Annotated in this window: 49 protein-coding genes, 1 other RNA gene and 1 pseudogene (2 of these 51 cut by a window edge); 17 read left to right on the top strand and 34 right to left on the bottom strand. The window is 48.0% G+C overall.

All coding sequences use genetic code 11. The features are described from left to right. A protein-coding gene (locus U5R06_00475; protein MDZ7721320.1) for a hypothetical protein crosses the window boundary here: on the top strand, window positions 1-139 show its end. It extends 374 nt beyond the left edge of the window; 139 of the gene's 513 nt are visible here — the last part of the coding sequence; its start codon lies off the left edge, out of view; it ends in the stop codon at window positions 137-139. After that, complete coding sequence (locus U5R06_00470) at window positions 78-437, top strand: PP2C family protein-serine/threonine phosphatase (GenBank protein MDZ7721319.1); 360 nt, start codon at window positions 78-80, stop codon at window positions 435-437. Before U5R06_00475 ends, U5R06_00470 begins: the two co-directional genes overlap by 62 nt. 79 nt (window positions 438-516) lie before the next feature. On the opposite strand, the gene U5R06_00465 is transcribed toward U5R06_00470, so the two are convergent. The 5 genes from U5R06_00465 to U5R06_00445 all read right to left on the bottom strand — a co-directional run bounded on the left by U5R06_00465 (window position 517) and on the right by U5R06_00445 (window position 6,982). After that, the gene (locus U5R06_00465) at window positions 517-2,016 is read right to left on the bottom strand and encodes an OmpA family protein (protein ID MDZ7721318.1); all 1,500 of its coding nucleotides are present in this window, start codon (window positions 2,014-2,016) and stop codon (window positions 517-519) included. Between the two features lie 520 nt (window positions 2,017-2,536). After that, the gene (locus U5R06_00460) at window positions 2,537-2,836 is read right to left on the bottom strand and encodes a hypothetical protein (GenBank protein ID MDZ7721317.1); all 300 of its coding nucleotides are present in this window, start codon (window positions 2,834-2,836) and stop codon (window positions 2,537-2,539) included. 201 nt (window positions 2,837-3,037) lie between these two features. Continuing rightward, a complete protein-coding gene (otsB, locus tag U5R06_00455) occupies window positions 3,038-6,241 on the bottom strand; it encodes a trehalose-phosphatase (protein ID MDZ7721316.1) in 3,204 nt (1,067 codons plus the stop codon). Then, window positions 6,234-6,491 carry an HAD-IA family hydrolase gene (locus U5R06_00450; GenBank protein ID MDZ7721315.1) on the bottom strand — a complete coding sequence of 86 codons (258 nt, stop codon included), beginning with the start codon at window positions 6,489-6,491 and terminating at the stop codon, window positions 6,234-6,236. Before U5R06_00450 ends, otsB begins: the two co-directional genes overlap by 8 nt. Beyond that, window positions 6,413-6,982 carry a hypothetical protein gene (locus U5R06_00445; GenBank protein MDZ7721314.1) on the bottom strand — a complete coding sequence of 190 codons (570 nt, stop codon included), beginning with the start codon at window positions 6,980-6,982 and terminating at the stop codon, window positions 6,413-6,415. Before U5R06_00445 ends, U5R06_00450 begins: the two co-directional genes overlap by 79 nt. A gap of 341 nt (window positions 6,983-7,323) precedes the next feature. Here U5R06_00445 and U5R06_00440 point away from each other — a divergent pair, with 341 nt between their 5' ends. From U5R06_00440 to U5R06_00370, 15 genes are all read left to right on the top strand, one after another. Further along, complete coding sequence (locus tag U5R06_00440; GenBank protein MDZ7721313.1) at window positions 7,324-8,391, top strand: APC family permease; 1,068 nt, start codon at window positions 7,324-7,326, stop codon at window positions 8,389-8,391. A gap of 14 nt (window positions 8,392-8,405) precedes the next feature. Next, a complete protein-coding gene (locus U5R06_00435) occupies window positions 8,406-9,182 on the top strand; it encodes a PTS sugar transporter subunit IIA (protein ID MDZ7721312.1) in 777 nt (258 codons plus the stop codon). Between the two features lie 111 nt (window positions 9,183-9,293). Then, window positions 9,294-10,178, top strand: coding sequence for a sulfotransferase (locus tag U5R06_00430; GenBank protein MDZ7721311.1), 885 nt, complete (start codon window positions 9,294-9,296; stop codon window positions 10,176-10,178). Between the two features lie 75 nt (window positions 10,179-10,253). After that, window positions 10,254-10,595, top strand: a complete 342-nt coding sequence (locus U5R06_00425) for a sulfatase-like hydrolase/transferase (GenBank protein MDZ7721310.1) — start codon at window positions 10,254-10,256, stop codon at window positions 10,593-10,595. Further along, on the top strand, window positions 10,592-10,780 hold the full coding sequence (locus U5R06_00420) for a hypothetical protein (GenBank protein MDZ7721309.1): 189 nt from the start codon (window positions 10,592-10,594) through the stop codon (window positions 10,778-10,780). Before U5R06_00425 ends, U5R06_00420 begins: the two co-directional genes overlap by 4 nt. A 12-nt stretch (window positions 10,781-10,792) precedes the next feature. Beyond that, window positions 10,793-11,329 carry a hypothetical protein gene (locus U5R06_00415; protein MDZ7721308.1) on the top strand — a complete coding sequence of 179 codons (537 nt, stop codon included), beginning with the start codon at window positions 10,793-10,795 and terminating at the stop codon, window positions 11,327-11,329. A 347-nt stretch (window positions 11,330-11,676) separates the two neighbouring features. Then, complete coding sequence (locus U5R06_00410) at window positions 11,677-11,976, top strand: LacI family DNA-binding transcriptional regulator (GenBank protein MDZ7721307.1); 300 nt, start codon at window positions 11,677-11,679, stop codon at window positions 11,974-11,976. Then, window positions 11,957-12,727 carry a substrate-binding domain-containing protein gene (locus tag U5R06_00405; GenBank protein MDZ7721306.1) on the top strand — a complete coding sequence of 257 codons (771 nt, stop codon included), beginning with the start codon at window positions 11,957-11,959 and terminating at the stop codon, window positions 12,725-12,727. The genes U5R06_00410 and U5R06_00405 overlap by 20 nt, the downstream gene beginning before the upstream one ends. Then, window positions 12,724-13,626 (top strand): glycyl-radical enzyme activating protein, encoded by a 903-nt coding sequence (locus U5R06_00400; GenBank protein ID MDZ7721305.1) that lies wholly within the window; start codon window positions 12,724-12,726, stop codon window positions 13,624-13,626. Before U5R06_00405 ends, U5R06_00400 begins: the two co-directional genes overlap by 4 nt. 108 nt (window positions 13,627-13,734) lie before the next feature. Beyond that, window positions 13,735-13,890 carry a hypothetical protein gene (locus tag U5R06_00395; GenBank protein ID MDZ7721304.1) on the top strand — a complete coding sequence of 52 codons (156 nt, stop codon included), beginning with the start codon at window positions 13,735-13,737 and terminating at the stop codon, window positions 13,888-13,890. A 19-nt stretch (window positions 13,891-13,909) separates the two neighbouring features. Continuing rightward, window positions 13,910-15,991 carry a pyruvate formate lyase family protein gene (locus U5R06_00390; protein MDZ7721303.1) on the top strand — a complete coding sequence of 694 codons (2,082 nt, stop codon included), beginning with the start codon at window positions 13,910-13,912 and terminating at the stop codon, window positions 15,989-15,991. Between the two features lie 134 nt (window positions 15,992-16,125). After that, window positions 16,126-17,679: a Fic family protein gene (locus U5R06_00385; GenBank protein ID MDZ7721302.1), complete on the top strand. Its 1,554-nt coding sequence runs from the start codon at window positions 16,126-16,128 to the stop codon at window positions 17,677-17,679. A 79-nt stretch (window positions 17,680-17,758) separates the two neighbouring features. After that, a complete protein-coding gene (locus U5R06_00380; GenBank protein ID MDZ7721301.1) occupies window positions 17,759-19,036 on the top strand; it encodes a 4Fe-4S binding protein in 1,278 nt (425 codons plus the stop codon). 125 nt (window positions 19,037-19,161) lie between these two features. Next, complete coding sequence (locus tag U5R06_00375; GenBank protein ID MDZ7721300.1) at window positions 19,162-20,553, top strand: IS1380 family transposase; 1,392 nt, start codon at window positions 19,162-19,164, stop codon at window positions 20,551-20,553. A 326-nt stretch (window positions 20,554-20,879) separates the two neighbouring features. Beyond that, window positions 20,880-21,125 carry a GlsB/YeaQ/YmgE family stress response membrane protein gene (locus U5R06_00370; GenBank protein ID MDZ7721299.1) on the top strand — a complete coding sequence of 82 codons (246 nt, stop codon included), beginning with the start codon at window positions 20,880-20,882 and terminating at the stop codon, window positions 21,123-21,125. 60 nt (window positions 21,126-21,185) lie between these two features. Here the strand turns inward: U5R06_00370 and U5R06_00365 are convergent, their stop codons facing one another. From U5R06_00365 to U5R06_00225, 29 genes and pseudogenes are all read right to left on the bottom strand, one after another. Then, window positions 21,186-22,820, bottom strand: a complete 1,635-nt coding sequence (locus tag U5R06_00365; protein ID MDZ7721298.1) for a SpoIID/LytB domain-containing protein — start codon at window positions 22,818-22,820, stop codon at window positions 21,186-21,188. A gap of 14 nt (window positions 22,821-22,834) precedes the next feature. Then, a complete protein-coding gene (gene era / locus U5R06_00360; GenBank protein ID MDZ7721297.1) occupies window positions 22,835-23,731 on the bottom strand; it encodes a GTPase Era in 897 nt (298 codons plus the stop codon). Beyond that, a complete protein-coding gene (locus U5R06_00355) occupies window positions 23,728-24,204 on the bottom strand; it encodes a hypothetical protein (GenBank protein MDZ7721296.1) in 477 nt (158 codons plus the stop codon). Before U5R06_00355 ends, era begins: the two co-directional genes overlap by 4 nt. Window positions 24,205-24,215: 11 nt before the next feature. After that, complete coding sequence (gene proS / locus U5R06_00350; protein ID MDZ7721295.1) at window positions 24,216-25,646, bottom strand: proline--tRNA ligase; 1,431 nt, start codon at window positions 25,644-25,646, stop codon at window positions 24,216-24,218. 18 nt (window positions 25,647-25,664) lie between these two features. Then, window positions 25,665-26,528: a hypothetical protein gene (locus U5R06_00345; GenBank protein MDZ7721294.1), complete on the bottom strand. Its 864-nt coding sequence runs from the start codon at window positions 26,526-26,528 to the stop codon at window positions 25,665-25,667. A 75-nt stretch (window positions 26,529-26,603) separates the two neighbouring features. Continuing rightward, the gene (locus U5R06_00340; GenBank protein ID MDZ7721293.1) at window positions 26,604-27,101 is read right to left on the bottom strand and encodes a PTS sugar transporter subunit IIB; all 498 of its coding nucleotides are present in this window, start codon (window positions 27,099-27,101) and stop codon (window positions 26,604-26,606) included. Window positions 27,102-27,124: 23 nt separating this feature from the next. Beyond that, entirely contained in the window at window positions 27,125-27,520 is a 396-nt protein-coding gene (locus U5R06_00335) for a hypothetical protein (protein ID MDZ7721292.1), read from the bottom strand. Further along, a complete protein-coding gene (hprK, locus tag U5R06_00330; protein MDZ7721291.1) occupies window positions 27,517-28,545 on the bottom strand; it encodes an HPr(Ser) kinase/phosphatase in 1,029 nt (342 codons plus the stop codon). Before hprK ends, U5R06_00335 begins: the two co-directional genes overlap by 4 nt. A gap of 43 nt (window positions 28,546-28,588) precedes the next feature. Continuing rightward, on the bottom strand, window positions 28,589-28,915 hold the full coding sequence (raiA, locus tag U5R06_00325) for a ribosome-associated translation inhibitor RaiA (protein ID MDZ7721290.1): 327 nt from the start codon (window positions 28,913-28,915) through the stop codon (window positions 28,589-28,591). A gap of 76 nt (window positions 28,916-28,991) precedes the next feature. Then, on the bottom strand, window positions 28,992-29,909 hold the full coding sequence (locus U5R06_00320) for a tyrosine recombinase (protein ID MDZ7721289.1): 918 nt from the start codon (window positions 29,907-29,909) through the stop codon (window positions 28,992-28,994). A gap of 4 nt (window positions 29,910-29,913) precedes the next feature. Further along, window positions 29,914-32,001, bottom strand: a complete 2,088-nt coding sequence (locus tag U5R06_00315; protein ID MDZ7721288.1) for a DNA topoisomerase — start codon at window positions 31,999-32,001, stop codon at window positions 29,914-29,916. 14 nt (window positions 32,002-32,015) lie between these two features. Then, window positions 32,016-32,483 (bottom strand): DUF494 family protein, encoded by a 468-nt coding sequence (locus tag U5R06_00310; protein ID MDZ7721287.1) that lies wholly within the window; start codon window positions 32,481-32,483, stop codon window positions 32,016-32,018. 131 nt (window positions 32,484-32,614) lie between these two features. Further along, a complete protein-coding gene (locus tag U5R06_00305) occupies window positions 32,615-32,764 on the bottom strand; it encodes an SEC-C metal-binding domain-containing protein (GenBank protein ID MDZ7721286.1) in 150 nt (49 codons plus the stop codon). Between the two features lie 111 nt (window positions 32,765-32,875). Further along, window positions 32,876-35,818 (bottom strand): annotated as a pseudogene (locus tag U5R06_00300) (hypothetical protein). 616 nt (window positions 35,819-36,434) lie between these two features. Continuing rightward, on the bottom strand, window positions 36,435-38,819 hold the full coding sequence (locus U5R06_00295; GenBank protein MDZ7721285.1) for a hypothetical protein: 2,385 nt from the start codon (window positions 38,817-38,819) through the stop codon (window positions 36,435-36,437). Between the two features lie 78 nt (window positions 38,820-38,897). Continuing rightward, on the bottom strand, window positions 38,898-39,452 hold the full coding sequence (gene nusB, locus U5R06_00290) for a transcription antitermination factor NusB (GenBank protein ID MDZ7721284.1): 555 nt from the start codon (window positions 39,450-39,452) through the stop codon (window positions 38,898-38,900). Then, window positions 39,449-40,375 carry a branched-chain amino acid transaminase gene (locus U5R06_00285; GenBank protein MDZ7721283.1) on the bottom strand — a complete coding sequence of 309 codons (927 nt, stop codon included), beginning with the start codon at window positions 40,373-40,375 and terminating at the stop codon, window positions 39,449-39,451. The genes nusB and U5R06_00285 overlap by 4 nt, the downstream gene beginning before the upstream one ends. Further along, window positions 40,359-42,086, bottom strand: a complete 1,728-nt coding sequence (gene recJ, locus U5R06_00280) for a single-stranded-DNA-specific exonuclease RecJ (GenBank protein MDZ7721282.1) — start codon at window positions 42,084-42,086, stop codon at window positions 40,359-40,361. The genes U5R06_00285 and recJ overlap by 17 nt, the downstream gene beginning before the upstream one ends. 51 nt (window positions 42,087-42,137) lie before the next feature. After that, window positions 42,138-42,517: RNase P RNA component class A (rnpB, locus tag U5R06_00275), an RNA gene on the bottom strand. Between the two features lie 10 nt (window positions 42,518-42,527). Next, window positions 42,528-43,247: a hypothetical protein gene (locus U5R06_00270; GenBank protein MDZ7721281.1), complete on the bottom strand. Its 720-nt coding sequence runs from the start codon at window positions 43,245-43,247 to the stop codon at window positions 42,528-42,530. A 291-nt stretch (window positions 43,248-43,538) separates the two neighbouring features. Next, window positions 43,539-46,037, bottom strand: coding sequence for a hypothetical protein (locus U5R06_00265; protein ID MDZ7721280.1), 2,499 nt, complete (start codon window positions 46,035-46,037; stop codon window positions 43,539-43,541). A 48-nt stretch (window positions 46,038-46,085) separates the two neighbouring features. After that, window positions 46,086-48,998 (bottom strand): GH92 family glycosyl hydrolase, encoded by a 2,913-nt coding sequence (locus tag U5R06_00260; protein ID MDZ7721279.1) that lies wholly within the window; start codon window positions 48,996-48,998, stop codon window positions 46,086-46,088. Window positions 48,999-49,061: 63 nt separating this feature from the next. Further along, window positions 49,062-50,837, bottom strand: a complete 1,776-nt coding sequence (locus tag U5R06_00255) for a permease (protein ID MDZ7721278.1) — start codon at window positions 50,835-50,837, stop codon at window positions 49,062-49,064. Window positions 50,838-50,859: 22 nt separating this feature from the next. Next, window positions 50,860-53,079 (bottom strand): glycoside hydrolase family 3 N-terminal domain-containing protein, encoded by a 2,220-nt coding sequence (locus U5R06_00250; protein MDZ7721277.1) that lies wholly within the window; start codon window positions 53,077-53,079, stop codon window positions 50,860-50,862. Window positions 53,080-53,091: 12 nt separating this feature from the next. Then, a complete protein-coding gene (locus tag U5R06_00245) occupies window positions 53,092-55,290 on the bottom strand; it encodes a hypothetical protein (protein ID MDZ7721276.1) in 2,199 nt (732 codons plus the stop codon). Window positions 55,291-55,293: 3 nt separating this feature from the next. Continuing rightward, complete coding sequence (locus tag U5R06_00240; protein ID MDZ7721275.1) at window positions 55,294-56,190, bottom strand: polysaccharide deacetylase family protein; 897 nt, start codon at window positions 56,188-56,190, stop codon at window positions 55,294-55,296. A 15-nt stretch (window positions 56,191-56,205) separates the two neighbouring features. Further along, entirely contained in the window at window positions 56,206-57,150 is a 945-nt protein-coding gene (locus U5R06_00235) for a nucleoside hydrolase (GenBank protein ID MDZ7721274.1), read from the bottom strand. A gap of 59 nt (window positions 57,151-57,209) precedes the next feature. Further along, window positions 57,210-57,386, bottom strand: coding sequence for a hypothetical protein (locus tag U5R06_00230; GenBank protein MDZ7721273.1), 177 nt, complete (start codon window positions 57,384-57,386; stop codon window positions 57,210-57,212). Between the two features lies 1 nt (window position 57,387). Further along, window positions 57,388-57,671: the end of a putative Ig domain-containing protein gene (locus U5R06_00225; GenBank protein MDZ7721272.1), read on the bottom strand. Its footprint extends 1,216 nt past the window's final position; 284 of the gene's 1,500 nt are visible here — the last part of the coding sequence; its start codon lies beyond the right edge, outside the window — the gene reads right to left on this strand; the stop codon is at window positions 57,388-57,390.

The raw sequence follows: 57,671 nt of genomic DNA, 5'->3' as shown, positions 1-57,671 counted from the left end.
TGTAAGCGGTGAAGCAAAAACCTTTATGATCTATAATAATTTACTGACTTTTATTGGTCTATTCATTTTGCTTGTGGTTGTTTCAGGCAGCAGGCCATCCGCCGCTGCTCTATTGGGATTCACAGGCCCAACAGGTTGAGTTTATCGAAAGCAATGGTCTGCTTTTCGGTTTTGTCGATGATGTCGATTATCCGGTACACACATTTTCATTCAGCAAAGGAGATCGTTTCCTGCTGTATACCGATGGATTGACCGAAGCCGAGAATGCAGCGGGGAAATTGTTCGATGAAAATCACTTGAGCAAGTTCGTACAGTCGCATGCCGATAGTCCGCCCGCTCAGCTTGGTTCTCAATTACTGCAAAAACTCAAAGCATGGCAGGAGCCCAGCACAGAGCAACAGGATGATCTGACCTGGATCGTGATTGACATTGAATAGCATATATGAAATCCGGGTTTAAAGCACACCCGGATTTCACAACAGTTCATATCTGCCCAAGCCAGAATGACATCAGCATTTACAGTTTCGGCTGAATAATAATATCGATTCGTCGATTCTTTTCACGTCCTTCCCTGGTTTCATTATTGGCAATGGGACGGTTTTCGCCGTAACCGACCGCCTCGATGCGGCTGTCATCCAGTCCCATATTGGCCATCAGATACGCCTTGACCGCTTCGGCCCGTTCCTGCGACAGTTTTTGATTCAAATCGTCGCCGCCGAACGAGTCGGTATGACCTTCAACTTTGACGGTACAGCCTTCAAAGGTTTTGATGGCATTCTGCACCTTGCTCAGCAGGCTGAAATATTTCGGTTCAATTTCAGATTTACCGGAGGCAAAATTGAGTCCCAGCAGCCGCAGCACCAGTTCATTTTCGGGTGTACGCAGCACCTGTGCTTCTTCTTTTGTAAATGTTTTCTCTACATCATTGTATTGTTTTTTAACCCGCGCCTGAGCCTCGATACGCAGGGCCAGCTCTGATTTTTCCTTTTCCACACCGCCCAGTTTTTCTTCCAGTTCGGCGATGCGGGAGGAAAGATCACTGATCTGCTGGTTGCGGTCCGCAAGATCCTGTGCAAGTGCCGTATTACGGTCCTGCATGGCTTTAATATATTCCAGAATACGGGATGTGGGTTGATCGTATCCGTTATCAAATTCAGGTACGAGATCGATAGCCCCGGCAATCCGGATCAGGGGCTGCTCCGCAGCCAACAGGAGATGCTCAAATTCTTTATCCTCCGCTTCCAGTGTTTTAATGGTCCGGGTCAGGTAAATGGCATGCTTGGCCTCATATTTGGCCTGTCGGGCCAGACTGCGCGGATAATCGGTGTCATAGCGGTTCTGCTCCAGCTCCTTTTCCGTCTGTTCGATCAGAGAAACCGCTTTGGCCAGGGTAATCGGAGCCTTTTTCTCGGCTTTTATGTCTTTGGCGGTTTCGATCAGTTTGCGCGTCTCATCGAGATAATTGGCTTTGATCGCCTTGAGTTCCGCCTGGCGAAAGAGGGTTTCCGCTTTGGCGCCGCGTTTTTCAGCATCCTTGACATCGCCTTTTTCCAGTTCCCGGGCGGCATCGGCAAATTCCTCATCCGCATCGTCCCAGAGCTCCGTTGCGTAATGGGGCGCATCCGCATTCAGGGCATCGTCCCGGGCTTTGATGGCGTTGGTCAGAGTCAGGCGGGCCAGTTTTGCCGATTTTTCAGCCTGCTTAAAATAGTTAACAGCCGCACGCAGCTTTTTGCGGATATCCTCTAAATTTCTGCCCTTGTCAAAATCCTCTCTGGCATCATTGTAATAGTCTATGGCCTCGCCGTAATTTTTCGGCGCCAGGACGTTAGCTCCGGTCTCTGTGATCGCCAGTTTAACCGAATCGGCTTTTCCGAACAATGTCGCTTCGATGCTTTGGGAAAACGTTTTTTCCGCCGTCATGGGTAAACCAATCATTGCAGCAATAATCAACAAACAGCCACCGCGCATCATAGCGTTCAGGTATTCATCACGGTCTCCTTGTTTTGTTATCATGCAGCTACATGTATAACCAATGATTTCTCAAAATTATTTTAACAACAGACGACTCTTCAATAAACTATCGCGTATCGGCGATATTTTTCAACTCTCCGATCCATTTGACCACAACCCCGCTTGACAGGGGATTCGTTTTACTGCAAAACAGTGCAAACAAAACAACCCTTTAATAAACTAATATGCGGAAAAAACAGATAGGACGCAATATTTTTATTGAGAAAAACTCGTAACCTCTAATATAAAGCAGTAAAATCTAAATACAATTCATCCTATACATCGACTATAGATCATTTTATCCAGTCTCTTATATAAAACTCGGTTTTCTCCTTGTTTATTTGCTGAAAAATTCTTAAATCATCAACACAAGAAAAAAATTCCAACTCTGGAACGCAAATGACCATATGGGCCAGCCGGTAGCATGAGATTTTTGTTCACTATCGACAGAGCGAAAAAACAGAGATTATGATTTTATATACGTAAAAAAAGTGCTGCTGGAAAACACGGCATACCTGCCGCATTATACGGCGGCAATCATGAAAATATTTCGCAGGCACTGACGGATTTGATCAAAAGCGCGTGTCAGAAAAGCGGCAAACGTCGAGACAAGCGGCCGGTTCAATCCGATTGCAGCCCCGGCCATATTTTGTTCGGCAATATACATCTCGAAAAACCGGTCTGGATACTCGTCGCGGAATTTTTCAGCCCCCGTCGAATTGCTGACCTCTCCGTCCAGTGCTACCAGATCAGGGAATCTCGGAACAATGCGTTTCAGTGCTGTTCCCCAGGCATCGCGGGGGGGCAGCCTGATCACCGACATTGTATTCGATTTTGCCTGAGGATTTCGGCTTGTTCTGTTCGGGACGACGGTCTTCCGGCACAGCCAGAGTGCAGCGCACTGAAGTCAATTTTTCTTTCTCACCGCCAAGTTGATCGAGTACGTCTTCTCCCAGGGCTTTTCATGATCGCGTTGATGCTTCAACGCTCGGCACACCTTTGCCCTTGATGGTTTTGACAATAATCAAAAATTCACCTGCTTTTCCTCACCGGGCTTTAGCAGCAGGGTTGTGCCGTCATAACCCACTCTAATGGTCTCCCGGGAATCGTTTCCGCTGGTCAATCGCAAATGATTTTTGGCGATATCCACAAAAATTCGCGTCTTGCGGTATTCAACCCCGAATTTTAATGATTTTAGTTCAGAAGGAAGACGCGGATGAAACCACAACACCCCGTCGCGCGCCTCGATTCCGGAATAACATCGTGTGATCAGGTCAACGGTTCCGGCCATGGCGCCCAGATGAATACCCTCCGGGGTGGTACCGCCCTGTACGTCTCGCACATCACTCTCCAGCGCATCCTGAAACAAACGCCAGGACATTTCGCGTTTGGAACGCATCAGCACCCAGGCATGCACCAGACTGCTGAGCGTGGACCCATGTGACGTGCGTTTGAGATAATATTCGATATTGTTCGGAATGGTTTCATAACTGAACGGCAGATCCAGACGGTCAAACAGATGACGCAGCTCATCCGCAGACAATAAATAAAACAGCATCAGAACATCCGCCTGCTTGGATACCTTGTAGCGATCGGGACTGTCATCTTCAGCCTCCAGGATGCGGTCCAGCCGATGAATATTTCCGTGTTTTTTCTTGTATGCCTCCCAGTCAAACTCTTTTAGTTCACCATAGCCTTCAAATTGGCTGATGATGCCGTCATCATGAAACACCACCCGAATTTTTCGGCTCAGTTCATCCCAGTGATCAATTTCTTTCTGCTCAAGGTTCAAATCTTCCATAATAAACCGTTTGCGGTTTTGAGGAAGCTCCTCGAGCAAATCCAGAGCCCGCCAGAACACCCAGGCCGCCATGATATTGGTATAAGCATTGTTGTCGATTCCGGGTTCGGAAGCATCAGGATATTTCTCATGGAATTCGTCAGGGCCCATCACCTTTCGGATATCATACCGGTGCGTTGATTCATTGTATTCAGCCTTGTCCGCCCAGAATCGTGCAATCTTGAAGAACATGTCCGCCCCGTAAAAACACATAAAATCCATGTCGCCGGTAACCTGATAGTACTGCCAGATATTATAAGCAACGGCGATATTGATGTGCCGCTGCAGCTGTGTATGGTCCGGAATCCAGCGGCCGGATTCCGGGTTGAGGTGCAGGGTTTGCGCCTGTTCCTGACCGTCGCTGCCGCTTTGCCAGGGATACATGGCGCCCTGATAACCGGCTTCCGAGGCCGCCCAGCAGGCCTGAGGCAGACGGCGATAACGGTACATCAACAGCGTACGAGAAATGTCGGGAATGCGCATATTCAACAGTGGCAGAATAAACAGTTCATCCCACATAATTAATCCCCGATAAGCCTCGCCATGCAGTCCGCGCGGCGGAACCCCGGCATCCAAATCCACGGTTTTCGGGGAAACAGTCTGCAGCAGTTGGAAGATATGAAGATTCAGCACCTGTTGTATGCGCCGGCCCGGGATTTCCAGAGAAACGCGCCAGCGTTCCCAGAGGTGCTGCCAGGCAAGGATATGGGTGTTCATCAGGGAGACAAAATCATCGGTATGCCGCAAATGTTCCTGCGCCTGCATCAGACATTCAGAGATAGCCGAATCGCGCGAATTGTACAAGGTTATGATTTTCTCAATCCTCAGGATATTGCCGCGTTTCACATCGACATCAAACTCCTGACCGATATAACCCGGCTCCTGAATCATCCGCCCCGTTTTCTCGATACGTTCTTTGTCCATAAAAAGCCGGATGCGTCCCGCTTCGGCAATACGGATCTTTGACTGATTGGTCATGACCTGAATCCACATTAATCTGTCATCAGTAACACCGGTTCCGAGCTGCTCCAGGTGATGATTGTTGAGCTGACGATAACGTTCGACAAGTGTGTTTTCCACTCTGCCGTCAAGAGCCGAACGGATATGCAAGGTTCCGGACCAGTTCTCCGCCTCAATGGTGGTTTCCAGTCCGCCCACATGCCGGTGGCGCATGTGCACAAACCATCGCTGAACAAGCCGGGTGCGGCGGCCCTGCTCATCCTGAAAGCGCACCGTTCTTTCCAGTATGCCGCACTGCAGGTCCAGTTCCTGATGATACTCTATGATGTCCGCCGAATCCGCTTCAAAAGGTTCACCGTCATCAATGCAAAAGCTGAGCGGCAGCCAGTTGGGCACATTCACCAGACTTTCATTCTCCACGGTCTCGCCCGATACTGTGCTTTTCAGGCGGTTATACACTCCGGCCGCATAGGTACCGGGATAATGCACCTCATTGGCGGATGACTCGGGCGCGGCCCCACGTGTGGCAAAATATCCATTGCCCACCGTACACAGGGCTTCGCGGTGTTTTTCCGAATCGGGTTTAAATCCGGTATAGGCAAACGACCAGATATTTAATTCAGATTCTTTTTCAGCCTGATTTTCAAGTATCGACAGGAATTCTGCGACTTTATCCGGGTCCTGCAGAGTATAGGAAGCAGCGGTTTCCTGATCGCCCTCTGTGACCAGAATACCGATTCCCCGGTCAGACAGGGCCCTGAATCCGTCTTCATCCGTCTCATCATCACCGATGTACAGGGGCATGGTACAGGATTCGTCCATGGACAATGCATCAAGCAAGTACAACAACGCTCTGCCCTTGTCCCAGTCGATGTTCGGACGCAGTTCAAATATTTTTTTGCCGGCGGTTTTTCTCAGACCGGAAAATGTTTCAACAGCTGCATCCACCTGCTTTTCAAGTTCGGATACGGCATCCTGCTCCGCGCCGCGGTAGTGAAGTGCGATGGCGTAACGTTTGCGCTCCAGACGTACGCCGTTTAGTTTCTCTAGTTTTTTCTCCAAATGCTTTTCGGCCTGTTCCAGCACCGGCAGGTATTCCTTTCCCGGTTCAATATGGTACGATCCGTCCGGGCCCTGGATATCAAAACCGTGGCTCCCGGCGTAGATTAAATTGTCAATCCCGACCATGTTTACAACATCCTGCAAATCGCGTCCGGACAAGATGACAACCGTCCAGTGTTCGGCCAGTCTTTCGATCTGCTGTTTGACCTGATCCGGCAGCAACGCCTGTTCCGGATCATCAACAATCGGTGTCAATGTGCCGTCATAGTCCAGGAAAATGGCCGGACGGTTTTCTTCAAGCTGTTCCAGAATCTGATCTTTTTGTTGCAACGCTGACGGCAGGATGCCGGCCGACTGTCTATTCATGTTCTGTCCTCCTGATTTCCGATAAATCATTGACCACCAGATCTGCTCCATGGTCTTTCAGTTCCGTATTGTCGCCGGAGCGGTTAATGCCGATCACCAGTCCGAATCCTCCGGCTTTGCCGGCCTCTACACCGGCAAGCGCATCTTCAACAACCATTGCATTCTTTGGCTCTACATCGAGACGCCGGGCGGCCTCGAGAAAAATATCCGGTTCGGGTTTGCCCTTAAGTGATTGTTCACGGGCGTCCACCCAGTCGACGATCTCGTTGAACAGATTAATGACGCCGGCTGCCGCAACACCGCCCTGGCATTACGGCTGGATGAAATCGCAGCAACGGATTTTCCGCGATTTGAATTCTTTGATAAATTTAACCGTGGATTCATAAGATCCGCACCGTTTTCTTTTAAATAGTCCAGAAAATAATGATTTTTCCGGTTTCCCAGACCGCAGACGGTCTCTGTTCCGGGCGAATCATCAGGACGGCCCTGATTCAAGTCAATGCCTCTGGATTCCAGAAAACTGCGGGCGCCCTGATAACGGGGCTTGCCGTCCACGTCATTATAATAATCCTCCTCGGTAAACGGCTCAAAATCCACATTCCGGCTGCGCAGATAGTCGTCAAACATGCGTTTCCAGGCGTGAAAATGCGGACGCATGGTTTGTGTGATCACACCGTCCATATCCAGTACAGCGGCGCTGTAATGTTCCAAACGAATAATGGAAAAATCCGAATGCGACATTCGATGCTCCTGTTTCATTCAAGGCTGTTGTAAATTCCGGTCTATATCTCCGGTCATACTATGATCTGTAAAACTTTTCTTTATTATAAAAACAAGCGTGTACAGGTCATTATTTCAGAGCAAATCGATCTTGTTTGAATAACTGATCAATACAGAATAAACAAGCCCCGGTTCCTGGCGCGCGAACCGCGATAATCTTGCAGATCATTTTCCTTTGCCTTGCGTCAGAGGTACATGTTTAAGCATTTTTTTAGGTATGATGATCAAAACTCTTGTTCAGTCTCTGAATATTTTTCATACACTTATTTTTAGACACTGAACCTCGCACTGTATACATGATTATGAACCTGAAAAAACAAATATCCACGTTTGATATATTCTGTATCGCTTCCGGCGTCATGATCAGCTCGGGAATCTTTATTTTACCCGGAATTGCCTTTGAAAAAGCCGGTCCGGCTGTGTTTCTGTCCTATGCGATTGCCGGTCTTGCCGCGTTGATCGGAGTTTTAAGCATTATTGAACTCAGCACCGCCATGCCCAAACCGGGCGGCGATTATTTTTTCGTCACCCGAAGTTTTGGGCCGGTAGTCGGCATGATCATCGGATTGTTCAGCTGGTTCTCCCTGTCCCTGAAAACAGCTTTTGCCATTTTCGGAATAGCAGAGATATTGTTTTCGATCACCGGATTCAGTCTGATCTTGTCTGCGATCGCGGTGACGGCTTTCTTCACCCTGCTCAATATACGGGGTGTCGACACGGCTGTTAAATTTGAAGTTATCATTGTCATTGGGCTGCTGTTTATTATTCTCACCTACATCATTGCCGGATTCAACCAGATCGACATTAACCGCTTTACGCATTTTGCACCGAATGGTTCCGGCTCCATCTTTCTGACCGCCGGCTTTGTCTTTGTCTCATTCGGCGGTTTGCTGAAAATTGCCAGTCTGAGCGGAGAAGTGAAAAATCCCAAAAAATCGATCCCGCACGGTGTCATTTCATCCATTGTTGTGGTCACCGGATTGTATGTTTTGCTGCTGATTGTGGTGGTCGGCACCTCAAATCCGGTTGGTCTGGTGCGTTCTTTGACACCTGTGGCGGATTCGGCAAAGACATTCCTGGGAACAGGCGGTTATATCATGATCTCTGTAGCTGCGGCGCTGGCGTTCATTTCAACAGCCAACGCCGGGATCATGGCGGCATCCCGATATCCCGTGGCTCTCAGCCATGACAAGCTGCTGCCGCCAACCTTTGCCTCGGTGCATAAAACATACAAAACACCGATATTATCCATTATCTTGACCGCACTCTTTATCACCGGCTCCTTTTTTCTCACCTTGGAACTGCTGGTCAAAATCGCATCTTCGATCATATCTTTTCCTATATACTCACCAATATCTCGGTTATTGTGATCCGGGAAAGTCAATTGCAGAACTATCAGCCTACTTTTAAAGTGCCGTTTTACCCCTATGTCCAGATCTTTTCCATCCTGTTGTTCAGCTTTTTGATATTCAAAGTGGGCGTGGCTGCAGTTGAAAGTTTGGCCCTTATCATTGCCGTGAGCCTGTTAATTTATCTGCTTTACGGCAGAAAAAAATATCAGAGTGAGTACGCACTGATCTATTTGATCGAAAGGATTGTGAATCGTAAAATATCTTCTGCCAATCTGGAAACCGAACTGAAAGAAATCCTGCAGAAACGCGACAATATTGTCACAGACCGATTCCATCATTTGGTTGAAGACAGTACATTTATCGATCTGGAAAGACCGATGAACCGTAAAGATCTTTTTCAACTCATGGCTAAACAGTTTTCCGGAGACCTCGGATTAAAACCGGTTGAGCTGCTGAATTACCTTGAGGAACGTGAAAAAGAATCCAGTACGGCGCTGACCCCGTTTCTGGCCGTTCCGCATATCATTATTGAAGGAAATCATGTTTTCAAAATGTTTGTCATGCGCGCCAGGAAGGGTGTGCGTTATTCCGATCCGTATGATTCGGTGAAAGCGGTTTTTGTTCTGATCGGTTCAAAAGACGAACGCCAGTTTCATCTGCAGGCCTTGTCCGCCATTGCACAGATTACCTGGAATAAAAATTTTGAAAAACAATGGCTGCAGGCAAAAAGCACGCAAAATCTCAAGGATATTTGTTTATTGAGCCAGAGAAAACGCGACCATTTGCACGAAAAAAAGGATGTAAATTGAGGATATCAGTACATACTATAGTACGGTCTGTTTTATCCTGCATCTATAACACTTTTTTTTACCCGTGGTCAGTAACAGTTTAAACACAGCCAAAGACAGGAAAACAGTCAAATGTCCGACAAAACACTCAAGATCCGGTTAACGGGACATTTCTACCGCTCGATTCGCGAGATCGATACATTGTTTTTAAAAGCCGAGCTGGTTCCGGAACAGGACTGGAGCAATATCAACAAGGTCTTTATCGTTTCCACCGGCCGAACCGGCACTATGTTTTTTGCAAAATTTTTCAATCTGTTTCCCGCGGTGCAGTCCCTGCATGAACCGTGTCCCGATTTTCTAGATCTGGCCCTGGATTATGCGCAGGGACGGGTGTCATTTGAAAGCGCGGCTCGCGAAATCGAAAAGCACCGCAGAGTGCGCTGCCGGGAACACAAACGGCGAAACCTCGATCTCTATATCGAGTCCAATAACCGTTATTTTTCACTGCTCAAACCTTTACGGCATGTTTTCCCCGATGCAAAGATCATCTATATCGTTCGCGACGGACGCGATTACGTGCGTTCGGGTATCAGTCGGATCTGGTACAAGACAACCGACACCTCTCCCCGTCTGCGTGCCGATATGTTTCCATCCGATCCTTATTACGCACAATGGGATCAGATGGACCGGTTCGCCAAAATCGCCTGGCGATGGCAGAAAAAAGACGGCTTCATTCACAGAGATTTCCAGGATCTGGACAACACCCTCAAAGTCAAATTTGAAGATATTTTTCATGATCCGGAGCGAAAAGGTCTGTACGAGATCACTCGGTTCATCGGGATTACCGATGAACAGACTCGCCATTATCTGAACAAAATGGGCAACCGCAAGGTCAATACAAAATCGCAAAAAGCCATTCCCAGATGGTCCGACTGGGATGATCACATGAAACGCGTATTTGATGAAATCGCAGCGGACCATATGAGGCTGCATTACGATTACAAGGGAATGACATAACCCGAGTAGACGGCTCCGGAATTGGAATAATACAACACTTTGTTTTTTATTCGGGAAAAAGGAAAACAGCATACCATGTCTCATTACATTTCGCGCCGGCAATTTATCAAATCATCCATCGCAGGAACCGCTGCATTATCGGCCGCCTGCCGGACGGACAGCCGTCAGCCGAATATCCTGTTCATATTCTCCGATCAGCAGCACTGGCAAACCATGCAGCATGTCAATTCGTTTTTCAGGACGCCGCATCTGACCGAACTCTCCCGCCACAGCGTGCGTTTTCGTCAGGCGATTTGCACCACACCGCAGTGTTCTCCGAGCCGTTCGTCCATGCTGACCGGTTATTATCCGCATAAAACCGGTGTCATGGGAAATACAATCTGTATCAGCCGACAGATGAGGAACTCTACGATTTGAACAATGATCCTCATGAACTGGTGAATCTGGCCGGGGATAAAAGTTACAGGGATAAACGCGATGCATTGCGCAAACAACTGGAACAATGGATCAAACGTAACCATGATCCGTTTTTTTCTCTACAGGCGACGGACCGTCGCAGGGAAAAAATTGACATAATTTGCAGGCATGCAAAAGGCTTTTGATATAGAGTCACGATGGCTATTCATAATGAAATTCCACAATATTTAAATCAACTTAAAGTCGAATTAAAAGCGACGAAAAGGGTTCGGCTAAAAGAAATTGTTGATTATGAAACCCGCCTGGAACCCAATCCAGAGATGCACGTGTCCGAAGGCACCTTTTATCCCACCACCCGGGACCGCCAGCAGATTATCATCAAAGAACCGGTGTACGCAGAGGTGGAAAAAACGGTCCCGGACGAGGAGCGCCGGACAAAAGCCGCAGAAAAGCTGTCCCGGCTTGTTCTGGAGGACGAACAATGGATTGACTTTGCAGACCGGCACATGACGGACGATGCGGTGTTCACACCCTACTGGAAACACATTTACCGCAACACAAATGACAGGAAAACGCGCAAAACCGCGGCGCGCAAACTGGGGTACGATCCACTGTCGATTGTACTCAAAGCGATCTATTTACTGGGAATCCTGCTGATTGGACTGGCCGTTCTGGCGTTCAGCGCGGCCTGGATTTGGGTTTTGGTTTGGGTGTTTAGAGTTGTTTTTCTGTGAAAGAGTGGACGGGGATTGGTGAGCTTGCAATAGTAGATAGAAAAAAGTAGGTAGTAAACAGTAAACAGGGGGGAAATATTTATTATCAAATTCTCTGCGAGCTTTGCTTCTTTGCGTGAGATGCAAAATGACCGGACAGTCACACCTGCAATACCAGGAGCGGTTGAATACAAAATAATGCAGAGCATGACCCAGTACATTTCATTGTCGTTCAATGCCGGCATGCGCCCCCGGCCCGGAGGCCAAAGGGCGAGAAAGACTGATAAATGTTCACGTGTGCATGAATCCCTTGACATTTTCACCGGAAAAACTTAAATTCTAACAACCAAAGTTCACGTGTGCATTCTATGTCGATAACCATCAAACAAATCGCCGAGCTCACCGGGGTGTCGCATACCACGGTATCCCGGGCCCTGAACGACGATCCGCGCATTCGTCCCGAGACCAAACACAGAATCCGCCGGATTGCCGAGCAGCACCACTATGTCCCGAATATCAATGCGCGCGGCTTTTCGCGCGGCAAAACCGCCACCCTGGGCGTGCTGGTGAATTATCTCGGCGATCCGTTCATCTGCGAAATTCTGCAGGGCATCGAGGATGTAGCGCAGCAGCACGACTATATCGATCATGTTCGGCGATTCACGTGAAAATTCGCAGCGCGAAGCCCGCTACCTGCTGAAATACATGCAGCACCGGGTGGACGGACTGATTGTGTATCCGGCCCTGGACCAAGGATTCGACGACAATATCCAACAGCTTTTGAATTACAAAATCCCCTTTGTGCTCATTGACAAATACTCGCAACAGTATACAACCGACTCTGTGGTCTGTGATGATGTGTACGGCGGATATACCGCCACGCGGCATTTAATTGAACAGGGACACCGCTGCATCGCCTATATCACCGGTCCCTCCTGTACCCCTTTGAACAATCGCCGCAAAGGTTATGAACAGGCCCTGAAAGAGGCGGGAATCCCGTTGCGACAGGACATCATCATCCGGGGCGATTATGACACGCTCAACGATCAATACAACTGTGCCGAACCGGCATTGGACCTGCTGAAGAGCAGCGATCCGCCCACCGCGTTTTTTCTAAGCACGGACGGCTTTTTCCCGGGGCTCTACCATGCGCTGCACGAGGCAAAATATGCAATCCCGGATCAGGTTGCCATTGTCGGATTCGGCGATGTGCACAATATTTCTTTTATGGATATACCCCTGACCACTATGGCGTATCCGAAACGTCAGGTAGGAACCGCGGCGGCGCAGCTGCTGTTTGAAAAAATAAACGGCACGCGGCCATTGAACGAAAACAAACAGATCCTGAAACGCCCTGAACTGATTATCCGCAATACCTGCGGCGCTGCAAAACAATCAACCCCAAACGGTGAACGATGAAAACAGGCATGATATTCGACATACAAAAGTTTGCACTGCACGACGGTCCCGGAATCCGCACGGCCGTATTTCTCAAAGGCTGTCCCCTGAAATGCGTCTGGTGCTGCAATCCGGAATCCCGATCCCCGGAACCGCAGCTGGGCTATGACGCCGGGGCGTGCCGGCAGTGCTTTAGCTGTACGCCGGTCTGTGAACCCGGCGCTCTGCGCCGGGACGGCGATCATCTAAAAGTCCGGCATGAACAGTGTACCGCCTGCGGAGCCTGTATCCGCGAGTGTCCGCAGGGCGCTCTGAACCTCTACGGATACCGCGCGCATGTGGACGACATTATGCACAGCGTGCTCAGGGACCGTGATTATTACAACAATTCCGGCGGCGGCATCACCCTTTCCGGCGGCGATCCGCTGTACCAGTTCGAGTTTACCCGGGAACTGCTCAATGCCGCCGGACGCGAGGGTCTGAACACCTGCCTGGAGACCGCCGGCTATGCGCCCCGGGACCAGATTGCCGCTCTCCTGCCGCTGGTGGATCATTTTTTATACGATTACAAACTCACAGATAACCATTTGCATGACAGGTACACCGGCGTCTCTAATCAAATCATACTGGAAAATCTAAGTTTTCTGGCTGCCAACAATGCCGATCTGGTGCTGCGCTGCATCATGGTGCCGGGCATCAATGACACCGATGATCATTTTCAGGCCATTGCGGATCTGTCGCAAACACACACATGCATTCGCAAGGTCGAAATTATGCCGTATCACGATTACGGCCGCAAAAAATATCATATGACCGGCAGCCATTATCCATTGGATGCGCAAAGCGTATCCAAAGCTAAAGCCCGCGAATGGGTCAATCAACTCCAGTCTCTGGGCTGTAAAAACGTAAACATCGGTTAAAACCCGAACAAACCATTGAACCGCCGTACGTTTCTGGACCGAACCGCAAAATATTGTCTTTTTTCAGCCGCTGCACCATTTGCTGTCAACAAAGCGAGGGCCTATACCATGTATGAAAATTCTCTAACCCCCAACGATAAAGTGAACCTGTATACACAATTTACCCGTACGTATCAATCCTTTTCCCGACATGATATCGAGCAGCGTGAAGCCGAATGTCTGAATATACAATGGAAAGCCATCGGTCTGCGATATACAGGATGACGATCTGTTTGCCGGGCGCATGACCTTTCCCGAGATCGGCTTTTCCCCTCAGCCCCCGGAAGGCAAATTCGGTTATTATATGCTGGACCATGCCCTGCAGGATCTGCTGAATGATCCGGAGCTGAGCGCGCAAAACCGGCGTACTCTAATGAATTTGATGCATTACTGGAAAACCGAAAACAGCATCGCTCAATGCAAAGCGGCTTATCCGGCGGACATGAAAACCATTCTGCCCAGCGACGACTATTTCGGTGAATCCGGGATCGCCTTTACCCTGTGGCGCATGTCCGGTTCGCAGCTCAATTACAGCAAACTGATCCGACTCGGTATTCCCGGATTAAAAGCGGAAATCGAGGAAAAGAAACAGAGCGCCCCGGCAAAATCCGTCAAACTCTACACCGCCATGCTCAAAGCCCTCGATGTTCTGGCCGATGTGTTTGTTTACTATGCGGACATGTGCGAAACGCAGCGGCGCAACAGCTCCAACCCAAAACGACAACAGCAGCTTTCAGACATGGGTACCGGTCTGCGCAATTTGTCGCAGCAAAAACCCGGGAATTTCCGCGAGGGACTGCAGATGATGTTCATGTACAATATCCTTTCCGGATCCCTGAACTACAGCCGGTTCGATCATGACCTGGGTGATTTATACGTCCAGGATATTGACAGCGGCGCCCGGACCCGGGAAGAGGCGCTCGAACTCTTGACCGGTCTCTGGCGCATGATGGTGGACCGCGGCTCGCGCTATGACCAGCGTATGATCATCGGCGGACGCGGACGTGAACATGAGAAAAAAGCCGACCGTCTGGCTCTGGCGGTCATGGAAACCTCGCGGCGCGTGCGCGATATCGTGCCGCAACTGGCGCTGCGCTTTTACGACGGACAAAATCCGCAGCTCTATCAGACCGCTCTGGACATTCTGGCCGAGGGCTATACCTATCCCATGCTTTACAATGACGATGTCAATATCCCGGCGGCCATGCAGGCGTTTGATATTCCCTATGAAGAAGCGGTACATGTCATCCAGTTCGGCTGCGGCGAGTATGTGCTGGACCATCGCAGTTTCGGCACCCCCAGCGCCGTGATCAACATGCTGCAGGCGCTGCTGGTGACCCTGCACAAAGGCATCGATCCCGTGACCGGACAACGCATGGGCCTGCCTGCTGAACGTTTGACAACATACAATGATTTTGCAGCGTTTGACGATCTGTACAATGCTTACAAAGAACAGATCGAATATCACGTCGATCAGCTGGCGCGGCATGAGGAGCTGGAATACGTTTATGCCGCCAAAGACGCTCCGTTTCTGTATTTTTCCATGCTGTTTGACGACTGTATTGAGCGTGGCAAACCCGTATTTGACGGCGGCATCCGCTATCTGGGCGGCACGCTGGAATCCTACGGCAACACCAATACATCGGATGCGCTGGTGGCACTGCGCGAGCTGGTGTATGATAGTAAATTATTTACCCTGGATCAGGTGCGCAACATGCTGCTGAAGAACTTTGAGGGCTATGAAAGAGAACGGCGTATGATGCTAAACTGCCCCAAATACGGCAATGACAACGACACGGCGGATGATATGCTGATGGATATAGACAATCACATCTGCAATTATACCCGGCAGCAGAAAAAAAACACCGGTCTGCATTCCTATCTGATCGTCATCATCAACAACGATGCCAATGTGGTGCTGGGACAAAACACCGCGGCTTCGCCGGACGGTCGCCGGAGCAAAGATTATCTCAACAACGGCAATACCCCCATGAGCGGCATGGACCAGAACGGGGTCACGGCATTTTTAAACTCGATTGTCAAAGCGCCCACAGACAACCACGCCGGTGCGGTGCAGAATATGAAATTCTCAAAGGACATGCTGACCACCTATCGGGATAAACTAAAAATCCTGTTGCAGACCTACTGGCAAAAGGGCGGCGCCCAGGCCATGCTCACTGTGATCTCGCGCGAGGATCTGGAAAACGCCATGCAGCATCCGGAAAACTATCAAAACCTGATCGTGCGGGTCGGCGGATTTGCCGAGCGCTTTGTCAATCTGCCGCCGGAGACCCAGCGCGAGATATTGGCCCGGACGCTTTATTAATTGTCCTATCACTGCCGATTGCAGATCAAAGACAGCGTTCGTTTTTCAGAAATACGTAAAATAACGGGCGTTTTTCAGAAATTGCGTGCATTTTTCAGAATAATCCATTATTTTGGGTAGAAAAACAGACCTGAATGAACTGGAAAATCAACCGAACTATGAACATCTCGGTAAGAACAACCTCTTTTCACGGCCGAATCCTTCCCGAATCGGGCACCATAGTGGGGTATGCCGCCATTATTGATCGCCTCGAGTTGCCGGTTCCGTTACCGCATACGATATTTCTGATCAGTGATAAGCACAGATCATATGTTCAAAACGGCTGGACTGTAAAGAGCTCACAATACAAGCCCCAAGAGTCCCTGCATAAACATCTGGTTTTTGCTCTAAAATATGAAGGGATAAATCTCCTTTTCTTTAAAAAATGTTTCAGTAAATTATCAGAACAAGAAGCACAGGAACTGGTGCAGACCGAATCAACCGGACAATACAGCCGGAAACTCTGGTTCCTTTATGAATGGTTAATGGACAAACAACTGCCCGTTACTGATGCTGATATCAATATCAAGTATGTACCCTTGGTGAATGAAAAGCAGCAATATGCACACAACGCGGGGATTCGTTCCAGTCGTCATCGCATTCTAAATAATCTGCCGGGAACCCGTAATTTTTGTCCGCTCGTCAATAAAACGGATAAACTGGAACATTATATCAATAAACATTTATCTGATCAACAAAGCAAAAACCTGAAAAACATACACAAGGATATCCTGCAGCGTACCTCTGCATTTTTAATGCTCAAAGACTCGAAGGCTTCTTTTACGATTGAAGGTGAAAGTCCCAAAAGCAGACGTGCGGCGCGCTGGGGAAGAGCGATTGGACAAGCCGGCAGCAAACCACTGAATCAGGAGGAACTGCTCAGACTGCAGCAGCTGGTGATTGAAGATTCGAGATTTGTCAACATGGGATTTCGCAAACAAGGCGGATTTGTGGGAGAGCATGACCGTTTAACAGGCGAACCATTACCGGACCACATTTCCGCAAAATGGCAGGACCTGGAGACATTAATCTCGGGACTTGTTGAAACCAGTAACGTATTGGAACAGACAGATTTCGACGCGGTTATTGCTGCGGCCATGGTGTCGTTCGGATTTGTCTTTATCCATCCGTTTGAGGACGGAAACGGGCGGCTGCATCGATACCTCATTCACCACATTCTGGCACGCAAAGGATTTACCAAACACGGCATCATTTTTCCGGTTTCTGCGTCTATTCTGGATCATATTGATCAATATCGGACTGTGCTGGAAACCTATTCACTGTCCCTGCTTGATTTTATAGATTGGGAAATAACACCGAATCATAACGTCAACGTTTTAAATGATACCATAGATTATTACCGCTATTTTGACGCAACCCCGCAAGCTGAATTTCTCTATGATTGTGTATATGATACCATAGAAAACATCATACCAAAAGAAATACAGTATCTGCAACAATACGACAAGTTCAAAAATCTTTTAAATGAAGAATTTGACATGCCCGACAAAACCATAGCATTATTGGTGCGTTTTCTGGAACAGAATAATGGCACTCTATCCAAACGGGCCCGGGAAAAAGAATTTTCTGCCTTGACTGCAGACGAAATACAAAAAATTAAAGAATGGTATAAAAATTCTTTTGATTAAATCACCTGGTTTTAACAAAAGAGCCGTCTATTTAATATATATTTGTGAATAAAATCTGACACGCAAAACAGGTACTCCCATGGCCCATCACAACCTCAAATCCGTGTATAGCGACCTGAGTAAACGTCTAAACCGCTTTCCACAGGGCGCACCGCCGTCGGAGCGGCTGTTCGATATTCTAAAAATCCTGTTCAGTGAAAAAGAAGCGGAACTTGTTTCTCTGCTTCCCATCAAACCATTCACCGTCAGCAAAGCGGCGCGTATCTGGAAAATGGACGAGGCCCGTGCGCAAACCGTACTCGACGAACTGGCCTCGCGCGCCATTCTCGTGGACATGCCTCAGAACGGTGAGACGCAGTACGTGCTGCCGCCGCCTATGGCCGGATTTTTCGAATTTTCCATGATGCGCGTGCGCGGCGACATTGATCAAAAAGTGCTCAGCGAACTGTTTTACGAGTACATGAACGTGGAAGAGGAGTTTATCAAAAACCTGTTCACCGACGGCGAAACCCAGCTGGGCCGCACATTTGTCAATGAACAGGCATTATCCGCAGAAAACGCACTGCATGTCCTGGATTACGAACGCGCCAGCGAGGTGATCAAGACCGCCAGTCATCGGGGGATCAGTCTCTGCTACTGCCGCCACAAAATGGAGCATATGGGACGCGATTGCTCCGCGGAAAAAGACATCTGCATGACGTTTAACAGCTCAGCTGACTCGCTGATTCGACACGGACACGCACGCGAGGTGGATGTGAGCGAGGGTCTGGATCTGCTGCAGAAAGCGCAGGATCAGAATCTGGTGCAGTTTGGTGAAAATGTCAGAAACAGCGTCAATTTTATCTGCAACTGCTGCGGCTGCTGCTGCGAAGCCATGATCGCCGCCCGCCGGTTTGCCATTTTGAATCCCGTGCATACAACCAATTTCCTGCCGGACATTGACAGCGACTCTTGTAATGGATGCGGCAAATGTGTCAACGTTTGTCCGGTGGAAGCTGTATCCCTGGTCTCGGCGAATGATCCGAAAAAGCCCAACCGTAAAAAAGCGCATCTGAATGTGGATATTTGTCTGGGCTGCGGTCTCTGTGTACGCGCCTGTCCGAATCAAAGCATTCAGCTGAAATCGCGTGAAACGCGGGTGATCACGCCCATGGACGGCGCCCACCGGGTGGTGGTCATGGCCATTGAACGCGGCAAACTGCAGAATCTGATTTTCGACAATCAGGTACTAAAAAGCCACCGCGCCCTGGCAGCGGTGTTTGGCGTGATTCTGAAACTGCCGCCCGTGAAACAGGTCCTGGCCAGCCAGCAGGTCAAGTCCAGATATCTGGAAGCGTTGATAAGTCATTACAATTGACTATTACCTAAATTGAGCGGTTTTTAAAAAAATAAAAAACCTTTTGGGTTTATAATAGTTTGTTATTATTTTAGTTGTGTAACCAATAAAAAGAATAACAACAAAACCCAAAAGGTAGCCATAATATGCAGAAAAAAACCGATACAACGCAACCTAAAATATCAAAAATTGAGATCACAAAAGATAAAATTAGCGGTCGTGGTGGTCTGTTGTTTTTTCTTAGATATATTGACCAAATTCGATTCTATTCTCTATTTGAAAACGTTTTTAGCTTTTTAAAAGGCTCTTCTAAAGGACTGGGATACCGTCAGTTTGTCAAACAGCTTTTTGCGTGGTTTATTGATGGTACGGATATGTCAATCTGTTCTTTTGATCGTCGAAAAAACGATGAAGCCTATGCTGCAGTGCTCGAAAATCGCCCGGAACAAATGGCAACATCCCATCAAATCAAAAGGATGTTTCGCAAGTTCAGTTTTGTTGGGCAAATGATATTTCGGTCTCTTTTGTTGGAGATGTTTATTTGGCGACTTATTATTGAACAACCCAAAGAAGTTATTCTTTTTGGTGACAGCGTAGTTTTCGACAATGACGGCGCTAAAAAGCGTGAAGGCTCAAATGTGACCTATAAAAATAAAAAAGGATTCCAGCCTATGCAAATTAGTTGGGGGCCTTATGTTGTTGATGCGCTGTTCCGAGCCGGAGATGTTCATTGTAATCATGGCAGCGACTTTATAAAGTCAGTGGGGCGTCTGGTCAAAGCTATTCGACGTCGCTATAAAGATGTTCCAATCATTCTGCTAACAGACAGTGGTTTTATGGATGACCAGAACTTTCGGTTCTTTGAACAACGCCTTGGTATTCATTATGTTTGTGCCGGGAAAATATATAACGATATTAAACAATATGTTAACAATCTTAGTTATGATGCTTTTCGTTCTTATAGACAGACATGGACTTTTGTCGAATTTGCTAATCGCCTCAAATCATGGAAGACATTTCGCCGTTGTATTTTTACCTCGCAGAAAGCTGAGGAAAATGGTCAACTCTTATTTGATTTTGCACAACCGGATTCAGTAATCTATACCAATATAGGCCGAAACAGTGAGCTGGATGAAAAACTAATCAATGCTGGTAGTGGCAATTATCTCAAGGCCGAAAAGATTATCGAGTTAAACCACAGTCGAGGTAGAGCTGAATTAGTACACCGATCACAGAAAGAATTTGCTGGAAGAGAACAGTTACCATTTAAGCGTTTCGGTATGAATAGAGTTTTTTACTATTTGATGATCATTAGCCATTTTCTTTTTGAAGCATATAAAAGGGACATCCCCTGTGAAGCAGTGCCAGTTACCGCTTACCCCAATACCTTTCGTCGGATCATGATTGATTTTGCAGCCAAAATTGTGACAACAGGCGGAAAAATTATACTAAGGGTAACACAGACAGTCTATGATTCCCTGAAGATTTTAAAATTATGGTCATTCATTGAGGAGTATGAACCCGCATTTGTGACGTAAAACATAATAAAAATTAATCGTATTAAAGAGCTAAACAATGGGAGAAGTATGCCGTTACACTGATAATTCTCTGACTTTAATGAAAAATCAGTTCAAAAAGCAAGGTTGATTGCGTAATAAGAAGTTATTTCAGATGAAAACAAATAGAAAAAGACGGCACCGGCAACATTTTGCGCCGGTTTTATTTGGTGCCCTTATAAATCGATCAATTTAGGTATTAATAATTTTTGCAATCTCATGAATAAAACATTGTTTTACCTTGTTAAATTAGTCAAGGATGTTGCTTTTCTTTCAAAGACCCCAAACACAAAAAGAAAGGAAAGAATATGAATATCATCTATTTTCTGATTATTGGACTGATTGCAGGTTGGCTTGCAGGACTTATTCTTAAAGGTAAAGGATTTGGTCTGGTTGTAAATTTGATAATAGGCTGTATCGGTGCAGTGTTGGGTGGTTATTTATTCGCATTGCTTAATATTACCGGAGGATTGATTGTGCAAATTATTGCCGCGGTCGTTGGCGCAATCATATTGTTATGGGTAATTAGCTTTTTTAATAAAAAGAAAAAGTAATTTCAGTGTTTGGGGTCTTGAAAGAGACAATCGATTCTGATCAATTCTGAAAAGCATGCTTTAATACAATGCAACCACCCGCGCCCCCTGATAATAATGTTCCAGAATGCGTTCCGCGGTTTTCCCCGCGTGCGCCATACAGGCGGCGCCGATCTGGCACATGCCCACACCGTGTCCCCAGCCGGCGCCTTTGAATGTAAACGCCTCATACACCTCATTCTCAGACCCCACCGGTTCGATGACAAAACAGGCGCTGTACAGGGTTTTCGGAGACAGGGCCTTGCGAATGTTCAATTCTCGCTTGATGCTGAACGTCCGGCTGGTACCGATCACTTCAAGCTCAATGATGCGCCCTGAAACTCCGCGTGTCAGGGGAATCAGGTCCACCAGTGTCCCGAGTTTTTTTTCGGTATATTTTTCGATACTCTGTTCCAGTTCCTGACGTGTAAAGGTTTCCGACCAGCGGAAAAACTTTTTCGCATAGTGCGCGAATTCCGGATTACCCGCCTTTACGATATTACAGAACACGTTCGGCTCCGAATCGAGCCAGCGTTCCAGGTCTTGTTCCCGGCTCAAGTCCATGGCTGATGCCATGGCGCGCGGATGTTCCACATCAAACACCCCGGACAAGTACGATTTGGCATCGCCGCGCCAGACATTATCCGCATTTTCGGTATGTCCGCCGCACATGGCGTGATAGGGCGTATTGCACAACTCGTCACCGACCTGCAGCACCTGCCCGCGCGTTTCGCGCACGGCGCGCCGGATTTTCTCATTGTTGTTTTTGCCGACATACGACTGACAGTGAACGTCATCACAGACATCAAACGGATGTGATTTGTGCACACGCGTATAGTTGTGCAGAAAATAGGTGCGGGCGGCAATGGCCTGAGCCTTTAAAGCTTCCAGCGGAAACGATGCCGGCATTTCACCGGGCAGCACACCCTTTAGGTACAGAGACAGCGGAAGGACATTGATAACGACCAATCCGCCGTTTTCGCCTGTCTGAATCTCAAGATCCCCCTCATACACCCGGGTTTCCCGCCGGGACCAGTGATATCCGCGTCCCACCGGAACATTCGATATCGTTATGGGACCGCCGGCCAGGCGTACTTTACCCGCCACTTTAAACTTTTTATCGTCGGCCACGATCTGATAAACAGTATTCACCCCGTAATCAGCTACCACCCGTGCTTTGGCAGCGCCCAGTTCATTAATATATTTTTCTGCGCCGGATTTGCTTTTCCAGGAGCGCTGATCGTAGAGAACATATTTGAGGTTTCCTTTTATGACTCGGTGACCCACCTGCAATTCACCGCCGGTCTCTTTGATCCGTGCTTGAATTCCGTAGCGCGACAGCTGACGTTTCATGCGCTCCGCGTCCTGCCGATTCGGATATTCCGCATATTGAACCTGATATTCAACAGCAATCTTTTCAGAATTTTCGACAATCAGTGTATACGTTTCCCCGCCGGGCAGCATGCCTTTCTTATGTCCATTCGCAAAGACCGTGATCGCACGTTCGCAAGAAAACACCAGCGAATCCGTGCCTTCGATCAAACCCACCCGGATGACCGGACTCTGAATATAGGGCGCCGGCCGATAAGCCACGGGGGCACAGGAGATGAGCCATCCCAGTCCCACCAGCGCGGGGATCAGTTTTTTAAATTTAAACTCGTGAGAAAAAATAGACATGCAGCCATATCCGGTTAATTGCGGTCCAGACCAAACTCTTTGAGAAAGACATCCTTTTTCCGCCATTTTTCCCGGACACTCACCCAGCATTCCAGAAAAACAGGACGTTCCAGAAACTCTTCAATGGATTTGCGCGCGCGTTTCCCCATTTCGCGGATCGCTTTGCCGTTTTTTCCGATAATTATTTTTTTCTGCGACTGCCGCTCCACAACGATACGGGCTTTGATATAATCTTTGCGATCAGACTGTTCGCGGAATTCGTCGATCACCACCGCGGTCGAAAACGGCACCTCGTCCCGATAATACTGAAAAACCTGTTCGCGGATCAATTCGCTGACGAAAAAGCGTTCCGGGTGTTCGGAAATCATATCATCGGGATAAAAGGGCGGCGAATACGGCAGGTATTGCCGAACCGCTTCCTTGATATCATCCACATTATCCCCGTTCAAAGCAGATATGGGTATGATCTGCTCAAACAGATTCATACTCTGATACTGTTCCATAAGCGGCAGCATACGGTTCTTGTCATGCAGCAAATCCGCTTTGTTGATGACCAGAATACAGGGTTTGTTAATATTTTTAAATAGTTCTGCCGTTTCGGCATCGCGTTTGGATATTTTGTCCCCGGCTTGTACCAGAAACAGCACCACATCCGCGTCCTGGACAGCCCCGCGCGCCGCTTTCATCATCATTTCCTGCATCCGGTATTTGGGATCGATCAGTCCCGGCGTATCGAGAAAGATAATCTGAAGATTTTCTTCATTGTAAATACCGAGAATGCGGTGACGCGTGGTTTGCGGTTTGGCTGTGGTAATAGAAAGCGGGAATTTCAGAATGCGGTTGACCAGCGTCGACTTGCCCACATTCGGCCGTCCGATCACAGCGACATATCCGGCTCGATACTGACTCAATGGTTGATGTCCCGCAGTGAAATATCATACAATTTATCATCAAACAGCTTTTTACCCATTTCTTCAGAATCTGTAAATTTCAGATTATGGGACTGACAGCCGTTTCGGGTGCAGACTTCAATCACACCGCCATGCGGCAGATAAATCGCAAACATGGGCGCGCCGCATTTTGAGCAAGTCTCTTTCTCATGTACCAGAGAAATTTTGCAAACCGGACAGTAAAGATCAGCACATTCCCCCTCTTTGATCTCGATTTCCGGTAAATTCTTATAGCTGCCGTAAATCGGATCCAAATAAATCAAACCTTCCTTGTCGCCGGTTTTGGCGTAAACGGTGACCGAAGGATAACCATTGATCAAATGCTCCGTATCCATCAGATTACAGCCCTTGGGGCAAGTAGCATGTTTGACACGTATCGCTTTGGAAGGCACCTCAATCTCTACAGTTTCTTTTTTCTTTTCTTGATTCTTCATTCCTTGTCCTCCTAATATGCTTTGGCAACCAGCACTCGCTGCTCAGAGGGTTGACCGCAGACAATACAGTTTCCTGTTTCCTTTTCACCGTCCATCGGGACACAACGGATTGTGGCTTTGCTTTTATTCTGGAAATCCGTTTCGCAGTCCGGACTGCCGCACCAATGCACCCAGAAAAATCCACCGGGTTCCTCTATTCTTTCCTGAAACCGCGTATAATCATCCTCAGTGAACGTATTGGCGTCACGGAATTCAAGAGCCCTGGTATAAAGATTTTTTTGAATCTCTTCCAGTAACTCTTCAATACGCTCCAAAACATGATCCTGCGGAACCATCATCTTTTCACCCGTATCCCGCCGCACCAGCACCACCTGGTTCTGCTCCAGGTCTTTGGGGCCGATTTCAACCCGGATGGGAATACCTTTTTTCTCCCACTCGTTAAATTTATATCCCGGTCGGTATTGATCGCGATCATCAACGTAAAACGGAACACGGCCTTTCCAGGCATCTGTCATCGTTTGAACCGCAGACCGCAGGTTCTGTTCCTGTTCTTCATCCCGCCAGATCGGTATGACCACCACCTGAGTGGCAGCCAGTTTGGGCGGCAGCACCAGCCCGTTGTCATCGCTGTGCATCATGATCAGGGCGCCGATCAGCCGCGTCGAGACTCCCCAGCTGGTGGCATAAACATACTGCAGTTCGCTGTTCTCATCCTGAAAGGTCACATCAAAGGCTTTGGCAAAATTTTGTCCCAGATAATGCGATGTGCCGGCCTGCAAAGCACGCTTGTCCTGCATCATGGCTTCGATACAATACGTGTCCAGGGCTCCGGCAAAACGTTCCGCAGGGGTTTTCAGACCGACAAACACGGGAGCCGCCAAACAGTCATTGGCAAACCGGCGATATACGTCCAGCATGCGTTCGGTTTCTTCAATGGCTTCCTGCTCCGTGGCGTGCGCGGTGTGGCCTTCCTGCCACAGAAACTCGGTCGTACGCAGGAACAACCGGGTTCGCATTTCCCAGCGCACCACATTGGCCCACTGGTTGATCAGGATCGGAAGATCCCGATACGACTGTACCCATTTGCTATACGTAGACCAGATAATGGTCTCGGAGGTCGGACGCACCACATACGGTTCCTCCAGTTCTTTGCCGCCGCCGTGGGTAACCACGGCACATTCCGGTGCAAATCCCTTTACGTGTTCCGCTTCTTTTTTCAAAAAGCTTTCCGGAATAAACATGGGGAAATAAGCATTCTGATGTCCGGTTTCCTTGAACATCCGGTCCAGATGTTCCTTCATTTTTTCCCAAATGGCATATCCATGCGGTTTGATCACCATACATCCCTTGACCGCGGAATGCTCTGCCAGTTCAGCAGCTGCAATTACATCCAGATACCAGCGTGAATAATCGACTGATCGTTTTGTTATACCTTTAGCCATGGACCTTTCCCTGTATTGTCATTTCCTGTTCGTATTTTCACATGCATCTATGCAAAACCCGCTCTGAATGTAGCACAGGGCGGGATTCTGGATACCTTCCAGACAGTAGAGCGCACGCTTGAGGTGTTTTTGACCCTGCTCCATTTTAATAATATCAATCAAAGCACCGTGCGGACAGCGTATGCAACGCTCCGGTTGCTCTTTGAACCGGGTTGCTGATTGTTTGGCGACCAGTGCCCGGGAATTGTTCCAGGTTTGGGCGCCCGACCGGGTTTCCACATGAATGCCCCAGAGTTTGGGAAACAACAGCCGTCCATGATCAATACTCAGTCGACCCCGCGCCTCAAATTCGTCTCCGGCTGCCAGACGAAACCGGTCCTGCTGGGATGGAGAAATATAAGCATAAAATGGTTCATCAAACCGGGTTGTATCCATAAAACCGTACTGAAAAACAGTCAGATACCCGGAAAGACGAAAATGCCGCTGGTTTCCGTATTCTTTGATATAAAAGCGCGGTTTAATCGAGCTGACCCGGCACCACAACTCTATATCCCGGCTGCGGTTTTCTTCGATCCAGTCGTCAAAATCCTGCAATTCCTGTTTAAAGGATTCAAATTCAGCCAGACTGATTAAAAGCCGGGGCTGATAATGCACTTTCTCGTCCTGATAATGCATGCAGCCTTTACACAGCCGCCCGACATACTTGAATTTTCTCGGACATTTTCCGCGCTTGACCTGGCAGTGCCAGCGGAACATCAGACAGCCCTGCGGATAGCAGTGCTTTTCATGCATCACATGATAAACCGAAACCCGGTTTTGAAATTTTTCGTGTCCCTTGTAGCTGCAGGAAAACACATCCGTGCGTTTATAGGGATTTTGCATAGTACAACCTAAAAAATAAAGATAATATAATTAGAGCAGGATTGAATAGCAAGCGGTTTATTAAGGGAGCAGAGTTCAGCTCACACCTTCGGCCTCAAGGCCCAGAGCTTTCGGGATATTAACTGCTGTTCGATTGGGAACATCACGTCCCTCCAGCTCTACATTCAATTCCCTGAGTTTACGAAACGCTTCAATATCCTCCTGATCCACAAAAATAAACGGAGTGACCTGGTTTTTTCCAGGTTTGAAATGCATACCCCCTACGTTGACCCGGGATATATCCAATCCCTTTTTCACCAAATACAGCACGCTCTTGGGAGAATCCACCAGCAATAATATACGTTCCTCTTTATATTCATCACTTTTCAAAGCCTTTAACGTATCATTTAGGGTTAATACCGACGCTTTGAGTTCTTCGGGAACGGCTGACATATAAATGGTACGCTGCCATTCGACGGTCGCCACTTCATCACTTGCCAACAGAATGCGGTCCAGATGCAGCACTCCGGCCCATCCCACCACAACCTGTCCGTGAATCAAACGATCATCAATTCTTACCAACACTAAAGACATGAAGACTCTCCTTTTGCAAAATTTCATAATCCTGACTTTAACATATCAACTCCGGTCTGACCCCGTTTGCGGATTTCAGCAGTCAATTCATCCAGTTCCATTGTCTTGCGCTTTGTCAAAAAAGCCAAAACCATTGATAGATTTACACCGCTCAATACCCGGACTCTATCATTCTCGGCAGCGATGGAAGCGGCCACATTCCAGGAGCTCCCGCCTTTCAGGCATGCCATGATTACAATGCCTTTTTTTTCTGTCAGAGGCGCGTTGACCAGGGCCAATAAACGGTCACGGATATCAGCCGCAGACATATCACTGACGGAAAGGCTGTACAATTCAACGCATTCCCCGACAATAGAATTAACCGCATCGATAAAGGCTTCGCCGATATGCCCGTGCGCTATGATAATTCCTCTGATCATTCCTCATCCTCTATCGGCAACTCTACATCTGACTTTTGTTTCTTCCGCAACCGGTTGATCAATTCCTGCTGAAATTCTGCAGCCTGATGCACACCGATTTGTTTCAGTTTATGATCCAGGGCAATGGCTTCCGCAACAATGCGGATATTTTTACCTTCCACAATTGGAATTTCCACAAGCGGCAGTTCTACTCCCATGATCCTGGTCACTTTTTCATCCAGTCCCAGACGCTCGTATTTTTTTGTTTTGGAAAACTTTTCCAGTTGTACCACTACATGAATATCCTTGTTGCCCCGAATTCCCCGGACTCCAAACATCTTGAAGACATCTATGATTCCCAGTCCTCGGATTTCCATGTGATAGCGGTTATTTTGACGTGAGGCGCCCTGCAATTGATTCAAACGGTTGCGCGTAATTTCAACCACATCATCCGCCACCAGCTGATGCCCGCGTTCCACCAAATCAAGACAGAGTTCGCTCTTGCCGATACCCGGCGCCCCCACAAATAACACCCCCACGCTGAAAATATCAACCAGGGTCCCATGCATAACCACATGCGGCGCAAATTTGCCTTCCAGGTATTCGCTGATATGCCGGTGAGCTTCCGTTGTATTCATGGGTGTATTGAAAACGGTAATCCCGTTTTTATTGGCAACATCCATAAATTCTTTGGGAAGCTTGTTATTGTTGGTGACCAGCACACAAGGCAGATCAAATCCCAGAACGGTGGATATCATACTAAAGCGCTTCTGGCCATGCAGGGTATTTAAAAACCCGACCTCGGTATTCCCCATAATCTGTATACGCCAGTACGTAAACACTTCAACAAAACCACCCAGAGCAAGACCGGGCCGGTTGATTTCTTTTTCCCGGATTTTGCGTTCAAAGCTATAGCCGTCGTTCAGAATTTCAAGCGACAAGCTATCCTTCATATCATTATAAAAAGTCTTTACTTTGATAAAGGATAAAACTTTGGGTTCCGGTAAATTCGTGAATTCCTTGAATACTTTGGTTGTTAATCCCATAAAAAGGTGGTTAGGGGACGTTTCCATCCCCTAACTCTAAGAATTATTCCTCTTCTATAATATTTTCAGTGATGCGTTCCTTATCGAAATGCCGGATTTTCTCTTTATATTTTCTAATTTGCCGCTCCAGCTTTTCAACCGCAAGGGTGATGGATTTGTACATATCATCGCTTTTTTCAATTGCTTTCAGGGTTTGCCCGTAAACAATAACAATAATCTCGGCAATCTGTTCCTGTTTCACATAGTCCAGAATAATTTCAACGTCCATTATTCCGTCGTAATATTTCTTTAGCCGCCTGACTTGCTCAGTTGCGAATTCTTTCAGTCGTTGTGATGTCTTAAAGTGTCTCGCGGTGAATTCAACTCTCATCAGGAGCCTCCTTTCAGAATAGTAAAGATAAACTTCAAAATGCAAAAAGACAATGTTTTTTTAAAATTATACCTCCTCATTTAGATTCACGATCTCTTTGATGATATTTTTTATAAATCCGTTTCAAATGATCTGCAGACATGTGGGTGTAAATCTGAGTGGTGCTCAAATTTTCATGTCCGAGCATTTCCTTAACAGACATCAAATCTGCGCCTTCATTTAGGAGATGAGTCGCAAAACTATGGCGCAATGCATGCGGATGGGCTTTTTTATCATCCGCCACACGGGACACATATTTGCGCACCAGACCTGCTACCTGAAATCGGGTCAGCGGTTTGAGTTGGGCATCAACAAACAGTCGGTCTTTCGGGGATAACGCCCGCTTGTACAATGAAACAAGCCGATCCAAATAATAATCAAGGTGTGTCATCAACTCTTTTCCGGTCTGCACCAGTCGTTCCTTACGGCCCTTGCCAACCACACGGATAACACCCTCCTTGCAAAGAACGTTTCTATATTCCAGCCCGGCCACTTCACTGACTCGTAATCCCGTGGCGTAAAACAGTTCCAGGATAACAAAATCGCGCAATCCTTCAAATGTACCGGCATCCGGCTGCTGCAGCACATGCCGCACTTCTTCCTTTGTCAAAAAATCCGGCAGCCGCTTTTCCAGTTTTGGCGTTGCAATACCCAGGGTGGGATTGTGTTTCAGCACTCCCTGCCTCACCAGGTAACGGCAAAACGTGCGCAAAGCCGCCAGTTTGCGCGCCGCACTCGTTTTGCTGTAATCATGCCGGTACAAATACGACAAATAACCGCGAATCATGGTTTTCTGCAACGCCTCAACAGTTATTTCCCGGCCTTGATTTGAATCGTTCAAATAGATCAAAAACAGTTCTATATCTGTTTTGTAAGCAGCCAGGGTATTATCACTGGCGTTGCGTTCAACACGCAGATAATTATAAAATGAATGTAAACAGTCGTTAAAAGTCACCAGTCTATACTCGTTGGAATTCCATACTCTCCTTAACAGTCGATTTGCATTTGGGACAACTCATTTTGATTCCAGCGCTATCCTCGCTTTCCACAAGATATCTGTGCCCGCAGTACATACATGCCATATTCACAGGCTTTAGCCAGGAGGCAAATTTGCAAGCGGGATAACGATCGCATCCGTAAAATAACTGTCCCCACTTTGTGCGACGTTCAACAATAGTTCCGGCACACGATTCATTGGGACAGCGAACACCAATCGAAAACGACTCGGTGTGAGTGCAATCCGGAAAATTTATACATGCAAAAAACCGGCCATACTTTCCATGACGTTCTACCAGTTCTCCACCGCACGCTGGACATATTTTAATGCTATGCTTCCCGCCTGTCTCATGATAACCACATGTGGAGGGATAGTGTTCGCAACGCGCCCGTCCCTTTGCATCCCGGACTATTTTTCCGCTGCACACAGGACAAACAAGTGCGGACGAAAAGTCTTGAATCAATTTATCAAGATCCTGCGCAACATTTTCCGGTGTTTTTTTTCCCAAACGGGCTTTCCGCCACTGCTTTTTGGTTAGCCGGATAAACTCGGTATTGAACAGACCGGGATATTTATTTTTGATATCGTCGATCAATTGCTCCGTACGGGATGTTAAAGCAATATCATCTCCTTGTATAGTTAACAATTCCCATTGACAAAGTGATTCCCACAAACGATCAACTTCATCCGCATCAACAAGACGCGAATGATTCAAAATATCAAGAAAAACTTCCAACCGGCTTTTTGAATGCGAATCAGGAGTTTGACGAACCAGAGCGAAATCCAGACACTGCACATTTTGCTCCGGATAAAACTCAAACAGGGTGTTTGTATGCGCAGATCCGGGGGTGTTTAACAACTGATAAAACCCGCGCGCAAGCTCCCGGTGAGTATGGGCCACAAGCCGATGATCCCTGGTATTTGTATATGAAAACACATAGTCAAAAAACTGTCTTTTGCTATCACCCATTTGTGAGGCCACACAGCGGGTCCAGATCAAATCATACAGAACATACTGATCCGGATTGAGGTGTTTTTTAATCTGTCTGGGCGTATACCGCGGGTTCACCGGGATTACGGCTGTCAGCCCGTCCTCACCTTTAAATCTCGGAGATTTGGGAACATACTCAACTCCATAGTGGTTGAGAATAAACTCCCGCACATCCAAAAGCGCTTTTTCGTTCATCCGGGTTGAATCCGTTAAATAAAATGTGATCAAGCCCTGCGGATTTCCGCATCCGATATCAATGCCTTCATATAATTGCCGGATTATTTCAAGCGCTTGATCCGGGGTATACTTTAATGCCGCCGCCGCTTTAAGCAGCGCCAGAGTATTGAACGGCGGCTCGGGTGCCACAGTGGATTCATGTTTCAGAACCTGCTCAAACCGTATTGTTTTGTTTTTCAAATCATAAATATAAGCTTTTGCCGTTTCTTTGTTGTCAAAACACAGCGGTTCGCCGGTCTGGGATTCAAGTCTGGCTGTCAACGGCTTTTCGCAGTCGTGCAATTGCAGCTGCACAATCCATTTTTGATTGCGTGGAATAAAATCTACGGCATATCGGCTGTCACGTAAAAAATCCAGTCCGATCATTGCTTCCAGAAAAACCGGAAGCTCAGGGGTCTCTGTGTCGCCGTTCTTTGCAAACATTTTATCCGACAATGACTGTAAAAATCGTTCTTTTTCCCGCTGGACCTTGAACAGCTGGTAGTTTACAGGATACTTTTGTTCAAACGCATGTTTCACCGCTTTTTTGGTGATTTTCTGAAGCGGCAGCCTGTTTACCCGTATCCCTCTTTCCTCCAGGGCCAGTTTCCACAATGCCGCCAACGCGTCCCCTTGCGTATCCGGATCAAATGCCAAATAGACCGATCCGGCTGTATCCGGCTGCCAATCCCGTACTGTCTCGTCTATTTTCTGCTTAAAACCAAACTCGCCGATCCCTGTCCGCGGAACAGGTTCGGCGAGTATTATTGTTGCATCTTTAAAAAATTTGCCGAGTGTATCTCTTTTTTGAAGAGATTCCACCACCAAAAGTCTATTGTTCATAACCTCACGGTTTTTTAATGCGGATTTTGATTAGATATAAACTGGAAAAAACCTGAAGACGCATTATCTTCATACTCAAGCACAACGGCTGTGACCAGTTCTTTCATATCTTCCACGTCGAGATGAGTGGTGTGAAGACGCACAGCCTGATCAATAATTCTTTCCATCATCGAGTCTGTTAAAACATCAAGTTCCCGAAGACGAAAAAGATATCCAAACGCATTCGGAGAAATGGCTTCCTGTTCATCTTCGTTCAATGAACGCCACATAGGACGCGGCAATGATTTGCCGGGTTTATCAATTAAATTCTGAGCGGTATCCTCATTTCCCAATAACCAGGACATAGCCAGGGATATCTCATCATCAGAAAACCCTTGTTCTTCGAGAAAGTCGATGACATGTTGTACCGGTATCTCTCCAGCAAAACTTTCCTGTAATTCCTTGAGCACCATTTCCAGTACATCGAACAGTTTTTTATCCATTAATAAAGACTCCGTATCATTGGATTTTTAGTTTTATACCTCAAACGTCAATATAAGAGAATTTCACCAAAACGCAAGTCATTGTTCTCTTATCATTGCCACTATTCATAGCAACAATTAATAGTTATGAATTATGCCACTTTACCACAACAATTTTTATATTTCTTACCACTGCCGCACGGACAGGGATCATTTCTGCCGACATTGGTGTTTTTAACCACCGTTTTCACAGACGGACGCGAACGGCCGGGCTGAGGTTGATTTTGCTGCCGCTTTTGCATGTTTTTAAACATTTCAACCCGCGAATGCGAAGTTTTAAAATTCTGCGGTTCAATACGTTTCAAATTCGTATCTTCCATTTCACCGCCGATATCAAAGGCCCGGAAAAGGGAATTGACCGTTTCGCGGTTGGTGGTTTCCAGTGTATTTTCAAACATTTTAAAAGCTTCGCGTTTGTACTCAATCAGCGGGTCTTTTTGTGCATACCCGCGCAATCCAATACCTTCCCGAAGTTCATCCACACCGCTCAAATGCTGACGCCAGTTCCTGTCTATTTTATCCAGAATATGCAGTCGTTCAAAACGGATGGCGGTCTGTTTTCCGATTTCCTGAACGCGCTTGAAATAAACATTCTTTGACCATTCGCTCAGTTCGTCCATCGCTGCATTGGGATCAAGCGTTTCATCACCCTCAATCGACAGGCGCGGTGTTTGTCGAAAAATCAAGCGGCTCTCATTTTCCAGGCGTCGCACCTGATCGACAGTCAGGGTTTCGGAATTGCCGAGAACATTACGAATCATATTGTAAATCGTATCATCGATCATGCTGATCACGGAATCAAATACGATTTCACCACTCAATCGTTCCTGGTAAAAACGGTCGACACGGTCCGAGAACATGGTATAGAAACTGTTTCCCCAGGCGATCAGATCGGATTTGAACGACGCAATTGCGGCCGGATCACGCTGTTCCGGTACCGCGAGTTCCGGATAACTGGAAAACATTCGTTGCATGGCATTGCGCAAAGCCGGTTGTGCGTCCGTGGCTGATTGATGCTGACTCAGGATATCGTCTGTTTTACTGACAATGGCCGCTTCCAGTATTTCAAGGTTGTCTGCCCGGGAGAGCATAAAATCATCATAGGCATCGATCTGCTGATCGAGAAAAGAGGAAAAGGCCCGTCTCGCCTGCTGGTTGATCTGAGCACGCATCATCTGCTTTGATTCTGGATCAACCTGAAAATCCGTCAAAAAGAATTGCTTTAACCGGTCATTCAGCTGCGGTGACAGGTCTGTCAATTCTTCATGGTCTGCCAAAACAAAATGAACCGCCGCATCAATGAAACGAACAGGGGTAAACTGGCCGAATATCCGATGCCGTATGGTCAAATCATCGCGTTGGTTAATCTGCTGTTCCGTCAGCCAGTTCCACAGCAGCTCGCGCAACCGGGGTCTGGCAATATTGTGAATTTCATTGCGCGGGATATCCGGCTGCCCGTCAAACAAGAGTTCCCATTCCTTATAAAACCCGTCAACATTCCAGTTGATTTTAGGCTCGCTCTCCGGCATAAAGCTGTCCATCAACCCCATGATATAAACCTTGAGCGTTGTATCAAAGTCAATATGCCGCATCATAATCCGGTCGATAACCTGTTTTTGCCCGGATATCATCTGGCCGTATTGCTCAACAGCCCAATCAGCCAGCCGTTTGATGACCTCATCGGCATCTGCGCCAACCAGACCCTGTGGATTGTCTAACCAGACCGGTGTCGTTTTGAAAATCCGGGAGATTTCAAAACCAATACCTTCAAAATTCCACTTGTTTGTATCCCGTGATCCTCCGTCATGCAATTTTATTTTCAAATGCACCAGGTTTCGTATAATAGTGCCGATGCTGGAATAACCAAAGATACGATGACGTTCCTGCAAAAGGCCGTAATGGCGTTCGCGGTAGGTCTGCAGTTCCACCCATTCGGAGAGTTTATCCCGGATTTCATCCATATCCATCGAAGCAGCCTCATCGGCCGTAAGGTCCAGCTCCACACCGAAATATTGATACAGATTTTCCAGCAGTTCTTTTAGTTTCCAGGTGGACCGATCCTGCTCATCACCGATAAAGCGTTTGATTTTGGATTCCACCAGATCCCGAGGTTGAGCAATACCCAAAAGATTCTGACGTTGTTTGTAAATAATTTTACGCTGCTCATTGAGCACGTCATCATACTCGAGCAGATGCTTACGGATTTCAAAGTTGCGTTCTTCAACTTTTTTCTGAGCGCGTTCAATGGATTTTGTGATGAGCGGGTGTTCAATGCGCTCGCCCTCTTCCATAGAGCCCATACGACTCATGATATTGGTAATGCGGTCGGATCCGAAAAGCCGCATCAGATCATCTTCGAGCGACAGGTAGAACCTCGAAGAACCGGGGTCCCCTTGTCGCCCCGCACGGCCACGCAACTGACGGTCAATGCGACGGGCTTCGTGTTTTTCCGAGCCCAAAATCGCGAGCCCTCCCTTTTCCCGCACACCGGGCGCCAGTTTGATATCGGTTCCACGTCCGGCCATATTGGTGGCGATGGTAATGGTACCGGGCAGTCCGGCTTTTCTGACAATTTCCGCTTCCTTTTTATGAAACTTTGCGTTCAACACCGTATGGAACTTGCCGGTTTCCAGCTGTTTTTCTACATTGTCCTTTTTCAACCAATTGGCAACCGGCACGTCGCGCGCCGTCAGCATATCGCTCAGCATTTGTGAGACCTCAACGGAAATCGTTCCAATGAGCACCGGACGTCCCTGTTCATGCAGCTCCAGAGCCTCATCAATCAATGCATTGTATTTTTCCCGACGCGTACGGTAAATCACATCGTCATAATCATCCCGCACCACAGGTTTATGAGTGGGAGCCACAATGACGTCCAGCGTATAGGTGCTCCAGAACTCGGTGGCTTCGGTTTCAGCCGTACCGGTCATACCGGAGAGCTTGTTGTAAATTCGAAAGAAATTCTGCAGGGTAATGGTCGCCAGAGTCTGGGTTTCCGCCTGCACCTGTACATTTTCTTTCGCTTCCAGCGCTTCGTGCAGTCCTTCACTGAACCGGCGTCCGGGCATCAATCGTCCGGTAAACTGATCCACAATCATCACGGCTTTTTGTCCCTGACCGCCGCCGTGCCTGCGGGCTTCATGTTCATCCGGTGTCTTGACCACATAATCCACATCTCGCTGATACAGAGTATAGGCGCGCAGCAGCTGACTGATGTTTTGAACACGCTCTTCCACCTGGGTGTATTCACTCCACAATTCATCCCGGCGTTGTTCAAGATTCTTACGCGGCAGTTCGTTAAAACTCAGATTATACCAATATTCAATCTCTTCCGGCGTAATATTGGCATTGGGCGCGTGTATTCGTCCGAGAAGATTGGACAATTCCTGATTGTTCAGCTGAATGCCATCACGGCGCAATTGTTCGGATTCCTTGGGGACCAACCCCATCAATTCGGACTGGGTTTTCACTTTTTTTTGACTCAATTGCAGAATATCATTTCGGAATTTTTTTAAATTTTCCCAATATTCAAAATACGGCAATCCGTCTACAAGATGATGTCGGGCATGTGATTTGACACGGATGGGATAGCCCTCCGGGGCCATGTCACAAACCGACTCCAGATCCGTATCCGGATTTTCAAGCAACTCGATCAACCGCTCAGCAACCGCAGCCCGCTCATCAGCATCACCCAGCAGATGGTGCCGACCGGATTCGGTCAACCCGCTGATCGGCAGGTCCGGTGAAGGCTGGATCTTTTCCCCCAATGCGGTTTCCATCTCAAAGTAACGGCGCAGCAATCTGCGCTTTTCGGTATCCGAGACATCGTTACGGCTGACCGCTCCAAAAACACCCCGAAAAACGCGATCAATTCGCTCAACTTCTTCAAAGCGGCGCGATAAACTGGTGCCGTCATGTTCGGGAACACCCAGTGCGGCATCCAGACTGTTCCCGCAATACAACCGAGGGAGTATCCGCCGCGGCGAGATTCGACTGGTTCCAGGCGTCAATCCGGGAAGCGGTATCCTGAAAAGAAGCACCCAGCAGAGAGTCAAGTTCTTTGGACATTAGACCTGCAATGCGGTTGTTTTTAATCTCAAATACGTCATTCCCCTCTTGCAGATCCTGATCCAGTTGTTCGATGATGGATTCGGTCTGCTCACTCCAGTTGCGCAAACAAGCCTTTCCGTGCCCGGTCAGTTTAAGCAGCTGTTCATCAGTGACCGGATCCCGATAGTCAGTATCATAATAGGCTTTGACAACCTCGTCTCGGGATGCTTCGTCAGTGCTTTCGATATGCGCATGAATCGACTCCAGTTCCTGCTGTATCTGCTCAGCCGCTTTTACACGTTCAGCGTAATCAAACGATGTTTGATTCAATGTCCGGTCCAGCAACTGCTGAATCATCCGGTCGCGTTCTTCAACCTGGCTTCTGTCAGGAAGAATATAAAGATCCGGATTACCGCCGAGCAGAGAAATACGGCCTTTTTCCGCGATATGAGTCACATATCTACCGTTATCGGTAAACTCGAAATAATCCTGATTTCCACTGGCCAGATCTTCGGTGGACTGAAGCATTTCATCGATCTGAATAATCAATGGAACCTGCATAAAATCAGCATCGCGTTTGGCAGCGAGCAGAGCAAGTTTGCCTTCCTCGCGCAATCCGACGGGGGCGCCGGTTTGTTTGTCATGCTCGAAAAAGATTCGCTGTACATTTCGGCGCTGATCCTGCATTCCCTTGGGAATGCTCTTCCCGGATTCAGTATCCGCTATTGAGCGGATCTGAGCCAACATTTGTTCCAGCGCATCCACGCTCTCTGTTTCCAGACCTTCGCCGTCGGTCAGGTAGCTTTTTCCCTGTTCCGTCAGTCCGTCGACCACCCGATCCATTTTTCGCGGAAATTTGAAAAAATGATGCCATGCCGACTGTTTGTTGCTCTTTTGCTGCCGTCCGTCTGACTCTGCTTTATAAGACAATGCATTCAGTTTTTTATCCAGGGCTTCAACAGCGGCAAGTTCCTCTTCTTTTACATGATCTTGCCCCAAAAGCGCCAGCTTTCCGTCAAACGTCAAGCCATTGCAATAACCGCTAAAGGGGTCCTGAGTGAAAAAGCGTTGTGCATCTTTGCGCTCACTTGCCTGAGACAGCACTTTATCAATATCATCCAGAGTCTGGATTTTATCTGCGACATTTCGTTCCTGGCCGCCGGATAAAAAGATACGGCCCTTTTCCGTAATATCGACCACATGGCTTTTTTCATCAATGGTATAATACAGTTCCTGATCAACTTTATACATCTCCTTATTGACCTCAAACTGCCCCTGTATGCGTTCAATCAGTTTTTTGATCCAAAACTCTGACGTCAGCAGTTCCAGCAATTCTTTATTTTTAGGATCACCGCGCCGGGCTCTGAGAATCAACAGTGCGGCATATTCCTGATCCTGCTCAAGCAGAGACCTGCCCTCTTTGAGCAGCCGGCTCACCAGTTCTTTTTGCTTTTTATACAAATGTTCGACAGTGGGACGCAGCTCTTTATAGACATTGCGGGGAGCACCCACAGAGCCGGAAATAATCAACGGGGTTCGCGCCTCATCGATCAAAACACTATCGACCTCATCAATAATGGCATAATGCAGTGGACGCTGCACCACTGACCACACATCCGTTGCCATATTGTCACGCAAATAATCAAAACCAAACTCGTTGTTGGTTCCATAGCTGATATCCGTTTGATACGCTTTTTTTCGTTCTTCAGGATCCTGATCGCTGTGAATGGCAGAGACCGTCAATCCCAAATATCGATAAATTTCTCCCATCCATTCGCAGTCACGCTGAGCCAGGTAATCGTTCACCGTGATCAAGTGCGCGCCTTTGCCTTCCAGGGCGTTTAAATAAAGCGGCATGGTCGCCACAAGCGTTTTACCTTCACCGGTGGCCATTTCAGCAATTTTGCCTTCATGCAATACGATGGCGCCCATAATCTGGACATCAAACGGCACCATATTCCATTCGGTTTCCTCTCCCCGAACCGTCCATTTTTTTCCGACAAGCCGTCGGCAGACTTCTTTGACCACCGCATAGGCTTCGGGAAGAATATCATCGAGTGTTTCCCCCATTCTCAATCTATATTTAAACTCGTTGGTCTTGGCTTTTAATTCATCTTCGGTCAGCTCGGCCAGCGTCTCATAAATTTCATTGATATGATCTGCAAGCGGACGCAGCCGTTTCAGCTCACGTTCCGTGCTGGATCCGCCCATAATTTTAGTCAATAACCCTTCAAACTTTTTCTTCATAAGCCTTTTCCATATATTTACATGTACAGTTCAACGGGGGTTCCACCCCGTTAACGTTTTGTAATCAAATATGTTCCGTCAATGCGAGGTTGCCGTGTCCGTAAAAGGGGGTGAGTGTTTATCGGTATTATTTTTACGGAGTTGAGTGTCAATGCGTCCCCTCCCCGTTTTGATAATACGATTTTTTTGTTTCAGATCTTCATAGACGCCATCCAACACACCATTGATATAGCTGCTGCTTTTTTCCGTACTGTAACGCTTGGCGAGTTCAATGGCTTCATCAATCGACACCTTGGGAGGAATGTCAGAAAAATGTAAAAATTCCGAGATGGCAATACGCATAATGATGCGGTCAATCACAGCGATACGTTCAAATTTCCAGTTTGCCGAACGGGCTCGGATCAGTCCGTCGGTTTCTTCGCGTGTTTCATAGGTTTTCCGAACCAGATGCTCAATAAAACAGGTCAATTCTTCATTGGGTTGCTCATATTCTTTCAATTCATTGAGAACCAGGTTTAGAGAATTTTCCGATATCTCTAATGCATACAGCACGCGAAGGGCAATTTCGCGTGCCTGTCTCCGGGAGACAGGCACAACAAAATTGAACAGGTTTTCTTGATGTTCAGGTGTCATTTTACGTAATCATGCCAACCGTATTTGTCTTTGACATTTCCGTTAATATAATCCACATATGTTTTTTGAATGTTTTCAGTGACCGGCCCGCGTTCTCCCTTGCCGATTGTGATTCGATCCACACTTTTTACCGGCGTGATTTCTGCCGCGGTACCTGAAAAAAAGATCTCGTCCGCCACATACAACATTTCCCGTTGAATCTTTTGTTCGACAATTTTATAGCCCAGATCTCTGGCAATTGTAAACACACAATCCCGGGTCAATCCAGGTAAAATGGATGATTCGACCAGCGGGGTATAAATCACATCATCGCGAACGATAAAAACATTTTCACCGGATCCTTCTCCGACATAGCCGAACACATCCAGACCGATTCCCTCGGTGTATCCGTCCGCCATGGCTTCCATTTTAATCAGCTGCGACGACATATAGTTGGCTCCTACCTTGGCAAGCGTCGGCATGGTATCGGGCGCCATCCGGTTCCAGCTTGACACGCGTACATCCACGCCTTTGATAAATCCTTCATCACCGAGATACTTGCCCCAGTTTAATGCTGCAATCGCAATATTGACGGGACAGTTGCCGGGATCCACGCCCAGACTATGATAGCCACGGAATACAATCGGACGCACATAAGCCGATTCAAACTCATTCACACGAATCACATTTTTGCAGGCATCCATAATATCTTTTAGACTATAGGGAATAGGGATGCGATAAATTTTTGCCGAATCAAACAAGCGTTTAATGTGATCTCTCAAACGAAAAATACTGGGGCCCTGTGGTGTCTTGTAACAGCGCATTCCTTCAAATACGCTCGTCCCGTAGTGCAAAACATGCGACATGACATGTACCTGTGCATCCGGCCAGTCAACCAGGTCACCGTCCATCCAAATCTTTCCCTGTTCATCTCGCTTGTCCATAATATTCTCCTTGCTTTCGTAAATCCTTGGCGCGCAGCTGAATACTTTTACGCCCCATGTAAATATTTTCTTCAATGACAAAAGCCATATCCAGATCGGCTTCTCCGGAGGGTAATTGATAGATCATATCCCCCATATTAAAGGCAATCACATCCAGCACTTTGTTGTCCTGTCGGACTTTTAATTTCAGGTGATTTCTCCCGACAATGGTCGGAGTTCCGACAATCTGCAGCCCGCGTGAGACAAAAACAGGTCGCATGTTCTTTGGCCCGAAAGGCGCCAGGTGTTTCAGCCATACAACCAACTCGTCATCAATTTGTCCCAGCCGAATATCCTGTTCAATTAAAAGCGCCGGAATGAGATCATCACCGGAGAGTTTTTCCAAAGCGATCTGCTCCAGACGCTCCTTGAATTTCACAATGTTCTCAGAATCAATGGTCAAGCCTGCCGCATATTTATGACCGCCGAATCCGATAAACAAATCTTCACATTTTTTCAAAGCATCATAAAGATCAAACCCGTTAATACTGCGGGCAGACCCTTTACCGATACCCTCTTCAACCGATATGAGAACAGTGGGACGATAATAGCGCTCCACCACACGCGATGCCACGATACCGATTACACCGGTATGCCATCCCTCTTTGCTCAAGACAATAGAATTGGTTTTCCCATTGGTAAAATGCGATTCGGCAAGCTCAATCGCTTCCACAAACGCTTCTTCATCGACATCTTTCCGGTTCTTGTTCTCGTGCTCCAGAATTTTTGCAATGTCCTGAGCAACCGTTTCATCGGTAGCGCTCAAAAGCTCAACCGCACGTTCTGCGTTACCCATCCGGCCGACTGCATTCAGTCGCGGCGCCAGAACAAATACGACCTGACCGGTACCAATGTTTCGTCCGTTCAGGCCGGAAGCCCGAATCAAAGCTTTTAATCCGATATTGTCGCTGTCATTCAGCCGGATCAAGCCTTCTTTGGTGAAAATACGATTCTCATCCACCAAAGGCACAATATCCGCCGCCGTCCCGATAGCAACCAGCTCGATATACCTTTCAAGAATAGATTCGTCGATATCAAGTCGCTGAAGCAACCCTTGCGCCAGTTTATAAGCCACTCCGACTCCAGCCAGCTCTTTGAATGGATAGGAAGAATCATGACGCTTGGGATCGACCACAGCAACCGCATCCGGAATAGCAGGTCCGGGTTCATGATGATCGGTGACCACCACATCCAGCCCCAAATTTTTAGCATATTCTATTTCCGCATGTCCGGTAATTCCACAATCGACGGTTACAATCAAATCAATATTTTTTCCCCGTGCCGTTTGAATCCCGCTTTCGGAAAGCCCATATCCCTCTGCATGTCGATCCGGTATGTAATAATGGACGTGAGCGCCCAGTTCTTTTAACAACAGATACAAAACCGTGACGGATGTTATACCGTCCACATCATAATCGCCGTAAATCAAAATTTCCTGATCACTGAGCACCGCCTGTCTCAGACGTTCAACAGCCTTGTCCATATCCTGCAAAAGAAAGGGATCATACAACTCTTTGACCGAGGCACGGAAAAACCGCTGGGCCTGATCTTTGTTCTCCACACCTCGCCGGTACAGGATTTGGGCAATTATCGGGGGCGCCTTTATTTCATCGGAAAGCGCTTTGATCACCCCGGGATCAAACCCGTCTTTAACAATCCATTTTTGTTCCATAAAGAACACTCCGAACATATTCCCGTTTCGGGAATCGGATTAAGTATATGAAACCAAAGCAGATCGATAAGCCGAATTCTGTATCCGCCAGTTGGCGGATGGTAATCATTTATCTGGGATACCGGTTGCCCGATACCTCAAGCAGCCTACCCGAGAGTCAAATGAGACGGGCCGCCTCATCCTCTCCTATTTGGCCTTGCACCGGGTGGGGTTTACCCTGCCATTGATGTCACCATCAATGCGGTGAGCTCTTACCTCGCCTTTTCACCGTTATCTTTGCTACCCGGGAAAATCACGAATAGCAAGGACTGTGTATTTTCTGTGGCACTTTCCCCGCCTCGCGACGGGTCCGCGTTACGGACCACCCTGCCCTTTGGTGTTCGGACTTTCCTCATTCTCAAACATGAGAACGCGATTACCTGATCTGCTTTGGATTATTATTTACACTGACTCTTCCTCTTCCGACCACACCAGAATGCGTCCGCAAACTTCACAAACATGCATTTTCTTGTGGGTACGGATCTCCAGTGCATGCTGCGGGGGAACCCGTGATGAGCATTCACTGCAGGTATCATTTAATAATACAGCTACCGCCTTGCCTCTTCTGGCTTTACGAATTCTATCATATGTATTGAGTAGAGGCTTTGACAGTTCCTGAACCACCTTGTCGCGCTCTGATTGTAGATCCTCTTCCTGCTCTTTGGTCTCTTCCAGTTTTGAATCCAGAATTTTTGTATTTTTTTCCAGATTCTCCTGCATTTCATCAACCTTGCCGGATCCTTCTTTAATCTGCTCATCGAGTTCTGTAAGGCGTTCGTCCAGTTCTAAAATCTCGAGCTCTATCTCATCCATCAGCGTCTGGCTCTGTTCAATTTCGCTGGTGATCGCATCATATTCCTTGTTTGTTTTTACCTGATAGAGCTGCTTTTTCAACTTTTTTAGCTTTTCATCCTTGTCTTCCAACTCACCTTCTCTGGTGGATTTTAGAGAACGCTTGTCGTCCCGGTCATCTTTTAAATCCTGCAGGTCTTTGCGTTTTTCCTCAACATTCGCTTTCATTTCCCGGACGCGCTGAGGTAAATCTCCGCGGCGTTCTTCAAGCTCCTGAAGCTTTGTATCTATATCTTGCAGCGTTTTCAACACAGATAATGTAACATGCAAGGTAAGTTTCTCCTTTTCTTCATCAAGATTTATTTGTGCACTATTAGATATAAAAAAAGTGCATCGGAAAATCCGCATGCACTTGTATTTTCAGGCCCGGGGCAAATATTTAGATAATAATGTTTTCGTTTCAATCCTTCCATATAACTGGCATCCCAAAGAGCTGTACCTGACAATAATAAAGTAAAAGATAAAACTTTTTTTATAAAAAAGCAAGTAACAATTCCTTATATTCACACTAACATCTAACTTGTTCTCATAGCAAAAAGTTTCAACTCGCACCGATCTTGTTCAGAAAACCAGTTTTACTGTATTCACCCCTTTTTCAGAGATGGAAAAAACGGCATATCGTGATGCTTCAACCCTGTCGATCTCAAACGGGACAGGCTGACCGTCAACCTGAACCCGGGACGGGGTTTGATCATCGATCAATATCCGCACCGCTGCTCCGGCTCCGCTTCCGGTCAATTCGAGGATAACACTGTCTTTGCCGCACTGATAATTGTACGCCGCATAACCGCCGCTCGCTTCATATTTCACCACCGCGTTAGCTTGTGATACACCGGCTGCGCGCCAGCGCGGAGCAATCAATACCGAGTCAAATGCCGACCCCCTGTCTTTAACACCGGCCAGGCCTTCAATCAACGCGTAAACCACAGCTGCCGCGCCCCAATTATCCGGGATTCCGTAGGATATCATGTCCGGCGGAAAATACACCGGATAATCCGAAAGGGTTATCCCGCGTACCCAGTAACGCTTGGGGCTTCCGGCTGCAAACGAGATCGTTTTAATCGTTTTTCCCGGATACGGGTTATTCATGCCGTAAACATACAATGCATCATAGTGTCCCTCATTGTCACTTCGCCAGGCTTTATATGCGTTCGAGGCAGTATGCCACCAGTTGCCGATATTATCCTGATTGACGATATACTCTGTGTAATGGGTGCCGTCAGCATAATTGAGAGTAATCGCTCCCGGACTCCGCACCGGGTCCGAGGAGTGCAGGAAATAGACGGATTCTGCCTGTTGCTCAATTTTGACGCTGCTCTGATCCGTCCATTCATTCGAACGGCTGACAGTGATGCAGGTTTGCTGATCCTCTGCATAACGCACATAAAACGGGATATGATGAAATTCAGCGCGGCGATCCGATACAGCAGTTTCCGAAAAAGATTGGCCGTTAAAAAGAGATTCGTCCCCGGGATAAACCGAGTTGCCGGCATCGGCCAATGAAACCGGATTAAAACCCCGATTCACCGCTGCCGGCGCCTTGCCCCGATAAGCACAATGCAGATAATCACCGGTTTCCAAAGCCAGACCGGCGACGCGCTCCAATATTCCGGCAGCATAATTCTCGAATCCGTGTTCAAATGCTCCATGTGCCAGCTCTCCGGCCACGATCGGCGTAACGCCGCCATTCATGTATTCCCATTTGGGCAGATGAAAGCCGGTTTCAAACGGCGGATAAATGCTATACCATTCGCCGGGAGATGTTTCCGGCATGCTATCCCGAATCTGTTGGTAGGTTTTGATAATGGCAACGCATTGTTCATGTGTCAGGGTGCGATTCAGAGAATACGCATTGGAGAGCGAAACCTGCTCACTCTGGTCCGTTGCGCCGAAATTCCGCCTGACTGAACGATCTTCCGGAACATGATGAATATAATACTCGCCGTTCCAGGCCAGTTCATCCAGACGCTGTTTGAGGCTCTGACCAAACTCTCTGATCTCTGTCGCTTTGACGTGCCGACCCGCTGTCTCCAGCATTTCAGCCAGATACTCGCAGGCCGCGGCCATACCGGTATTGTCGCCGAACATAACACCGAACCGCGTCCTGGCAGTATCCACCACCATAATGTCGCCGCCCACACGCGCTGCATCCTCTGCCGGCTGAAAATCCCAGGTATCAATGGTGAATCCGCGTTTAAGCAAATCATATTCAAAAGACCAGCGGTACGGTGACGTTCGCGAGTACTCGACCGCTTTCAGGGCATTGTCCAGGTGTGACTGCATCCACACATCATCCCCCGTGGCCTTCCAGGTATAATACAACCCTTCAATAAACAAATATTCAACATCATTTTCAACCGGGATGCGTTTCAACTCGTAGGCATTATCGTCAATATGTTCAATAAAATCGCCATACTGAAAACGTTTGTCCCACCAATTCTTTTTTTCACGGCGCGGATAAATATTATCATAGATCATCCCGTCATCGCGTTGATATTCAGCATACAAATCAATACCGCTTTTCAAATCCTCATAAAAATATTTCATACCTTTTAATGTATGAACATGGTCGCGCAGCCAGCGGACAAAAAATTTGTAAAAAGACTGGTCCAGACGTACCACCTCGGTTTCACCCCAGTTTTTCACCATGGTCCAGTACAGCGTATTCAGCAATCGTTCGTATCGGCCGCCCTTATCCCGAATTTGCGTCTGTGCACCCAGATAAAAACGGGCCTGATCCAATATCTTGCCATCGGAATCCTGCAGGCAGATGCGGTGCGTGCCCAATGCACCACCGGCCTGAAAAACAAGCTCAGACTCGACATCAGATTTCAGATAAATATCACCTGTCGCATCCCGGACAACCACAACACCCGGCCGGTTCACCGTCAAAACAACCCGGTCCAAGGGCTGATAATATCCGTTTTTAGGTATCTCTTTAAAAACAAGTTCATTCCCGGACTGCAGAGGTGTGTAATTGATCTCTGCTTTTTGGCCATAGACAACCGCAATGGTCAAAAATACAAACAGGAAAACAAGACGGCATTGAAAAGAATTCATGATGCATCTCCTCGGTTAGAAACATATAACTAAAAATCCGATAGGCATTTAAATCCCGGAGCCGCGCGGAGCGACCCCGGATTTCACTTGATTCTCACTCATAAAAGGCGGCGCCGCATCAGGAGCGGCGCCCCACTCCCGGTTCACAATGCTCGCCATATTCAATACAATGCTTCCGCCATTGCGGATCACATCATGATCAAACCAGGTCCGATTCCAGGTTTGACCATTGATCTCTACGGATTGGATATACTTGTTGGCGGGACTATTATTCTTAGCCACAATTTCGAATCGTTTTGCATTGTAATATCGTTTATCAAGTTCAATTTGAACCCGGTCAAATAGCGGGCGACCCAATACATACGTGCACTGCGCCGGAGCCACAGGATGGAATCCCATAGCGCTCAGAACGAACCAGGCTGACAATTGGCCGACATCCTCATTGCCGGGAATGCCCGCCGGTCCGGTACCGTATAAATGATTCATAATATCATCCACCACAACCTGGGTTTTCCAGGGCTGACCGACATAGGTATAATAGTAGGGTACCTGCTGGGAAGGCTCGTTGCCATGCCAGTAATGAGAAAAGTGTTCATGCCAGGATGGATAATCATGTTCAGCAAACAGATGGTCGAGACGTTGAATAAAAGTTTCACGTCCCATTCGCTGGATCAATCCCCCCACATCATGGGGTACAAACCATGTATAACTCCAAGAGTTACCCTCGGTAAACCCATCCCAGTCGCGTGGATCAAACTCTGACTTCCAGGATCCATCTTTGTTGCGTGGACGCATAAATCCGGTTTCCGGATCCAACAGATTTTGATAATTCCCGGCGCGTTTCATAAAATAGTGGAAATCTTTCTCTTTACCCATTGCCTGTGCGACCTGAGCGAGGCACCAGTCATTATAAGCACCTTCCAGGGTTGTAGAAACACTTCCCCAGCCATGCCACTTGATATCATGCGGGATATAGCCCGGTCTGTCCACATAATCGAGTCCACAACGCCCCTGATAATCCACGGGCAAACTGGTTTTGAACCAGAATGCAATCGTAAATGCCGGTTTGGTTTCCACTTTAATTGCATCATCAATGCCGTCAATGATGAGAGCAGCGTTTGACTTGCCTTGATCATATTCAGGATCTCCGGATACCCGAAAGGCCCGGGGGATCTCATAGTCAAAAGATGCGTACAGAGAACTGCCGGACAAGGTCTTGTTATAAAGAGTTTGCACTTGCTTTTCGCTCAACGCGTGCGCATACTGATGCCATTCATCAATCAGCCCGGTAAAATATTCGCCGGATATATTGGGCTTTCGATGAACGCCCAGCTTGAATTTCGCCCCATTCAAATGCGGTGCGACAGTTGCGGGAATGTCCGCTGCGATTTCAGCGTCCAGGTAGAGCCGGTAATGATGATCCTCACTACCAGTTAAGGTTAGATGATGCCAGCGCAGGTCGTTGAACCGGCCGTCCCAGGAAAACTCTGCAGCATTTTGCCTGGTTTTTTGGTTCCAGACAATACGTCCGCGCCCGTCGGGACTAATCTGCAATTCAAACTGATCATCAATACTCAACAAGGTTACGGTTCCCTCGCCGGGCAATCGAGTGCTGTTTTTGCGCATGGCCGCATAGGCCTGTTCCGTATCATAATCACGAATCCCTTTAAGATAGGATTCTGAAATCACAGAAACGGCATGGTCGGCGATCATACAATTGGTATAACGGTTGGCAAATCCCCACTTGGGCAGCCATCCGCCCTGTTGCTGTTTGTCGAGCAACGATTGAATCATATCGTTCTGTTGCTGAGGTTCAATCAAAGTCAGCAACGCATGCTCGGAACGAAATGTGTCCCACAGCGAAAACACATGGTAATAGGTATGATCTTTCGCGGTATGCACCTGCTGATCCATACTACGATATTTGCCGTTCACATCCGATGCGGTATAGGGACCGAGAAGCGCATGATAGACAGCTGTATAAAATTTAATCCGGTCATCTTCGGACCCACCCCTCACTTTAATTTTGTCGAGTTTTTCATTCCAGGTCAGTCTTGCTTTATGTCTGACCGCCGTAAAGTCCCAGTCCGGAATTTCTGTCGTTACATTCAAATGTGCCTGCTCATAGCTTACAAATGAAATTCCAACTTTGATCAAGATCTCTTTATCCTGACTCGTATCAAAATACAGCATCGTTCCGATATCGCGACCCTGTTCGCGCTTCTGATCAAATTGTATATCTGCATTTTTCCAAGTGGCACATCGGGAAAACGGTCGAGAGGTAAGAGCGGAAAAATACAGAGTATAGGCGGTCTTCCCGCCACAGAACGGATTGGGAAGGGTTAACGAACCGTCCACCCGGTTCTCGCCACGTATTTCGACAGTCGCATCTTCCGGATCGTCATCCGCCAGATTATGTGTAACATCAATGAGCACATGCGCGCTGTCACTGTTTGGGAACCTGTATCGATGAAATCCGGCGCGTGTTGTGACAGTAACCTGCGCTTCAATGCTGTCCGGTTCAAGAATTACCCGGTAGTATCCGGGTTCCGCCTGTTCCGATTCTTTGTAAAACGCAGTTTTATATCCTCTTTCATCAACAGCGGTCACCTGTCCCGTTCCGGGCATAACTCCAAAATGTCCCAACCCCAGACATCCGGTACCGGATAAATGGGTATGACTAAAGCCCTGAATCGTAGAGTCGGTAGACAAATAACCGGCAATATGCGGACCGGTATCCGGACTCAGTTGCACCATTCCGTGCGGTAAAGCGGCTCCGGGAAATGTATTCACCTCTCCCATCGCGCCTTCGGGGGAATAGATGCCGGTACCAATAAACGGATTGACAAAAGCCGCATAATCATTAACCGGTCGATTACACAAGATAAAGAGTAAACACAGTATCACCGGAATAGCGATCCCCCCGACAATGCGGGATATTGAATATTTTAGGTTTGACATACAGCCTCCCGATAAAAAGACTGCTGCCCCTGAACAAAGGGGCAACAGCTGTAAAGACGAATATTATTTGATTGTAAAGACGCGTGATGTATGCGGCGCAATGAATGTATCAAACACCGTACGCCCCCATCTTTCGGCACCCCGCAGATTGCGCCCACCCATCACATCAACCAGTTCAGCATCTCTGGATTTTACCTGAATACCAACCCGGGTATTGTGTGAGAGAAAGGAATGCACAATCAACGTATTGTTATCGTACAGAAACAATGACACGCCCGAAGGCGCATCCAGCGTTACCGGCATGTCATTCAACATGAACCGGCGCAGCATACCCAGCGCTTCACGCGGATAATTGTAAAAATCACTGTAATTATTCGGAACCGTCAGGATATACACCAGGCCGCTTTTGTAATTGGACTTTAACAACAGGGGAAAGCTGTTGCCGCTGTGCATGCCGACCACTTCTTTCCAGGTGTCATTATTCGGATAATCGATACGCGGGATGTATACCGGCTGAGCCGAAGAGTACACATCCCTGAAATTCATATCTGAAAAGCGGCTCACCGGGAGCGTACGGTCCGTCACGTCAGCCTGAATGATGTCCTGTACACCTTTATCTTCCAGCGCCTGAAACAACCCCGATGTCATAATCAGCGTACCGCCATCCGACAAATGTGCTTTCATTTTAGCCAGGATATCCTGGTCATACTTGGCGCTTTCCGCCAGAAAAACCACATCACGGTGCTCAGGAAATCGGGGAGAAAGCTCGATCGGGATGCCGATCATACCCAGATACGAATGCAGATACTTTTCTCCGGAAGAGTGGTAGGGCTTGTAGGCGGCCAGTCCGACCGGATCTCCCAGTTCACCCAGAAAACAATCCGCTTTGTCAAATACTTTGCGGGCTTCCGGAACCACGTTCATCAAAATCCGGGAGCTGTCGCCGCAATCGACGGTTCGGATAATCGAATCAAAATGAAACAGTATGATCTCGCGGGCTTTGGCATACAGGGTCAGAGCCAACTGTTCTTTATAGCGGTCCAGAGACCGCCTGGAATATTCATCCACCCAGCCGCCGTTGTTCCTGCCGGGTTTTACATGTTCCAGATAACGCATAATAGAATAACTCTGATACGGCTGTAGATTCTGATGCGTATAGGACGGGTCCCGCGTTTCGGTGCCGGTATGAATCGCATCAAACGCTTCCGATTCTTTTTCCAGATTATAGCCGGTAAACTGGAATTCTTCGTACCAGTTGGGATATTTGATAACCATAGACACATTCGGATTGGCCTTGCGGGCAGCCGGCAGCAGTACGTTTTTAGAATACTCTTCTTTCAGCTTTAAACGATAATCCACCCATGACCGGTCACCTTTTTTCTCGATACAGGTTTCACATTTACAGTTGGTGAAATAAAAATCATCCAGAATCACCTCATCAAAAAGTCCGGCTGTAAATACCACAACATCTTTGAGCAGCTGACGGTGCTTTTGCGTCGAGTAGCATAACTGCGCCATATGTCCGGCAATACGCACATCACCGGTCGGGGTAATACCGCCTGCCGTCTCGACACCACGCTCCTCAAAAAAATCCTTGACACGTTGTATCTTTTCCTTTTCAATTTGTGTCATGCCGCGGAATGTTTCCAGGTATACTTTGTCCACAGGCAGCATAGAAGAAATAGCGTTAAATTTTTGCTCTGCCACATCCAGATCAGACAGCCTGTCGACATCATGAACCGTACAATAGATGGCCACATCAAAATTCTGATACTGAGCAGGCAACACCACTGCAAATACAAACAACATTAACAAACAAAGAGTACGTGACAGGTTCATAGCTCCTCCTGTTAGGTTTAACTTATTTCAGTTCAATGGCACAATGCAATGCATCCTCATCTCTTGAGGACGAACCCATCATAATATCAAATTCACCCGCTTCCAGCACATATTCGGCCTGATTGTTATAATAACCCAATTCCCGTCCGTGGATCGTGAATTGAATTTCATGCGTTTGATTTCCGTCAAAACTCACACGTTTAAAATCATACAATTCTTTGACCGGACGGGTCAATAGAGACACCTTGTCGTGGATATACAGCTGGACAATCTCATCGCAGGGCTGATCCCCCTGATGAGTCAATTGAAGACGGATAATGACAGAATCATTAGCCGTAAGGGTAGATCGGTCGAGCCATACCGAATCATAGCTGACCGTTGTGTAATGCAACCCCTGACCAAAAGACCACAACGGCGCTGAGGGCACATCCACATACTTGCGAAAATAATGCGACGGTTTGTGATTATACGTATAAACCGCCTGTCCCGCCGTATAGGGTATACTGACCGGCAGTTTTCCGGAGGGATTCACATCTCCGTTCAGGATTTCGGCCAGCGCCACACCGCCCATACAGCCCGGCTCCCAGGCCTCGATGACAGCCGGAACATGTTCCTTGATCCAGGGTTCACACAACGGACGGCTGTTGATGAATACCACAATAGTATTGGGATTGTTGCGATACAGACCCTGAACCAGCTCGAGCTGTTTGCCCAAAAGATTCAGCGTAGCCCGGTCTGTGTTTTCTCCGGATGTTCTGCCGTCGTAATCATAACGCAGCGAATTGGATCCCACGACTGCCACCACCGCGTCATAACCGGAGGCTGCATCAATGGCAGACCGAATCATTGCAGTATCCGGGTTGAACAGATTCTGTCCGCTATCCACGTAATCCACACGTTCATGCCCGAACACAGAGACCAGTCCTTCCATCACCGTCAAAACCTGGTCCTCCGGCTGCTCCAGCGTCCAGTCGCCGAGCAGTCGCTGATTGTGCGCATTCGGTCCGGTGACCATAATAGATGCATCCTGGCCCAGCGGCAGCAAATTATTTTTATTTTGCAGCAAGGTGATACCCTCTCGTGCTGCCTGCAGAGCCAGTTCACGCCGTTCCGGAGTAAAAAGCCGGGATTTCACCTGCTTTGCATCGACAAGCGGCGACTCGAACAAACCCAGTTCAAACTTGGCGGTCAGAATTCTGCGGCAGGTTTGATCAATTCGGGATTCAGTGATACGACCCTCGCGAACCAGTTCAAGCAGGGGGGCGTAAAAATCCGGCCCATGCATATTCACGTCCAGACCGGCCAGCACGGTTTGATACACCGCTTCCTTTTTGTTCAAGGCAACAGCATGCAGCTCATGCAGCCGGGTGACATCGGTCCAGTCGCTGACCACAAAACCGTCAAATCCCCAATCAGTCCTTAGAATATCCATGAGCAGCCAGGAATTGACATGACAGGGCACGCCGTTCAGCTCATGGTGCGCCGCCATAAAACTGCCCGCCCCCGCTTGTACCTGAGCCTCAAAGGGCGGCAGCCAGAGGTTATAAAGCTGCGATACCGACACACTCATGGGCGCAAAGTTCATTCCGTTCACCGGCTGTCCGCCTCCGGCATAATGTTTAGCGCAGGCGATCACTCTGGATTCCGGATAATTCTGATAACCGCGTGTCATGGCCTGACCCAGTCGTGACACCAAAACCGGGTCTTCTCCGAACGTCTCACCCGTTCGGCCCCAGCGCGGATCACGGGACAACTCGACATTCGGGGAAAACGTCCAGTGCAGCCCAATCTCTTTCATTTCCACAGCGGTTTGTCGAGCAATCTCTTCGGTGATCGCTTCATTCCAGGAGGAAGCCAGTGTAAGCGGTGTCGGATAAACCGTTGCGCCCGAAACCATAGCCACGCCGTGAATCGCGTCGGTGGCAAACAGCAGCGGAATACCGAGCTGCGAATTTACCGCAGTTTTCTGAAGGCGGGTGGTAATCCGTGGATCAGTGATCGTCAAAAACGTACCGACTTTACCCTCTTTTATCAGCTGAACAAAATCATCTTCATCCAGATTCTGATACACTTCACTTCTGGCGTATTGACACATTTGCCCGACTTTTTGTTCCAGATTCATGCGCTGCAGCAAATCTTCAACACGGTTTTGGACCGGAAGGTCCGGATTTTTGTAAAGTTGCCCCAAGCCGGCAGAGTTGAAAATAAAAATTAAAAGCCCGGCCAGTAGATAATTACGCATAAATTCCTCCGACTAGTCATCTTTACATAGTATTTCATAGTAAAGGGTTTGATAAGATTCACCATCAATAACAATGTCTTGCCCATTCACGGGAAGACCCGCTATTCGGTCGCCTCCTGCATGATCCAACGCGTATATTTCAGAAATATTTCGGCTCAGATGCATGCGCATCTTTACAGGTTCCATCAAAATCGGCGCATGACCGGCCTCCAGCAGTTTAGTTTTATCCGGATTAAACCGCATATCCGTATTGCGGGCGCGCGCCACAGTGGTGAGCAGCAGCCGGTCTGCGCTTTCAATCGGCTGCATCCGATCCATGCTGGTCAGCAAGACAACCGCAAACGGGGTTTCGACATCAAACCGCACCACACCCAAATCGATATTTTTATTTTGAGCAAACCCGATCACTCCCTTGGTGCCCGCTGTATTGATGCTCACAAATCCCTGTCCGGACGTATGCCATTCCAATTGTCCGGTAACAGAACGTATCAGTTCCTCCTGCACATGATACTCAGACAATTCAGTCGGCCGGGTGGGCTGAAAAGAATCGGTAAATTCAACGGCCACGCGTCCGGCAGCCAGCGCTTGAGGCGGAACAACACCCTGAATGCTTTTCTGATCCCAATCCTGTTCAACCGACTCGTAAAATCCGAGTTTGCCCTGTTGTAATGACGGAATATGAATATGACGCACAAAAACCGATTGGCTCTCTCGCACATCACCGCGATAAATCATACGCGCCAGAGCTGGATACAATCCCAGCTGCATCGGCGACATGACATTATACACACCCGGGGTGTGTAATGTCTCGGTGAAACGCGGAGTATCGGATGCAAAGGCATACGAAGCATCCCAGCCCTGCAGACCGAGACCGTAGGCGGCAATCAGCGGAGCCCCCTCTGCAACCCATTCATTGGGAATCAAACTCAGCCATTCAGACAGGGAAAACGGCCGGTCAATAACCTGCTGCAGTCCGGTAGACAACAATCCCGAGCCGGGCTTTGACACCATAGCGCCGTTTTTCATCGGTCCGGGCGCCAGCCGGTGTCCGGTGCCGCCTCCGAAATAATTATGACGGTCAATCAGACCCACGATATAATCCGCATGCAGATTGTAATAATGCGTCACCCCTGATCCGGCCTGCCAGCAGGAACCCACCAATGCGCCCTGGTACCCGGTGGCGCGGATGGCTTTTTCAAACTTTTTGTAAAACCGGACTTGCTGTTCATAGAGGAATCGGGCCATATCCAGCAGAAACAGCGGCAGGGTTTCACCGTTTTCCGCGGCTTTGCGGTATTCGTAATCATAAATGCCGTGATTGGCCACCGGACAGATGTTGCCCTGATCCAGACTCCAATCCACCTGTTTGACCTCTTTTCCCCATTCAAAGGCTTGTTCTCCCCATACTTTTCTCAGACGTTCCGCACTGCCGTATTTGCCGCGCAGCCATTCGGTGAACAGGTCCGTGAGCATTTTTTTATAGGTCGGACATTTATCCAGCATGCTGGAGGTGGTGGCGAAAAAGATATTGTCTTCATTCTGCAGTTCCACAAAACACAAAGCCGGATCATCAGCGTATCGTAATCCGGTGTACGGATTTTTGTGTTCCAGCATATCGGTGATCAATCCGATATGCAGATCCTGTAAATCAGGCGCGAAATTGACCAGACCGATTGTGGAATAACTCAGATGGCTGTTCATATCCGCGTTTGCAATCTCATTGTAGGCCAGCATTTTCGAGCTGTCCGCCGGCCGCGGTTTGTGACCGTAAATCGGCGACCAGCCGTAATAAATGCCTTTTTCCTTCAACCGGGCGCTGAAATAATCCAGGCGTTCGTATTTTTCCGGGGTCAGTGTCGTGGATAGCGTGTCCGGCATAGCGTGAGAGGTAAATTTGTGAAACCGGACGCTGTTGACGCCGTAACGCGCCAGCATATCAGCCCAGGTATCCGCCGTTGCATGATCTGTATAGGGACGACCGCTGCAGATATTCACACCCCAGAATTTGATCGGGGTTCCGTCCTCACACACCAGCTGTTCCGATTTTATCTGCACAAAACCGTGTTTTCCGGCCGGCGCGTCCAGCCAGTCCGACATGTCAATAATACCGCCCTGCAAATTCTCCGGTGGATCAAATTCAAACCACTCGGCTGCCTGGCCGTTGTACACGGCCCCCAAAAAGACGAACACAATGACAAGAATTGCTTTCATACTTTAATTTTCCTTTCCGGATACCAGATCCGCGTAACTGATGAGCTGAATACCGAGTTCCTGAATAACCGCGTTCACGCGGTCACTGGTAAACACACGAGTGACCTCGGCACGCTTTTTCGCCACCTCATCGTTGCCGGTGTGGCCGATCGCCTGCATTTCCGGAACATCCATACCCGGATGCTCCACATACAGATAGGCGCCGGATTTCAACTGCCTGAGCATCTGGATAAACCGCTGCTCCGCTGACATGGATGCAAACCCCGCGGTTTGCTCATCCGGGAAATAGGGGCCGGTTCTCTTTACATGATGTGCTTCAAGATCAATATACAACCCATATTCGCGCGCCAGACGTTCCACCAGATCGGACATTTTTTGGCTCACACCGGGGCTGGCAATCCCCATATGTCCGGTGACATGACTCACCTGCGGGATGTGTCTCATCGCCGTCACGATCTGGGCGCGCAGTTCCTGTTCCACTTGCGTCATATCCGGACCGGCATTCCAGAACGCGTCGGTTGCGTCTTGATCACTCCAGTTCTTTTGTCGCGGATAAAAATAGCCGTTGGAATCTACCAGACTCGGGGCGCAGGTCAGCGGCCCCCACTTGTAGTGCTCCCATTCACTGGTCAGGGTCAAATGCACCCCCACATCAAGTCCCGGACAGGTTTTCAGCATCTCAACCGCCTCTAAAAACCAGGGGCAGGGCACCATAATTTCCACCGTTTTCTGGATTCCTTCTTTATAGGACGCAATGCATCCCAGATTGGCGGCGTGGGAAGAACCGATATCATCCCCGCGTACAATCAGATAAATCAAACTGTCAGACGCTGCGGCCGCAGGTAATCCGGCCGCGGCGCTCAAAAAAATCAGCAGGACAATCACATTCAGTGTTTTCATAAAACTCCTCCTGATCTATTGCAGGGTTTTTAGGGTGCGCCAGAATGACTGTTTCATTTTGGTTTCGTCAATATCCAGATAAACCGACACCGGCCGCGGCGTATTTTCCGGCGGCGTGGTCCGGGTTTCGAGCACTGCCAGCTCAGGATGCAGCACGGCTTCTATCAATGCAAGGTCCCACATGATCCAGGACTCGCCGGCGCTCACCTCATCCCAGCGGCGCTTGAAAATTTCGGTTACAGAGACGTCAATCAATCCAAGTTTTTTCAGCGTCCGCTCGCGTTCAAATACCAATTCACGGGACACATTGCCCGGCATGATTACCAATTCGAGTCCGCGTGTATTCAGCACAACATCCAGTCCGTTGCGGTCATTATTGGCGTTGAATGAATTTTTATTCCAGACATGACGCTCCACGTCGTATTTCATGGTCAGGGCATACAGACGTATAGACGGAACAATTGAAGAATCTCTGAGCACAGCCGCCGCCACATTGGTGACCGCGCCGAGGCAGAGAATGTTCAGTTTGTGTTCAGGTGAATGCTGCTTTGCCTGTTCAATAATAAACCGCACCGCATCGGAATTCGGAATCTGCGCGCCCGGGTAATAGCCCCAGGCATACCCCACCATTTTCCCGCAGCCGCGGGGATGCGGAATCGAGTTCCGGTTCAGAATACTCAACAGCTTTTCATTGAGTTCCTGAGAGATCTCCAGTGTATTGATATCCCGGGTCGGATAAATATGCCACATCTCGTCGGTCACCAGCTGCGGATTGTTGAAATGCGCTGACGTCAGACCGATCACTTTAAAAGAATCATGAACCACCGCATGTGCGACGGCATAGAGATCATCCATTTCATTGCCGGTATCCGCGTCAATAATCGCGGATACCCGACCTGAAACGGGTGCAGTACAAAAGAACAATAAATACATCAAAAACACATACATTAAATTATTCAAAAGTTCACCTTTAGTTAATATTAAATCGCGTTTAGAGACTATATTCAACAGATAGTACGTTACTTTTCAAACGACACACACTTTAAAAGCGCCGCGCCATGCGCCGGTAACGTAACTCGGTATTTACCCTTGTGTATACCCATATCCTCCTGCCGCCACAGATTCCGGATTTTGACTTTATCGCTCAACCCAATATCCCCAAGATCAAAAACAATATTCGATTTTAAAGTTTTCATATTAAACACACCCGACAGCTGCAGATCCGTCGCTCAAACGTTTCGCCCAGATCTGTAGATCATCATTCTTGACAAAAGACCGTGCCTGTTCACCCAGCGGATCCTGATTGACGGCAATCACCTCGGCGTTGCACAGCAGATTCAGCGTAAAATCGTCCAGTTTGCTGAGATCACACCCGAGCAGCATCGGCGCGGATAACAGAGACCACAGGGTGATATGCGTATACTGTTCGCTGTAGGACAGCTGCGAAGGATGCACAGCCGGACCCCAGCCCACATGTCCGA

It is taken from the genome of candidate division KSB1 bacterium, assembly GCA_034521575.1.
In the GTDB taxonomy this organism is placed as follows: Bacteria; Zhuqueibacterota; Zhuqueibacteria; order Residuimicrobiales; family Krinioviventaceae; genus JAXHMJ01.
This window is presented reverse-complemented; position numbering and strand designations above follow the sequence as displayed.

Bases quoted from the DNA above. Each gene is read 5' to 3' on its own strand.
- U5R06_00465 (MDZ7721318.1), bottom strand. From the start codon at position 2,016: ATGATAACAAAACAAGGAGACCGTGATGAATACCTGAACGCTATGATG.
- U5R06_00460 (MDZ7721317.1), bottom strand. From the start codon at position 2,836: ATGTCGGTGATCAGGCTGCCCCCCCGCGATGCCTGGGGAACAGCACTG.
- otsB (MDZ7721316.1), bottom strand. From the start codon at position 6,241: ATGAATAGACAGTCGGCCGGCATCCTGCCGTCAGCGTTGCAACAAAAA.
- U5R06_00445 (MDZ7721314.1), bottom strand. From the start codon at position 6,982: ATGTCGCATTCGGATTTTTCCATTATTCGTTTGGAACATTACAGCGCC.
- U5R06_00440 (MDZ7721313.1), top strand. From the start codon at position 7,324: ATGAACCTGAAAAAACAAATATCCACGTTTGATATATTCTGTATCGCT.
- U5R06_00430 (MDZ7721311.1), top strand. From the start codon at position 9,294: ATGTCCGACAAAACACTCAAGATCCGGTTAACGGGACATTTCTACCGC.
- U5R06_00425 (MDZ7721310.1), top strand. From the start codon at position 10,254: ATGTCTCATTACATTTCGCGCCGGCAATTTATCAAATCATCCATCGCA.
- U5R06_00415 (MDZ7721308.1), top strand. From the start codon at position 10,793: ATGGCTATTCATAATGAAATTCCACAATATTTAAATCAACTTAAAGTC.
- U5R06_00410 (MDZ7721307.1), top strand. From the start codon at position 11,677: ATGTCGATAACCATCAAACAAATCGCCGAGCTCACCGGGGTGTCGCAT.
- U5R06_00405 (MDZ7721306.1), top strand. From the start codon at position 11,957: ATGTTCGGCGATTCACGTGAAAATTCGCAGCGCGAAGCCCGCTACCTG.
- U5R06_00400 (MDZ7721305.1), top strand. From the start codon at position 12,724: ATGAAAACAGGCATGATATTCGACATACAAAAGTTTGCACTGCACGAC.
- U5R06_00395 (MDZ7721304.1), top strand. From the start codon at position 13,735: ATGTATGAAAATTCTCTAACCCCCAACGATAAAGTGAACCTGTATACA.
- U5R06_00390 (MDZ7721303.1), top strand. From the start codon at position 13,910: ATGACCTTTCCCGAGATCGGCTTTTCCCCTCAGCCCCCGGAAGGCAAA.
- U5R06_00385 (MDZ7721302.1), top strand. From the start codon at position 16,126: ATGAACTGGAAAATCAACCGAACTATGAACATCTCGGTAAGAACAACC.
- U5R06_00380 (MDZ7721301.1), top strand. From the start codon at position 17,759: ATGGCCCATCACAACCTCAAATCCGTGTATAGCGACCTGAGTAAACGT.
- U5R06_00375 (MDZ7721300.1), top strand. From the start codon at position 19,162: ATGCAGAAAAAAACCGATACAACGCAACCTAAAATATCAAAAATTGAG.
- U5R06_00370 (MDZ7721299.1), top strand. From the start codon at position 20,880: ATGAATATCATCTATTTTCTGATTATTGGACTGATTGCAGGTTGGCTT.
- U5R06_00365 (MDZ7721298.1), bottom strand. From the start codon at position 22,820: ATGTCTATTTTTTCTCACGAGTTTAAATTTAAAAAACTGATCCCCGCG.
- U5R06_00355 (MDZ7721296.1), bottom strand. From the start codon at position 24,204: ATGAAGAATCAAGAAAAGAAAAAAGAAACTGTAGAGATTGAGGTGCCT.
- proS (MDZ7721295.1), bottom strand. From the start codon at position 25,646: ATGGCTAAAGGTATAACAAAACGATCAGTCGATTATTCACGCTGGTAT.
- U5R06_00345 (MDZ7721294.1), bottom strand. From the start codon at position 26,528: ATGCAAAATCCCTATAAACGCACGGATGTGTTTTCCTGCAGCTACAAG.
- U5R06_00340 (MDZ7721293.1), bottom strand. From the start codon at position 27,101: ATGTCTTTAGTGTTGGTAAGAATTGATGATCGTTTGATTCACGGACAG.
- U5R06_00335 (MDZ7721292.1), bottom strand. From the start codon at position 27,520: ATGATCAGAGGAATTATCATAGCGCACGGGCATATCGGCGAAGCCTTT.
- hprK (MDZ7721291.1), bottom strand. From the start codon at position 28,545: ATGGGATTAACAACCAAAGTATTCAAGGAATTCACGAATTTACCGGAA.
- raiA (MDZ7721290.1), bottom strand. From the start codon at position 28,915: ATGAGAGTTGAATTCACCGCGAGACACTTTAAGACATCACAACGACTG.
- U5R06_00315 (MDZ7721288.1), bottom strand. From the start codon at position 32,001: ATGAACAATAGACTTTTGGTGGTGGAATCTCTTCAAAAAAGAGATACA.
- U5R06_00310 (MDZ7721287.1), bottom strand. From the start codon at position 32,483: ATGGATAAAAAACTGTTCGATGTACTGGAAATGGTGCTCAAGGAATTA.
- U5R06_00305 (MDZ7721286.1), bottom strand. From the start codon at position 32,764: ATGCAAAAGCGGCAGCAAAATCAACCTCAGCCCGGCCGTTCGCGTCCG.
- U5R06_00295 (MDZ7721285.1), bottom strand. From the start codon at position 38,819: ATGAAGAAAAAGTTTGAAGGGTTATTGACTAAAATTATGGGCGGATCC.
- nusB (MDZ7721284.1), bottom strand. From the start codon at position 39,452: ATGACACCTGAACATCAAGAAAACCTGTTCAATTTTGTTGTGCCTGTC.
- U5R06_00285 (MDZ7721283.1), bottom strand. From the start codon at position 40,375: ATGGACAAGCGAGATGAACAGGGAAAGATTTGGATGGACGGTGACCTG.
- recJ (MDZ7721282.1), bottom strand. From the start codon at position 42,086: ATGGAACAAAAATGGATTGTTAAAGACGGGTTTGATCCCGGGGTGATC.
- U5R06_00265 (MDZ7721280.1), bottom strand. From the start codon at position 46,037: ATGAATTCTTTTCAATGCCGTCTTGTTTTCCTGTTTGTATTTTTGACC.
- U5R06_00260 (MDZ7721279.1), bottom strand. From the start codon at position 48,998: ATGTCAAACCTAAAATATTCAATATCCCGCATTGTCGGGGGGATCGCT.
- U5R06_00255 (MDZ7721278.1), bottom strand. From the start codon at position 50,837: ATGAACCTGTCACGTACTCTTTGTTTGTTAATGTTGTTTGTATTTGCA.
- U5R06_00250 (MDZ7721277.1), bottom strand. From the start codon at position 53,079: ATGCGTAATTATCTACTGGCCGGGCTTTTAATTTTTATTTTCAACTCT.
- U5R06_00245 (MDZ7721276.1), bottom strand. From the start codon at position 55,290: ATGAAAGCAATTCTTGTCATTGTGTTCGTCTTTTTGGGGGCCGTGTAC.
- U5R06_00240 (MDZ7721275.1), bottom strand. From the start codon at position 56,190: ATGAAAACACTGAATGTGATTGTCCTGCTGATTTTTTTGAGCGCCGCG.
- U5R06_00230 (MDZ7721273.1), bottom strand. From the start codon at position 57,386: ATGAAAACTTTAAAATCGAATATTGTTTTTGATCTTGGGGATATTGGG.